General features: G+C 61.5%; 47 protein-coding genes and 4 pseudogenes (2 of these 51 cut by a window edge). 21 read left to right on the top strand and 30 right to left on the bottom strand.

Annotated elements, in window-relative coordinates; translation table 11 throughout:
* The 3 genes in view from ACVOLQ_RS07675 to trxB are tightly spaced (at most 35 nt apart) and all read right to left on the bottom strand, a layout consistent with a single transcriptional unit that may run on beyond the window.
* Positions 1–192, bottom strand: partial view of a GNAT family N-acetyltransferase gene (locus ACVOLQ_RS07675; RefSeq protein ID WP_481527593.1) — the 5' portion only. Its footprint begins 951 nt before the window's first position; only the first 192 of its 1,143 coding nucleotides appear in the window; the start codon lies at positions 190–192; its stop codon lies beyond the left edge, outside the window.
* The gene (locus ACVOLQ_RS07670) at positions 189–1,070 is read right to left on the bottom strand and encodes a metallophosphoesterase (RefSeq protein WP_481527592.1); all 882 of its coding nucleotides are present in this window, start codon (positions 1,068–1,070) and stop codon (positions 189–191) included. The genes ACVOLQ_RS07675 and ACVOLQ_RS07670 overlap by 4 nt, the downstream gene beginning before the upstream one ends.
* 35 nt (positions 1,071–1,105) lie before the next feature.
* A complete protein-coding gene (gene trxB, locus ACVOLQ_RS07665) occupies positions 1,106–2,074 on the bottom strand; it encodes a thioredoxin-disulfide reductase (protein ID WP_481527591.1) in 969 nt (322 codons plus the stop codon).
* 289 nt (positions 2,075–2,363) lie between these two features.
* Between trxB and ACVOLQ_RS07660 the strand changes: the two genes are divergently transcribed.
* From ACVOLQ_RS07660 to ACVOLQ_RS07630, 7 genes are all read left to right on the top strand, one after another.
* Positions 2,364–4,733 (top strand): DNA translocase FtsK, encoded by a 2,370-nt coding sequence (locus ACVOLQ_RS07660; RefSeq protein ID WP_481527590.1) that lies wholly within the window; start codon positions 2,364–2,366, stop codon positions 4,731–4,733.
* Positions 4,734–4,826: 93 nt separating this feature from the next.
* Positions 4,827–5,465: an outer membrane lipoprotein periplasmic chaperone LolA gene (gene lolA / locus ACVOLQ_RS07655; protein ID WP_481527589.1), complete on the top strand. Its 639-nt coding sequence runs from the start codon at positions 4,827–4,829 to the stop codon at positions 5,463–5,465.
* 125 nt (positions 5,466–5,590) lie between these two features.
* The gene (locus ACVOLQ_RS07650; protein WP_481527599.1) at positions 5,591–6,886 is read left to right on the top strand and encodes a replication-associated recombination protein A; all 1,296 of its coding nucleotides are present in this window, start codon (positions 5,591–5,593) and stop codon (positions 6,884–6,886) included.
* A 36-nt stretch (positions 6,887–6,922) separates the two neighbouring features.
* On the top strand, positions 6,923–7,309 hold the full coding sequence (gene crcB / locus ACVOLQ_RS07645) for a fluoride efflux transporter CrcB (RefSeq protein WP_481527588.1): 387 nt from the start codon (positions 6,923–6,925) through the stop codon (positions 7,307–7,309).
* Between the two features lie 89 nt (positions 7,310–7,398).
* Positions 7,399–8,445 carry a glucokinase gene (locus ACVOLQ_RS07640; RefSeq protein WP_481527587.1) on the top strand — a complete coding sequence of 349 codons (1,047 nt, stop codon included), beginning with the start codon at positions 7,399–7,401 and terminating at the stop codon, positions 8,443–8,445.
* Between the two features lie 23 nt (positions 8,446–8,468).
* The gene (locus tag ACVOLQ_RS07635) at positions 8,469–9,476 is read left to right on the top strand and encodes a glycosylasparaginase (RefSeq protein ID WP_481527586.1); all 1,008 of its coding nucleotides are present in this window, start codon (positions 8,469–8,471) and stop codon (positions 9,474–9,476) included.
* Positions 9,473–10,210 (top strand): copper homeostasis protein CutC, encoded by a 738-nt coding sequence (locus ACVOLQ_RS07630; RefSeq protein WP_481527585.1) that lies wholly within the window; start codon positions 9,473–9,475, stop codon positions 10,208–10,210. Before ACVOLQ_RS07635 ends, ACVOLQ_RS07630 begins: the two co-directional genes overlap by 4 nt.
* Before the next feature lie 886 nt (positions 10,211–11,096).
* Here the strand turns inward: ACVOLQ_RS07630 and ACVOLQ_RS07625 are convergent.
* The 12 genes and pseudogenes from ACVOLQ_RS07625 to ACVOLQ_RS07570 form a co-directional block, all read right to left on the bottom strand.
* Positions 11,097–11,372, bottom strand: a complete 276-nt coding sequence (locus ACVOLQ_RS07625; protein ID WP_481527584.1) for a hypothetical protein — start codon at positions 11,370–11,372, stop codon at positions 11,097–11,099.
* Between the two features lie 10 nt (positions 11,373–11,382).
* Positions 11,383–11,667 carry a hypothetical protein gene (locus ACVOLQ_RS07620; protein ID WP_481527583.1) on the bottom strand — a complete coding sequence of 95 codons (285 nt, stop codon included), beginning with the start codon at positions 11,665–11,667 and terminating at the stop codon, positions 11,383–11,385.
* Between the two features lie 34 nt (positions 11,668–11,701).
* Positions 11,702–11,821, bottom strand: a pseudogene (locus ACVOLQ_RS07615) (IS5/IS1182 family transposase); the annotation flags it as partial.
* A 151-nt stretch (positions 11,822–11,972) separates the two neighbouring features.
* The gene (locus tag ACVOLQ_RS07610) at positions 11,973–12,548 is read right to left on the bottom strand and encodes a hypothetical protein (RefSeq protein WP_481527582.1); all 576 of its coding nucleotides are present in this window, start codon (positions 12,546–12,548) and stop codon (positions 11,973–11,975) included.
* A 282-nt stretch (positions 12,549–12,830) separates the two neighbouring features.
* Positions 12,831–13,498, bottom strand: a pseudogene (locus ACVOLQ_RS07605) (IS5 family transposase).
* Positions 13,499–13,583: 85 nt separating this feature from the next.
* Positions 13,584–13,754 (bottom strand): hypothetical protein, encoded by a 171-nt coding sequence (locus ACVOLQ_RS07600; protein ID WP_481527581.1) that lies wholly within the window; start codon positions 13,752–13,754, stop codon positions 13,584–13,586.
* Positions 13,755–14,261: 507 nt separating this feature from the next.
* Entirely contained in the window at positions 14,262–14,705 is a 444-nt protein-coding gene (locus ACVOLQ_RS07595) for a hypothetical protein (protein WP_481527580.1), read from the bottom strand.
* 430 nt (positions 14,706–15,135) lie between these two features.
* Positions 15,136–15,879, bottom strand: a complete 744-nt coding sequence (locus tag ACVOLQ_RS07590) for a hypothetical protein (RefSeq protein WP_481527579.1) — start codon at positions 15,877–15,879, stop codon at positions 15,136–15,138.
* Positions 15,880–15,968: 89 nt separating this feature from the next.
* The gene (locus ACVOLQ_RS07585; RefSeq protein ID WP_481527578.1) at positions 15,969–16,577 is read right to left on the bottom strand and encodes a hypothetical protein; all 609 of its coding nucleotides are present in this window, start codon (positions 16,575–16,577) and stop codon (positions 15,969–15,971) included.
* Positions 16,578–16,836: 259 nt separating this feature from the next.
* A complete protein-coding gene (locus ACVOLQ_RS07580; protein ID WP_481527577.1) occupies positions 16,837–17,229 on the bottom strand; it encodes a diacylglycerol kinase in 393 nt (130 codons plus the stop codon).
* Between the two features lie 259 nt (positions 17,230–17,488).
* Positions 17,489–18,730 carry a sensor histidine kinase gene (locus tag ACVOLQ_RS07575; protein WP_481527576.1) on the bottom strand — a complete coding sequence of 414 codons (1,242 nt, stop codon included), beginning with the start codon at positions 18,728–18,730 and terminating at the stop codon, positions 17,489–17,491.
* A gap of 17 nt (positions 18,731–18,747) precedes the next feature.
* Complete coding sequence (locus ACVOLQ_RS07570; RefSeq protein WP_481527575.1) at positions 18,748–19,440, bottom strand: response regulator transcription factor; 693 nt, start codon at positions 19,438–19,440, stop codon at positions 18,748–18,750.
* A 74-nt stretch (positions 19,441–19,514) separates the two neighbouring features.
* Between ACVOLQ_RS07570 and ACVOLQ_RS07565 the strand changes: the two genes are divergently transcribed.
* Entirely contained in the window at positions 19,515–21,158 is a 1,644-nt protein-coding gene (locus ACVOLQ_RS07565) for a phosphoethanolamine transferase (RefSeq protein ID WP_481527574.1), read from the top strand.
* Positions 21,159–21,526: 368 nt separating this feature from the next.
* Here the strand turns inward: ACVOLQ_RS07565 and ACVOLQ_RS07560 are convergent, their stop codons facing one another.
* The 3 genes and pseudogenes from ACVOLQ_RS07560 to ACVOLQ_RS07550 all read right to left on the bottom strand — a co-directional run.
* Positions 21,527–22,012 (bottom strand): hypothetical protein, encoded by a 486-nt coding sequence (locus tag ACVOLQ_RS07560; RefSeq protein WP_481527573.1) that lies wholly within the window; start codon positions 22,010–22,012, stop codon positions 21,527–21,529.
* Positions 22,013–22,097: 85 nt separating this feature from the next.
* Positions 22,098–22,781 carry a hypothetical protein gene (locus ACVOLQ_RS07555; RefSeq protein WP_481527572.1) on the bottom strand — a complete coding sequence of 228 codons (684 nt, stop codon included), beginning with the start codon at positions 22,779–22,781 and terminating at the stop codon, positions 22,098–22,100.
* 40 nt (positions 22,782–22,821) lie between these two features.
* Positions 22,822–22,998 (bottom strand): annotated as a pseudogene (locus ACVOLQ_RS07550) (IS3 family transposase); the annotation flags it as partial.
* 677 nt (positions 22,999–23,675) lie between these two features.
* On the opposite strand from ACVOLQ_RS07550, the gene ACVOLQ_RS07545 reads away from it, so the two are divergent.
* Both ACVOLQ_RS07545 and ACVOLQ_RS07540 read left to right on the top strand, forming a co-directional pair.
* The gene (locus ACVOLQ_RS07545; RefSeq protein WP_481527571.1) at positions 23,676–26,318 is read left to right on the top strand and encodes a bifunctional diguanylate cyclase/phosphodiesterase; all 2,643 of its coding nucleotides are present in this window, start codon (positions 23,676–23,678) and stop codon (positions 26,316–26,318) included.
* A 266-nt stretch (positions 26,319–26,584) separates the two neighbouring features.
* On the top strand, positions 26,585–26,734 hold the full coding sequence (locus ACVOLQ_RS07540; RefSeq protein WP_481527570.1) for a hypothetical protein: 150 nt from the start codon (positions 26,585–26,587) through the stop codon (positions 26,732–26,734).
* A gap of 202 nt (positions 26,735–26,936) precedes the next feature.
* On the opposite strand, the gene ACVOLQ_RS07535 is transcribed toward ACVOLQ_RS07540, so the two are convergent.
* The 8 genes and pseudogenes from ACVOLQ_RS07535 to ACVOLQ_RS07500 form a co-directional block, all read right to left on the bottom strand.
* Positions 26,937–33,386, bottom strand: coding sequence for an autotransporter domain-containing protein (locus ACVOLQ_RS07535; protein WP_481527598.1), 6,450 nt, complete (start codon positions 33,384–33,386; stop codon positions 26,937–26,939).
* 54 nt (positions 33,387–33,440) lie between these two features.
* Positions 33,441–33,569, bottom strand: a pseudogene (locus ACVOLQ_RS07530) (ESPR domain-containing protein); the annotation flags it as partial.
* Between the two features lie 886 nt (positions 33,570–34,455).
* On the bottom strand, positions 34,456–35,748 hold the full coding sequence (locus tag ACVOLQ_RS07525; protein ID WP_481527569.1) for a hypothetical protein: 1,293 nt from the start codon (positions 35,746–35,748) through the stop codon (positions 34,456–34,458).
* A 65-nt stretch (positions 35,749–35,813) separates the two neighbouring features.
* On the bottom strand, positions 35,814–36,872 hold the full coding sequence (locus tag ACVOLQ_RS07520) for a hypothetical protein (protein WP_481527568.1): 1,059 nt from the start codon (positions 36,870–36,872) through the stop codon (positions 35,814–35,816).
* Between the two features lie 610 nt (positions 36,873–37,482).
* On the bottom strand, positions 37,483–38,505 hold the full coding sequence (locus ACVOLQ_RS07515) for a DUF2268 domain-containing putative Zn-dependent protease (RefSeq protein WP_481527567.1): 1,023 nt from the start codon (positions 38,503–38,505) through the stop codon (positions 37,483–37,485).
* Positions 38,506–38,661: 156 nt separating this feature from the next.
* A complete protein-coding gene (locus ACVOLQ_RS07510; protein WP_481527566.1) occupies positions 38,662–39,057 on the bottom strand; it encodes a DUF4124 domain-containing protein in 396 nt (131 codons plus the stop codon).
* A gap of 163 nt (positions 39,058–39,220) precedes the next feature.
* Positions 39,221–40,093: a methylenetetrahydrofolate reductase gene (locus tag ACVOLQ_RS07505; protein WP_481527597.1), complete on the bottom strand. Its 873-nt coding sequence runs from the start codon at positions 40,091–40,093 to the stop codon at positions 39,221–39,223.
* Positions 40,094–40,098: 5 nt separating this feature from the next.
* Positions 40,099–41,010, bottom strand: coding sequence for a LysR family transcriptional regulator (locus ACVOLQ_RS07500; protein WP_481527565.1), 912 nt, complete (start codon positions 41,008–41,010; stop codon positions 40,099–40,101).
* 127 nt (positions 41,011–41,137) lie between these two features.
* Here ACVOLQ_RS07500 and msuE point away from each other — a divergent pair, with 127 nt between their 5' ends.
* The 3 genes from msuE to ACVOLQ_RS07485 all read left to right on the top strand — a co-directional run bounded on the left by msuE (position 41,138) and on the right by ACVOLQ_RS07485 (position 43,837).
* Positions 41,138–41,722, top strand: coding sequence for an FMN reductase (gene msuE, locus ACVOLQ_RS07495; protein WP_481527564.1), 585 nt, complete (start codon positions 41,138–41,140; stop codon positions 41,720–41,722).
* A gap of 73 nt (positions 41,723–41,795) precedes the next feature.
* Positions 41,796–42,779, top strand: a complete 984-nt coding sequence (locus ACVOLQ_RS07490; RefSeq protein WP_481527563.1) for a DUF1852 domain-containing protein — start codon at positions 41,796–41,798, stop codon at positions 42,777–42,779.
* A gap of 29 nt (positions 42,780–42,808) precedes the next feature.
* A complete protein-coding gene (locus ACVOLQ_RS07485) occupies positions 42,809–43,837 on the top strand; it encodes a methionine synthase (protein WP_481527562.1) in 1,029 nt (342 codons plus the stop codon).
* A 126-nt stretch (positions 43,838–43,963) separates the two neighbouring features.
* Here ACVOLQ_RS07485 and ACVOLQ_RS07480 read toward each other — a convergent pair whose 3' ends face one another.
* The gene (locus ACVOLQ_RS07480) at positions 43,964–44,524 is read right to left on the bottom strand and encodes a dihydrofolate reductase family protein (protein WP_481527561.1); all 561 of its coding nucleotides are present in this window, start codon (positions 44,522–44,524) and stop codon (positions 43,964–43,966) included.
* A gap of 86 nt (positions 44,525–44,610) precedes the next feature.
* Entirely contained in the window at positions 44,611–45,252 is a 642-nt protein-coding gene (locus ACVOLQ_RS07475) for a lysoplasmalogenase (protein WP_481527560.1), read from the bottom strand.
* A gap of 303 nt (positions 45,253–45,555) precedes the next feature.
* Here ACVOLQ_RS07475 and fdhD point away from each other — a divergent pair, with 303 nt between their 5' ends.
* Together fdhD and ACVOLQ_RS07465 are read left to right on the top strand one after the other, a co-directional pair.
* Complete coding sequence (gene fdhD, locus ACVOLQ_RS07470; RefSeq protein ID WP_481527559.1) at positions 45,556–46,398, top strand: formate dehydrogenase accessory sulfurtransferase FdhD; 843 nt, start codon at positions 45,556–45,558, stop codon at positions 46,396–46,398.
* A 455-nt stretch (positions 46,399–46,853) separates the two neighbouring features.
* A complete protein-coding gene (locus ACVOLQ_RS07465; RefSeq protein WP_481527558.1) occupies positions 46,854–49,130 on the top strand; it encodes an FdhF/YdeP family oxidoreductase in 2,277 nt (758 codons plus the stop codon).
* A 59-nt stretch (positions 49,131–49,189) separates the two neighbouring features.
* Here ACVOLQ_RS07465 and ACVOLQ_RS07460 read toward each other — a convergent pair whose 3' ends face one another.
* Both ACVOLQ_RS07460 and ACVOLQ_RS07455 read right to left on the bottom strand, forming a co-directional pair.
* Positions 49,190–50,752 carry an EAL domain-containing protein gene (locus tag ACVOLQ_RS07460; protein ID WP_481527557.1) on the bottom strand — a complete coding sequence of 521 codons (1,563 nt, stop codon included), beginning with the start codon at positions 50,750–50,752 and terminating at the stop codon, positions 49,190–49,192.
* Positions 50,753–50,961: 209 nt separating this feature from the next.
* Positions 50,962–51,750 carry a TOBE domain-containing protein gene (locus ACVOLQ_RS07455; protein ID WP_481527556.1) on the bottom strand — a complete coding sequence of 263 codons (789 nt, stop codon included), beginning with the start codon at positions 51,748–51,750 and terminating at the stop codon, positions 50,962–50,964.
* Positions 51,751–51,949: 199 nt separating this feature from the next.
* Here ACVOLQ_RS07455 and ACVOLQ_RS07450 point away from each other — a divergent pair, with 199 nt between their 5' ends.
* The 6 genes in view from ACVOLQ_RS07450 to ACVOLQ_RS07425 are tightly spaced (at most 2 nt apart) and all read left to right on the top strand, a layout consistent with a single transcriptional unit that may run on beyond the window.
* The gene (locus tag ACVOLQ_RS07450; RefSeq protein ID WP_481527555.1) at positions 51,950–53,932 is read left to right on the top strand and encodes a TonB-dependent receptor plug domain-containing protein; all 1,983 of its coding nucleotides are present in this window, start codon (positions 51,950–51,952) and stop codon (positions 53,930–53,932) included.
* A 2-nt stretch (positions 53,933–53,934) separates the two neighbouring features.
* Positions 53,935–54,474, top strand: coding sequence for a DUF2478 domain-containing protein (locus tag ACVOLQ_RS07445; protein WP_481527554.1), 540 nt, complete (start codon positions 53,935–53,937; stop codon positions 54,472–54,474).
* A complete protein-coding gene (locus tag ACVOLQ_RS07440; RefSeq protein WP_481527553.1) occupies positions 54,471–55,508 on the top strand; it encodes an ABC transporter substrate-binding protein in 1,038 nt (345 codons plus the stop codon). Before ACVOLQ_RS07445 ends, ACVOLQ_RS07440 begins: the two co-directional genes overlap by 4 nt.
* Positions 55,505–56,524: a FecCD family ABC transporter permease gene (locus ACVOLQ_RS07435; RefSeq protein WP_481527552.1), complete on the top strand. Its 1,020-nt coding sequence runs from the start codon at positions 55,505–55,507 to the stop codon at positions 56,522–56,524. Before ACVOLQ_RS07440 ends, ACVOLQ_RS07435 begins: the two co-directional genes overlap by 4 nt.
* A 2-nt stretch (positions 56,525–56,526) precedes the next feature.
* Positions 56,527–57,297, top strand: a complete 771-nt coding sequence (locus ACVOLQ_RS07430; RefSeq protein WP_481527551.1) for an ABC transporter ATP-binding protein — start codon at positions 56,527–56,529, stop codon at positions 57,295–57,297.
* Positions 57,297–57,671, top strand: partial view of a class I SAM-dependent methyltransferase gene (locus tag ACVOLQ_RS07425; RefSeq protein ID WP_481527550.1) — the 5' portion only. It continues 432 nt past the right edge of the window; only the first 375 of its 807 coding nucleotides appear in the window; it begins with the start codon at positions 57,297–57,299; its stop codon lies off the right edge, out of view. The genes ACVOLQ_RS07430 and ACVOLQ_RS07425 overlap by 1 nt, the downstream gene beginning before the upstream one ends.

Genomic DNA, 57,671 nt, shown 5'->3' with positions numbered 1-57,671 from the left:
TTCGTCGTCGCGCCACAGGCTCAGGTGCTGGGCCTGCCAGCCCCATTCCGGGCGCAGGCAGCCATGCTGCTCCAGCCCGCTGAGGAAGGCGTGGCTGACGAAGGGGTTGCTGCCGTCATGCAGGCCATCCCACTGCACGGCGCGCAACGCTGCCAGGCTGTGCAGGATGCGTGGTTGCAAACGCAGGTTCATGGTTCCAACGTCAATACGTCGATGACGGGTGGGTTGAACAGGCGCAATGGCAGGCCGATCTCTCCGGTACCGCTGGTGGTGAAAACCCGTATCGGACCGCAGGCACCCCGCATGACCTGCTCACCGCGATCGAAGCCATAAGCGCTCGGAATGACCTTGCGGTACAGCCAGGGGATGCGGATCTGTCCGCCATGCGTATGTCCAGCGAGAACAACGGCCACATTGCCGGTGCAGACTTGCATGGCGCTGTCGGGGTTGTGGGCAAGAATGATCGTGGGTCCGAGCAATGCCCCGCCCCCGAGCAGGAAGCGCGCGTCATCCCGGCCTGCCCAGCGGTCGCCGAGGCCGGCCCAGTTCACGCCATTGGTATCCCGGAGCAGGCGTCCTTCGATGACGTTCATGCCATGCGCGGCGAGTGCGGCACGCAAGGGTTTGTCGATGTCCGGGCCGGGCTGTTGCTGGTCGTGGTTGCCGAGCACCACAAACGCAGGCGCGCGCAGGTCCGCCAGCGGCGCGAACAGCTCCTGCAGCGATTGGCCTTGCGGCTCGTAGGTCAGGTCGCCGGCGATCGCCACCGCGTGGACATCCTGATCGTTGATGCGCGCCACCAATCGCTCCAGGAAGCGCCGATCCTTGTAGACGTCCAGGTGGATGTCACTGACCAGGGCGATGCGGGCAGCGGTACCGGTACCTTCCAGCGTGGTGTGCCTGATCACGATCATCTGCGGCTCGATGAAGCGTGCCCAGACGAACACGCTGCAGCCAAGCAGCAGCACCGCAAGCACCGGCCGGTGGCGCGGATTGCGCCAACGCCACAGCAGCCAGGCGATGACAGGAAAGACCAGCCAGCTGCCATGGAACAGCAGCTGCTTGATCATCAGCTTGTCCATGGCAGGCGGGCGGAGCGGGGCGCTCAGGCGCCCTTTTCGTCCAGGAAGCGCTCGGCGTCCAGTGCGGCCATGCAGCCGAAGCCGGCCGAGGTGATGGCCTGGCGGTAGTGCTGGTCGGCAACGTCGCCGGCGGCGAACACGCCTTCGACCGAGGTCATGGTGGCGTTGCCGCCCAGGCCGGAGCGGATCTCCAGGTAGCCGTTGTTCATTGCCAGCTGACCGGTGAACAGCTCGGTGTTGGGCTGGTGGCCGATGGCGACGAAGAAGCCGTGGGCTTCGATATCACGGGTGCTGCCGTCCAGGGTGGACTTCACGCGCACACCGGTGACACCAGCGTCATTGCCCAGCACTTCGTCGACCTGGTGGTGCCACACGGTTTCGATCTTGCCGGCGGCGACCTTGGCGAACAGCTTGTCCTGCATGATCTTTTCCGCCTTCAAGGTGTCGCGGCGGTGGACCAGGTAGACCTTGCGGGCGATATTGGACAGGTACAGCGCCTCTTCAACGGCGGTGTTGCCGCCGCCGACCACGACCACATCCTGGTCCCGGTAGAAGAAGCCGTCGCAGGTGGCGCAGGCGGAAACCCCGCGGCCCTTGAAGGCTTCCTCGGACGGGATGCCCAGGTACTTGGCGGTGGCGCCGGTGGCGATGATCAGCGCATCGGCGGTGTACTGGGCGCTGTCACCGGTCAGGGTGAACGGGCGCTTGGACAGGTCAGCGGTATGGATGTGGTCGAACACCACTTCGGTTTCGAAGCGCTCGGCATGCGCCTGCATGCGCGCCATCAGGTCCGGACCCATCAGGCCGTGGGCATCACCCGGCCAGTTGTCGACCTCGGTGGTGGTCATCAGCTGGCCGCCCTGCTGCAGGCCGGTGACGACCAACGGCTTCAGGTTTGCGCGCGCGCCGTAGACGGCAGAGGTCCAGCCGGCAGGGCCAGAGCCGAGGATCAACAGGCGGGTGTGCTTGGTCGGGAGGCTGGAAGTGCTCATGTATACTCGCGAAAGTCAGGGTTGGTGGCCCGAACGCGGCAGTCTGCAACTGTCCGGGCAAGCCAATAGAGTGGCGGTCGGACCCCGGTGAATCAAGGCACGTGAATGGAACTGCGCGGCCCGTTGGATACAACTCCGCTGTTTCCTTCATTGCTGCCGCCGCTGTCTGGCGGCTTTTTGACGTTTTCTGTCTGTCAGCCGTACCGCAATGCGCTGCAAGCGGGTGAAACCCGACGATCTGTCGTTTAATATCAATCACTAACCGTGCATTTTTAAGGTCTGGTCAAAGGTGGCGAAACAGGTCCCGGAACGCGACAAAAGCCCCAAGGCTGCCGCTGATGCGCGCAAGTCGGCGGCTGCAGCAGTAGACAATCCGCGTCGTCAAAAGCTCTGGCGTGATCTGGCGCTGATCGCGATCGCGCCCGCGCTGCTGTACCTGCTGGCCAGTCTGTTCACGTATTCGCCAACGGATCCGGGCTGGTCACAGTCGGGTTCGGTGGTCGCGCCCGTACACAACATGGGCGGCAAGGTCGGCGCGTGGATTGCCGATGTGCTGCGCCAGCTGTTTGGCTATGTGGCCTACCTGATCCCGGTGATGCTGGCTGCGGTGGCGTGGATCGCCATGTTCGGCCTGAAGAAGACCGACGAGCGCGGCCAGGATGATCTGGGCCCGGCGCTGCGTCTGGTCGGCATCGTCGGTTTCCTGATTGGTGCCACCGGTTTCCTGTACCTGCGCCTGCCGCCGGGTGATGTCGCCCGTGCCGGTGGTGGCTTGGGCGTATTGGTAGGCAAATCACTGCAGACCGGCTTTGGCCCGGTGGGCAGCAATCTGTTCCTGCTGGTGCTGTTGTTGACCTCGATCACCCTGGCCACCGGTTTGTCGTGGTTTGCGGTGATGGAGAAAATCGGCAAGTGGGTGTTGGCCCTGGGGCCGATGCTCAACAAGAAGAAAGAACAGGCCAATGAGTGGCAGCAGACCCGCGTGCTGCGTGAGGAACGCGAGGAAGTGCGCAAGGTCGATGCCGAGGTCCGCGCCAAGCGCGAGCCGGTGAAAATCGAACCGCGCCCCACGCCGATCATAGAGAAGAGCGACCGCGCCAAGCGCGAGACGCAGATCCCGATGTTCCAGGGCGTCAATGGCGATGGCTCGGACATCCCGCCGCTGGCCCTGCTCGACGACCCGAAGCCGCAGGCCAAGGGCTACGACGAACAGACGCTGGAGACCCTGTCGCGGCAGATCGAGTTCAAGCTCAAGGATTTCCGCATCGATGCGCAGGTCGTCGGCGCCTATCCGGGTCCGGTGATCACCCGTTTCGAGATCGAACCGGCGCCGGGCATCAAGGTCAGCCAGATCAGTTCGCTGGACAAGGACATTGCCCGCGGCCTGTCGGTCAAGTCGGTGCGTGTGGTTGATGTGATTCCGGGCAAGTCGGTGATTGGCCTGGAAATCCCCAACGTCACCCGCGAGATGATCTTCCTGTCCGAGCTGCTGCGCTCCAAGGAATACGACAAGTCGGCCAGCGTGCTGACCCTGGCGTTGGGCAAGGACATCGCCGGCCGCCCCAGCGTGGCCGATCTGGCGCGCATGCCGCACCTGCTGGTGGCCGGTACCACCGGCTCGGGCAAGTCCGTTGCGGTCAACGCGATGGTGCTGAGCCTGCTGTACAAGGCCAGCCCGAAAGACCTGCGCATGCTGATGATCGACCCGAAGATGCTGGAGCTCAGCGTCTACCAGGGCATCCCGCACCTGCTGGCGCCGGTGGTCACCGACATGAAGGAGGCCGGCAACGGCCTGCGTTGGTGCGTGGCCGAAATGGAGCGCCGCTACAAACTGATGAGCGCGGTCGGCGTGCGTAACCTGGCCGGCTTCAACAAGAAGGTGAAGGACGCCATCGACGCTGGCCAGCCGATGATGGACCCGCTGTTCAAGCCCAACCCGGAGATGGGCGAGGCGCCGCGTCCGCTGGAACCGCTGCCCTTCATCGTCATCTTCATCGACGAATTTGCCGACATGATGATGATTGTCGGCAAGAAGGTCGAAGAGCTGATCGCGCGCCTGGCACAGAAGGCACGAGCGGCCGGCATCCACCTGATCCTGGCCACCCAGCGTCCGTCGGTGGACGTGATCACCGGCCTGATCAAGGCCAATATCCCAACCCGTATCGCCTTCCAGGTCAGCTCCAAGATCGACTCGCGCACCATCCTGGACCAGTCCGGTGCCGAGGCCCTGCTGGGCAACGGCGACATGCTGTACCTGCCGCCGGGCACGGCCATGCCGGACCGTGTGCACGGCGCCTTCGTCTCCGACGAAGAAGTGCATCGCGTGGTCGAGCACCTCAAGGCCAGCGGCCCCACCGATTACATCGAGGGCGTGCTGGACGAAGTGCAGACCATGGGCGATGGCGTGGTGGTGGGGGCCAATGGCCTGCCGGAAGCCAGCGGCGGTGGCGGGGATGAATCCGACCCGCTGTACGACGAAGCGCTGCGTATCGTCACCGAAACCCGCCGCGCCTCGATTTCCGGCGTGCAGCGGCGCCTGAAGATCGGCTACAACCGCGCCGCGCGTCTGATCGAAGCGATGGAAGCGGCAGGCGTGGTGACCGCGCCCGAGCACAACGGCGACCGCACCGTGCTGGCTCCGCCGCCGCCCAAGCACTGAACGAAAGGGCGGCATTCAGCGATTGATTGCCGCCCATTCAGTTTGCAAGAGGCAGACTCTGCCTCACCAACGACACAACTATCCAAAGCCGCCATGACTGCATTCCTGCGCCACTCCGTTCTTGCTGTTGCCCTGGCTTGTGCCGGCCTTGCTGCGGATGCGCATGCCGGCGCCCGCGATGACCTGAAGTCCTTCACCAGCGGCCTGCGCGGCCTTGATGGCCAGTTCGCGCAGCAGGTGGTGGATCAGCGTGGCCGGGTCAAGGAATCCTCCAGCGGCCGTGTGGCGCTGTCGGCTCCGCGCCAGTTCCGCTGGGAATACACCCGACCGCATCCGCAGCTGATCATCGCCGACGGCAGCAAGCTGTGGGTTTACGAGCCGGATCTGGAGCAGGCCCGGGTCAGCCCGCAGGGCACCGAGGAGCAGAACAACCCGCTCACCGCCCTGATCAACCCGGCGCTGCTGGAACAGCAGTACGACATCAGCGAAGAAGCCGCGCCGCGTGACGGCATGCAGTGGCTGTCGCTCACGCCCAAGCGCGATACCCAGGCCAGCTTCGATGTCGCCGCACTGGGCTTCGCCGGTGGCGCGCTGTCGCGGATGGAGCTGACCGACGCGGTGGGCCAGCGCACCATCATCAGCTTCAGCGGCTGGAAGAAGAACCCCAGCTTCGCTGCGGGCACCTTCCGCTTCGTGCCGGGCAAGGACGTCGACGTCGTCGGCGATCGCTGAACCCAAGCCCAGCTCTTGAGACCGGGGCAGGGCGGCCACGCTGCTAGAATGCGGGCGTGGCCAGATCCCGAAATATCTTTCTTGATGAAGCTCCCGCCGACCTGCTGACAGCGGACCGGGACAATATGCGTCCGCTCGCCGAACGCATGCGTCCGCGTGCACTGGACGAGATGGTCGGCCAGAAGCGTTTGCTGGCACCCAGCACAGCGCTGCGTCGCGCGGTCGAATCCGGGCGCGTGCATTCGATGATCCTGTGGGGCCCGCCGGGCTGTGGCAAGACCACGTTGGCCTTGCTGCTGGCCCAGTATGCCGATGCCGAATTCCGTGCCATCTCGGCCGTGCTGTCCGGCTTGCCCGACGTGCGCCAGGTGCTGGCCGAAGCCGCGCAGCGTTTCGCCGAAGGGCGACGCACGGTGCTGTTCGTCGACGAAGTGCACCGCTTCAACAAGGCCCAGCAGGATGCCTTCCTGCCGCATATCGAGCGCGGCACGATCATTTTTGTCGGCGCGACCACCGAAAATCCTTCGTTTGAGTTGAACTCGGCACTCTTGTCGCGCTGCCGCGTGCACGTACTTGAGTCGGTCTCGCCCGAAGACGTGGTGGAAGCGCTGCAGCGGGCCTTGGACGACACCGAGCGCGGGCTGGGCGAGCAGGAAATCACGGTCTCGGCCGAGTCGCTGCTGGAGATAGCCCGCGCCGCCGACGGCGACGTGCGCCGGGCCCTGACCCTGCTGGAAATCGCCGCGGAACTGGCAGCAGGCGAGGGCGGTGAAATCACCCCGGAAACCCTGCTGCAGGTATTGGCCGACCGCACCCGCCGCTTCGACAAGAATGGCGAGCAGTTCTATGACCAGATCTCGGCGCTGCACAAATCGGTGCGCAGCTCCAACCCGGACGGCGCCATCTACTGGCTGGCGCGCATGCTTGATGGCGGCTGCGATCCGTCCTACCTGCTGCGTCGGTTGACCATCATGGCGGTGGAAGACGTCGGCCTGGCCGATCCGCGGGCGCTGGAAATGGCGATCAATGTCTGGAACGCCTACGACCGCATCGGCGCACCGGAAGGCGATATCGCCCTGTCCAACCTGGTCGTGTACCTGGCCAGCACCGCCAAATCCAACGCGGCCTACATGTCCTTGCATGCGGCCCGCGCCGACATCGCCAAGTACGGCACCCAGCCGGTGCCGATGCACCTGCGCAACGCACCCACGCGCCTGATGAAGACCCTGGGCTACGGCCAGGGCTACCAGTACGACCATGACGTCGAAGGCGGTATCGCGCTGGACCAGACGGCGTTCCCGGATGACATGGGCGAACAGGTCTATTACAAGCCGGTCGAGCGCGGCCTGGAGATCAAGTTGAAAGACAAGCTTGATCGCCTGCGCACCGCCCGCGAGCAGGCCCGCGCACAGCGCAAATGACCGCCATCCGCCACCCAATGCCTGGAGCTTGAACCCATGTGGCTTTCTTTCCTGGCCATCGGCGTTGGCGCAGCGCTCGGTGCCTGGCTGCGGTACGGACTGAGCCTCTGGCTCAACCCCGTGCACAACACGGTGCCGCTGGGGACCTTGACCGCCAACCTGCTGGGCGGCTACGTGATCGGGCTTGCACTGGCTTTCTTCGCCACCCGGCCCGAGCTCTCACCGCAATGGCGGCTGTTCGTGGTCACGGGGCTGTTGGGAGGGCTGACCACGTTCTCCACATTCTCCGCTGAAGTGGTCTACCTGCTGCAACGCCAACAAGTGGGCTGGGGCCTGCTGACCATTGGCCTGCATCTGATCGGTTCGCTGTCGATGACCGCCCTGGGCTGGTGGACCTGGCGCGCTTTGCGGCACCTGACTTGAGGTCGCTTTCAATGCCGCAGTCGATACCGCATCATGCGCCCACCACAAATTGAGCGTTTTCTGGACATGCAGCAAAAGCGGGCACACGAATGAGCAGACCGGCGTCGGATGACGCGGCCCGCAGCGAAGCAATCCAGGATTCTGAACCGGGCAGCGCCATCATCGGTGCGGATGTCGGCGGCACCTATGCGCGCCTGGGTTGGACCCGCCTGGATGGCAACGGCGAATTGAGCGTCCGCGGCTTTCGCAAGTACACCTGCGCCGAGCATCCCAGCCTTGCCGCGATCCTGCGCGACTACGCCGACTGGCTGGCCCGCGAGACCGATGCGCCCCCCATCGCGCACGCGGTCGTCGCCATCGCCGGCGTCCTCGATGGTGACGGCAATACACTGCTGAATACCAATCTGGCCTGGCCGGTATCGCTGGCGGCAACCCGCCGCGAGTCGGGCATGCAAACGCTGGAGCTGATCAACGACTTTGTCGCCGTTGCCCAAGCAATGGCACATGCCGAGGCCGATTCGCTGCACCTGATCTGCGGTGATCCCGAGCAGGTAGCACCTGGCCCAGCCGTGGTGCTCGGCCCAGGAACCGGTTTGGGCGTGGCGGTATACCTGCCGGGTGGAAAGCCTTCGGTGCTGCCCAGCGAAGCAGGGCACGCCGCCTTGGCTGGTTCCAGCGCACTGGAGCAGGACGTGTTGCGCCTGCTGTCGCAGCGATACACCCATATCGACAACGAACGGATCCTGTCTGGTCCGGGCTTGATCACGCTTTACACCTGTTTGTGCGAGTTGCGCGGCAGCGTCCCGCAATGGCAATCGCCAGCCGAACTGGTTGCTGCCGCACGCAGCGGCAGCGATGCATTGGCGACAGAAAGCGTCGACGTATTCTGCGCATGGCTGGGCAGCCTGGCTGGCGATCTGGCGCTGACCTTCGGTGCACGCGCCGTCTATTTGACCGGTGGTATCACTGGTCATATCAGTGATTTCCTGCACGCAGGCGGCTTCCAGCAACGTTTCCTTGCCAAGGACCGCTTGTCACAGGCGTTGCGGCACGTACCGGTCTGGCGCGTTGAACACGGCGAGCTCGGCGTGCTCGGTGCCCTTGCCTGGCACGTGGACAAACTCGCCGCACGCTGAGCACAACCCAGGAGGTTCCCGCCATGAGTACCCGCAGACAGTTCCTGCAATCGTCCGCACTTATCGGTGCATTGGGCAGCGCTGCGCCCGACCTGCTGGCGTCGCCGGCAGCTGCCAACGGCGCTCGCGTGGTTTCGACCTGGGACTTCGGCGTTGGCGCCAACCAGGCTGCATGGAAGATCCTGGCCGCTGGCGGCAATGCGCTGGATGCGGTGGAAGCCGGCGCCCGCTGGGCGGAAAGCGAACTCTGCAACCCCACTGTCGGTCGCTGCGGCAATCCTGATCGCGATGGCGTACTGAGCCTGGACGCCAGCATCATGGCAGGCGATGGCCGCTGCGGCTCGGTGGCGGCCTTGGCCGATATCCTGCACCCGATCACCGTGGCCCGCGCGGTGATGGAGAAGACCCCGCACGTCATGCTGGTGGGGGAGGGCGCCCAGCAGTTTGCCGTGCAGCAAGGACATGAACGCCGCAACCTGCTGACGCCGGAAGCAGAGCAAGCCTGGCGCGAGTGGTTGAAGACCGAGCACTACGCACCGCAGATCAACGCCGAGCGTCGCGGCATTCCCGGCGACAAGGACAACCACGACACGCTGGGGATGATCGCCATCGACGCCAAGGGCGAGATGTCCGGTGCCTGCACCACCAGTGGCATGGCCTTCAAGATGCATGGCCGCGTTGGCGACAGCCCGATCATCGGCGCCGGCCTGTACGTCGACAACGAAGTAGGGGCCGCCACGGCATCCGGCATGGGTGAGGAAATGATCCGCAATGCGGCGTCCTTCCTGGTGGTCGAATTGATGCGGCAAGGCCGTACGCCGGCGGAAGCCTGCCGTGAAGCCATCCAGCGTGTAGTGCGTAAACGCCCCGAAGCCAGCCGTACCTTGCAGGTCTGTTTCCTGGCAATGAACCGCCGTGGCGAAGTTGGCGCGTATGCGCTGCATCGTGGCTTCGTCTACGCCGTGTGCGACAGCAGCAAGCAGGATGCGTTGCTCGAATCGGCTTCGGTGTACACGAGCACCCAGGCATGAGTTCGCCATATCTGCTGGAAATCGCCTGCAATTCGGCAATGTCGGCCGTAGCAGCTCAGCAAGGTGGGGCCAACCGCATTGAGCTGTTCGAAAACCTGGAGCAGGGCGGCACGACACCGTCCTTCGGTAGCATTGCAGTAGCGCGTGACCGTCTGCACATCCCGTTATACGTATTGATACGACCGCGTCCGGGTGACTTTCATTACGGATCGATGGAAACGGAGATCATGCTGCGGGACATTGCCCATTGTCGGCAGTTGGGCTGCGACGGGGTGGTCATAGGGGCACTGGATGCAGACGGCGAGATAGATGTAGCGCTGTGTCGCGAACTCGTTCGTGTTGCCGGGCCGCTGGACATCACCTTTCATCGCGCATTCGACGCTGCACGCGATCTACCTGCAGCGTTGGAACAGATAGTTGAGCTTGGCATCAAACGCGTCCTCAGTTCCGGTGGCCATGCCGATGCCGCCGAAGGTAGCGCAACGCTTGCCAAGCTGGTCAAACAAGCCGGATCACGCCTGCAGTTGATGGCCGGGGCTGGGTTGAACCCCCAAAACATTGCAGAGGTTGCGCAGCAATCGGGCTGCCTGCAGCTACATGCATCGGCCAAGAGCAGACAGCGATCAGGGATGGCTTATCAAAACCCAGCACTCAAGGGTTTGGAAAACGACTGGATCCAGACTCAGGCCGACCTGGTCGCTGCCCTGCGGCAGGCCCTGGATGCGATCAGCTGAAGCTGCGTGTGCTGGCACCTGATCAATTAAAGTGACGAAACACTTTAATTGTGCGTATCGATGGACGACTGTCCGCGGAGCCGCACTTGGCCGGAGCAGTATCCATTCAATCTCTTGTTAATGTGACTCGTCACTTTAAATATGAGGTCAGGCATCTTTTGTCCACAGCCGACCTTTGCGGATGGAGGCTGTGACCTTCATGCGACCGTGGCGGCTGTCAACCAAGTGGAACGCACGGTACTGAATTGGAACTCTTCAACGCGCCTGCAGGCTACTGCTCACAGCGTTGCTTCAGCTGCCAGCCGGCATTTAATCGTGACGAGTCACTAAATAAGCCTTGGATCCGCAATAGCTTCAACAAGGACGGCTCACGCCCACAGACCGCAAGGCCATGGCTTCAAATCTGGCGCGTTCTCGGGTACTGGGCAGGCCAGATTTCAAGGATTTAAACAGGGCTACATGCATCGACACGGCCGGGGATAAACGAGCCGCGCCAGTGGCGAAAGATGTCGTCCTTCAGAGCATGTGCCTCACAGAGGATCGGCAAAGTACTGCAAACCAAACCTTGGGAATGGCGACAGGAGCTGTTCTGATGCGGACTTCGCAGGAAACGAATGCATACGGCTGCAGATCCAGCGCGAAGTCAGGGCGCTCGTTGCGAAAAAAAGGCGCCGGGCCACAGGGAGCCTTCGGATCCTTCATGGAACTCTTTTGAACATAATATACATTATGCGAAATAGCCTATCGGCGGATCCGCTGGGTCTGGCTCTGGATCACCTCTTGCCTTGTCAGTTTTTTTAGTTCGTGTCCTTTTGCGTAGAATCGCGCCCCTCATTGATTTCATTGGGTAATTTCCACTGCTCATGGACACCATCCTAAGTAACCGCTAGCTCTTTGGTTTCTTCTGTCTAGAGATTGCGGGCTTCAATTTCCTCCGAAGAGCTGCTTCGATTGCTGCGGGCATTTTGGCTAGCTGTTCTTCCAAGACATCAGATCTCGCACGTTGCTTGTCTGCTTCCTGAGATGCCTCAGCAGTTGCCTTCTGCGCAGCCTTCAAGGCTGCGGTCAGCGATTTCTCCGTGGCTACGTAGTGCTTTTCAGAAGACGCCAGCTTGGCTTTCAGGTCCTTGGCACCTTGGCGAATCTGGTCGATTTCCCGCAACGCACGATCTTCAACAGATCTGGCGTGGTTCTATGAGACTTTCGCGCTCAGATCTGGCCAATTCCTGTAGCTCATGTAGACGGGCATCAAGACCTTGTCTGGCGACATCCATTTGCTCAAGCTGTTGCTCTGCCTTAGACCGCTGTTGAACTGATGCTGCCAGCTGGGACTGCAGCTGATCCACGAGTTGACGAAGTTCTACCACCAGGCTCAGCGCGATGCGTTCTGCTTGGCTCGAGGCCGCCACGGTGGCGTGAAGTTCAGTGGCCTCATCCGCGAAGTTCTGCTGTTGCATGCGTAGCTCGTCATACTCGGCCGAAAGCACCTGTCTCGATCAACGCCAACAGTGCTTTCCGCGGCACAACCTGCTCCATCTCTGAGAGGAATATCTCGCGCCGTGTGCGCTTGCGTCGGCCCTGTTGCTCGGCGTCGCCAAAGGTCAGTTGCATGGATGGATCAGGCTCCAGAATCGTGGACTGTAGTCTGACAGCCTGCGGTGGAGCTGTTCAGACCTTCCCTAGCTCCCAGCGGTATCAAAGCATCCTCAGCAAGTTGCAGGCCAACCTCCTCCAAGCGGGAGTGAGTCTACAACAGCTGCTATTAACCTATTGGCGGACTAGCACCACCAATATGGCTGCCATCGCTTAAGCGAACTTCGAACGGCACGAGCGCCGACGAAGCTGCATCCCATCCCTTTCCAATCAGGAAGCCGGCCCGCACCTCCACTTCAGTTAAACCGTCCCATGACAAGTGGGCCGTCTTCCAACAGTACCCTTGCTCGTTAATCGCAAACGCCCGAGTGTAGTCAAATAGAACCAAAGTATTCGACTCTGCATCAAATCGCCCCCCAAGAATCGGGCGAAATGGGATCTCTTCCCATTTCATCGGATCACTCAGAGAGACGACATACCCCGACCCCTTTGCTACGACGATCAGCCTCTCGCCATCGGGATGAATACAACAGAGGTCTATGGCACTACGGGCCTCTTTTCCCTGCAGGAAATACCCAATCCATTCTCCACCTGATGGAGGAGTAACTTTTACCGCAACCCCCGGACCCCAAGCATCCGGCAGCGCCCCAGGGTAGAAATAGCTAACAAGGTCGCAATCTCCATCCCCCGGGATGACCTCCACAAGGAATGACGTCGGTTTTCCATAGTTCAAAAATTCAGTCATCGTGATGGCCTGAAGAAACGATGCGTAATCACCTCTGTTCGACCAGAAGCAGATGGGCGGACCCCGATTTCGTAAGTACCCTCGATCGTGCGCGCTGGAGTGTATCCGATAACTTGCCTTGCCGGATTACTAGAAGGATTGCTAAGGAAGGTCTGAACAATCGACTCGGCCACACTGATTTCCCGTGCTCAAGTCGGCACCACATGCTACAAGTCGGAAAGGTAGTAACTTCCCGGTTTATCTTTGCCCTGCCGGACGGCTTTCCCCGTCCTGCATATACAACTACCCCATCTTCGGCAGCAGTTGCCGCCGCACCATCCACAAATTTGACAGCGCAAACAGCGTAAGCATCTGCACCGTGTTCTTGGCCAGGCCGCGATAGCGCACCTTGGTGTAACCAAACTGGCGCTTCACCACCCGGAACGGGTGCTCGACTTTGGCACGCACACTTGCCTTGAAGTGCTCCCAGCGTCGTGCATGCTTCAAGCCGCGTTTGTTCTTGATCAAGCGCAGCTTGGAAGGCTTCTCGGCGATCAAGAACGCTGCGTTGATGTCCTGCAGTTCCGCACGATTCTCTGCGCCGGTGTAACCACTGTCGCCGTAAATCTCTTCTTCGCGGCCGTGCAATGCGCGTGGTGGACAAGCCCGGAGTGTTCGTCAACACCGATATGCGCCTTCATCCCGAAGTACCACTGATTGCCTTTCTTGGTCTGATGCATGTCCGGATCACGCTTGCCGTCGTGGTTCTTGGTTGACGTTGGCGCGTTGATGATCGTTGCATCGACAATGGTCCCTGCCCGCAGGCTCACACCTTTGCGCGGCAAGTGCGCGTTGATCTGCTTGAACATTGCCGCCGCCAACTGGTGCTTCTCCAAAAGACGGCGAAAGTTGAGGATGGTCGTCTCGTCCGGAATCTCTTCCAGCCCGCCCAACTGCGTGAATTGACGCATCTTTGGCGTATCGCACAGCGCTTCTTCCATCGCTGGATCGCTCAGTGCATACCACTGCTACAGCAAGTGGATACGCAGCATGGTTTCAAGCCGATACGGCTGCCGACCCGGGCCGCTCGACTTCGGGTAATGCGGCTCCGATCAACGCCAACAGCGCTTTCCATGGCACAGCCTGCTCCATCTCGGACAGGAAGATCTCGCGCCGTGTGCGCTTGCGTCGGCCTTGTTGCTCGGCGTCGCCAAAGGTCAGTTGCATGGGTCGATCAGACTCTCAAATCGTGGATTGCAGTCTGACAGCTTCGGGGGAGTTGTTCAGAGATTCCCTAAGAATGCCTGGATCAAGCTTACGGGCAGGCGACAGCGATGCTGGAGATCCGTGCGAGAAAAATTTGGCTTCCCTGCGAAAAGCGGATCTGGCATCGACCAAATCGAACGCAGCTGGCCGGACCTGCGAAACGAACCGCGTTTATTCTGCGACGCATCACGGAAATTGTTGAGGTAAGCGCCGCGTAACTGCCAATAGTCCGAGCGGGGTTTCCTGGAAACACGTCGCCGCGCTGACTAGGCCCACGACCGATGACCTCCTGACCACTAGCCATGGCTGGGCGACGCGACTGGACGCCACCAGAGCTACCCGTGGCTGAAGTTGCTCCCCTGCCCCATATGGCACGCCCTGCGCACGATTGCCGCCATGAGGTACCTTGAACGGGTTGTACAGCTCACCCTTCCAGGCAATCTCCCGGCAAACGTCATCGCGCGGCACTCATATCTGCATTATCTTGGAAACTAGATTCACCAGCACGCCCTCCCCCATGCGCTTGGCCGTGCGAACAACGGGGTGCGCGGGCTCTCGCAGCTGCGGAAAATATGCATGGCAGCCGGTCTTGACGTGGAAATGCCCGGCCATGAACCATAGCTCAGAGGCGATTGCCTCCTCGCTAGCGCCGACGCCGTGCAGGCGGACATAACGCTCTAGCGCTAGCGCGGCGATCTGGTCGCCGTCGACGAGCGTTTCGCGCTGTGCATCGCCCTGCCAGTGGACGCGGACGGTGCCGCGCTGCTCGTCCCACTCAGATTCATCGACGGGCAGGATCAGGGTGCCGTCGTGCAGAGAACGAGCACACCAGACTTCATCCCGATCCTCAGAGGTGTAAAGCGGCATGAGATTGGCAAGGAATCCCACGATGGCTGTGCTCTTTTCGATCATTTGTTCCTAGTCTCCAAGCGGTTTCGGCAGGTCCATTAGCGAGACGTTGTAGAACCACGTCCCAAACACATGCGGCGCAGGAACGTATCCAGGTTGACGTCGGCATCGTTTCTTCTTGTGTTCGGCTGGCACCTTATCCTTGCTAGGCGCCAGCACGCAATCCAGCAGCCATAGCACGGTGAATAGCAGAATGACCTATCCGGATCGAACACGCCCAGCCACCCAAGGCATAACAGAACGCCTACGTCGAACGCTACAATCGTGCATGGCTATCTATGGCTCGCCCGGACATTGTTCGCGTCCAATCCAAGCAAAAGCAGCCAGCAACACGAATACGAAAGAACCAGCTTTCGCCGGTTCTTCTACAGCACTTTTATTTCAATGATGCAGGAGTCGAGTTTCGAACCCTAAGGAAAGTGTGGGGATGCAGTCATTCCCGATGTTTCGTCAATCTTGATTGGCAGATCTCCATAAGGCGGTCACCTTCGTTGGATTTCAATTCGATTCGATCACCACCCATCATGGGGGCAACAATGTCGCGAACTTCCCTGGCGGCACGTGACGACTCCGCGATCGCCTCGTCTTTGGCCAACAACTGTGTACCAGGAAGATTCGCAGCATTGATACTTCCCAACGTAGCAAGCTGTGCGCACAGCCCGGTCATATAGGCGGCAGATTCGGATTCTGCAAGTTCGTCGCCTGACAATGCGCCTGCGAGGTGAAACGTCTCGTGCGCGACAAGATCAACGATGTTCGCCAGTGTTCTTTGTTCTTCAATGAACTCAGGCGCCACAAGGCTGAGCCTTGGCGTTGATATGCGCCACGAACTTCGGGTGGAACGGAATCCAATTCCATGCGGGACGAGGTGCAACTCGATTGAAACAGGCCTGTCCGGATACCTCAACGAGACATATGACAAGGCATCCGTTACCACCCGGCAATAGGATTGAGGGGGTATTCGCAAAGGCGCATGGGCGATCAGCGTGATGTCTTTGCCATGATGATCCATGCACCTGTACTTCGATCCTTCCGTACTGCGTCCTTCGCGCCCTGGCAGATACATATGGGTTTTGACATGGACGATCCCCATGCTGCGCGAAATATCTATGTAGTTAACGCCCTCACCCGAAACCCCCGAGGGGAATTCGGGCGTTGTCCGGCAACTGGTTGCCATTCCAACAATGATTGCGTAGCAGCAGAGTTTTCGCATATCGGTATTCTGTTGGGCGTGGTGAGGTAAGCCTCACCACGGATTTCCCAGGATCAATCACGACACAAGCGTGGTGAGTTTGGCTTGCGTTGGCATTCGGGTCCGCCATCAAAATTTACGGAGTATGTGGTCTGTACAGCACCTTCGTACTTGGCTTGACCTGCGATCACCTGGGGACCCGTTCCATAGTTGGAGCGGAAGGGAACGACTTCATAGGAAACCTTGTCGGCTGTGCCGGCATTCGCGTAAGCCCAATCATTGATTGCGTCCGCGTTCTGCGCTCGAAGAACAGTGCCTACTTTAACCCAAGGGAAAGATTGCGCGGCTTGAACCTGACCGGTACTGGTGTCCGTCAAGGTCACAATGAAGGTGCCCGAAGCCGGATACGGAATAGACGAGCCGATAGTGTCGAGTTCAAAAGCCCCGGCATCTGGTAGTGCCCCGAGCGTTTGTGCTGCAAATATGGCAAAGGATCTAAAGGACTTCTTGCCACCGCCAGGGTCACGTTCCCAAATGGCCTCGGCGCCAGTTTTACACTCCCCCCTTGTGCATTCGCCATATGCCCTGACCTTGGTTAGCTTCAGTGAGCAACCAGATGTACTCAGCATCAACGCTGTCAGGAGAAGCGGAATCCCGACGTTCTTTCTGTAGTTGAAACTCATGGAAACCTCCCGTTGCTTCAATAGTCAATATTGCGGGGTATCGATTCAGTACCATGGTTACTACTAGTTGCGGCACCTGAATGAAGCTCTTCGTGTGAGAACAGCCTCTTCAAGCGGGAACAGTATTAGCTTGTGCAGCGAAGCAAGTTGTAGGCGGTTCCATGATTGTTGCGTAAGGATTTTCTTACATTGCGTCCTGCCTAGGCGCTTCAGCAAACCCCAACAAATGTTCCAGACGGCACCCTTGGTTCGATGCTCCTCAACCAAACAGAACCAAGCCCCAAACCGCGGCTACCATCAGCAAGGCAATCGTCTGCGCTGCGCTGCCCATATCCTTTGCGCGTTTTGAGAGTGGGTGAATCTCCAGCGAAATACGGTCGACGACAGCTTCTATGGCAGAGTTCAGGAGCTCCACCAGCAGGCTAATGAGGCACACCGCCAGCAGGATCGCCCGCTCGATGGCATTGACGTCCAGTACGCATGCAACGAGAACCAATGCTCCATGCAGGACCAGAAGCTGGCGGAATGCCGCCTCACTCCTGAAGGCAGCGACAAACCCATCCCGCGAATAGATAGCTGTGTAAATGATTCGCCTTATTCCGGATCTTCCGTGATCGAACTTGCCCTCTTTCGCAGATCCCGAGGATTCCACCAGATCTTCTCCTTTCCACTGACGAGGACACAGTGTGCGGAGCTCAATGTCAGGACTTTGTCAGACCTTCAAGCCAAGTGCAGGGATGTCCAAGGGCGTTGCGGGAGGCGAGTTTGCGTTCTTTCCGAGTGGCCGCTATGAACCGGTCGGAGAACGTCAGCTACAGGACCTGTCGCTATTGAGTCGGCTTCATTGGATGGCATTGCTTTGAGTGGTACGGAAGCCGAACTGAACACGTTCCGCACAATGCCTTTCCTGCTCACGTCGTGCCCCCCATCATATCCAGCGTAAAGCAACAGCCTGCGTCCGAGCTGTCCACTGTCATCTGCCAGCCAAGGTGCTCGACGATGCGCTGGACGATCGATAAGCCGAGGCCTTCCCCGCTCTGCTGCGTGCCCGGGTCGAAGCGCTGAAACTGACGCGGATCGATGCTTGGGGGAAGACCTGGTCCCGTGTCGGAAATGGTGAGGCGCGTCCTATCCAGGACAATGCGCACCTCGCCTAGGTCCGTGTACTGGCAGGCGTTGCGCATCAGGTTCCAGACTACGCTGCGGGCAAGCTCCTCGTTGGTATGCAGCCTGGTTTCCGTCACCACATCGAACACCAGCCCTACCGGCTTGTTCCCCAGCCAAGGCTGGCAACGCGCCGTGCACTCCTCTATCAACGCAGACAGCGAGACCTCGGTGCGGGCAAGCCCCTGCGGATCGCGTGAGAGCAGCAGCAGGCAGGTCAGCTGGCGCTGCATCTCCTGGGTGGTACGCAGTATCCGCTGGCTACTCGCGATCAGGTGGCTGTGCGGAGGGAGCTGGTGCTCAATCGTCTCCGCGGCACCGGCAATGATCGCCAACGGTGTGCGGAGCTCATGACTCGCATCACCGACAAAGCATCGCTCGCGCTGGAGGAATTGCTCGGCTTCATCGCTGTGCTGTGCGAACGCACGGGCGAGTACCCCGATCTCGTCGCGCGCGTCCTGGAACGGAAACGGCATTTGCTTGCTTTGAACCGCCTCTGCCAGCCGGGTGATCGGGGAGATTACCCGCGCGGCAGTTACCCGGCCGATCCAGAACCCACAGAAGATGCAGAAAAGTATGACAACTGCTGCATACCCATCGATCACGTGCTCAAGATACGCATACATCTGCGCATCCTGCAGCAGGTAGTAGCGCTCACCGTCCAGATCGAATACGAGCAGATGCCAGACATCGGCTTCCTCGACGCTGTGGTAACCCGGACCAAACCGACGCAACCCAGCCGGGGCCGACGTGGAGTCATACAAGCGGCTGCCTTCGCGCAAGCTCGGGCGGCTCCCCCTGGCCAGGCTGTTCTCCAACTGGTGCGCCTCGTCTCGCAGTCCTTTGGAAATCACGTACGCCCGCAGATCGTCGTAGTCCAACTGCTCGGCTGCGATCACCACGCCCATTACCCCCACCATCAGCAGTACGAACGTGATGGTGATGCGCGTTTTCAGCGTCATCCTGCGGACAAAGGAGCCCATGATCATCCTCACCCCACCCGCCTTTACTGTGCGACTTCCGCTGGGGCTTGCAGACGCCAACCTACCCCATGCACGGTCTCGATAAGCGCGCTCGAGAATGACTTGTCGATGCACTGGCGAAGTTCATGGATATGCGTGCGCAGCGCACCACTGTCGGGCGGATCGTCACCCCAGAGCAGGTACTCCATCTCCTGCTTCCTGACGACAGCCGGTGCTGCCCGTATCAGGCACAGCAACAGCTTGTGCATGCTCGGCGTCAAGGTAACGACGCGCCCCTCCCGCATCGCCGTAGGCACCCGGCTGTCGACCTGCAGGTCAGCCCAGGTCAGGGAACCCTGCACCTGCCTGCCCTGTGCACGCCGCACCAGGGTCTTGATGCGTGCATCAAGCTCCTTGAGCGAGAAGGGCTTGATCAGATAGTCATCAGCGCCCACCTCCAGCCCCTGTATCCGGTCGTCCACCGGGTCCCGGGCCGTGAGCATCAGGACCGGCACGGGGTCCTGGAATTCCTGGCGTAGCCTGCGGCACAACGCCATGCCGTCCAGCCGCGGCAGCATGAGGTCCAGCAGGATGGCGTCATAGTCATTCTGCGTCGCCATTTTCAAGCCAGTTGCGCCATCGCGTGCATCGTCCAGCACGTACCCAAGGGGCTCGAAGAAGGCGTACAGATTCGCCACCAGCTCCGGATTGTCCTCGATGACAAGCAACCGCGTCATGGCGGTATCGGCTGACAACTTCCTGACAACGGCTCTCTGAGACTGCGCGGACTTTCTATTCATTGGAACCGTGCGTGCTTCATCGTCTGACACCCCTGCGCTTACATCCCGTCCAACTTGGTTGGATAGCCGCACTCTTCTTCGCCAGTATCGGCAACCCTGCCCTTTGGAAAACGCTCGCAGCCACGATTGAAATCCATGACCCGCGTAGCTTTTTCTTCTTCCTGAGCGTTCCGGTCTTTCTTTTCTTCGCCTTCAACCTTCTATTGGCGCCGATACTGATCCTTCCCTACCTGCGCAAGCCGTTGCTGGCGCTGCTGATCATCATCAGCGCCAGCTGCAGCTACTTCATGCTGCACTATAACGTACTGATCGACCGCAGCATGGTTCAGAACTTCTTCGAGACGAACCAGGCAGAACTGGCATCCTACTTTTCGATGTCGCTGCTACTGACAATCATCGGGCTGGGCATACTGCCGGCGGCAATGATCGGCCTGTGCAGGACCAGGGACGCCAGCGTGCCGCGGACAGCGCTTTGGTGGAGCGGGAACATCGTCCTTTCCGCGATCGTGCTTGCCACCATTTCGCTGGGATTCTACAAGGACTATGCGTCCCTGTTCCGCAACAATCGCCATATCCGGGACCTGGTGCTTCCGTTGAATGTTGTGCGCCATGCGCATGGCTACCTGACCAGCCACCACGATGCAAAGCGGCAGCCGCTGCAACGCGTAGGCGAAGATGCGATCCGTGCCCCGCGTTCGGCCACCGCCCGGCCAAAGCTGGTCATTTTCGTGGTCGGCGAGACCGCGCGGGCAAAGAACTTCCAGCTCAATGGCTATTCACGCCCGACCAATCCCTCGCTGTCGCGGTATCCGGACATCATCAGTTTCAGGAATGTCGCGTCTTGCGGGACCGCCACGGCCATCTCCGTTCCCTGCATGTTCTCGCGCATGGCGCGTGCGGACTACGACGGCGCACGTGCCTCATCCGAGGAGAACCTGCTCGATATCCTGCAGCGCACAGGCATCCAGATCCTGTGGCGCAACAACAACAACGGTAGCTGCAAGGGCGTATGTGAGCGCATCGTCACCGAGGACATGCCGCGCATGAAGATTGCCGGCGATTGTCCGAACAAGGATGGAACCTGCCATGACAGCGTGCTGCTCCATGGCCTCCGGACACGGATCGACGCCATGCAGGGAGACGCCCTGGTGGTGCTGCATCAGCTCGGCAGCCACGGGCCCACCTACTTCGAACGCTATCCGGAGCACAACCGGGTATTCACCCCGACTTGCGACAGCAACCAGATCCACAGGTGCAGCAAGGAAGAGCTTGTGAACACCTACGACAATACGCTGCTGCAGACGGACGAGATGCTCGGCCGGACCTTGGCGCTTCTACAGCACTATTCCGGTGAACGCGACGTGGCGCTGGTCTACGTCTCCGACCATGGGGAGTCATTGGGCGAGCGAGGCATGTACCTGCATGGCACGCCGTATGCGATTGCACCGCGTGAGCAGACCCATGTACCGATGATCATGTGGTTCTCGCCGCAATTCCTGCAGAACGCAGCGCTGGACCATGCCTGCGTACGTGGGAACGCCTGGCGCAACGCATACAGCCATGACAACGTCTACCACTCGATGCTGGGACTGTTCGACGTCCGGAGCCGGGTCTACCAGCCGGCACTGGATGCATTTGCCCCCTGCAGAACCTGAGTGGGCCCTCCGGCGACATACCTGCGATGAGTCTGTGGATCGGGCACCATGTTGCATGCAATTATCGCAGGCGCTGCCTGTGTGAGCGGGTCCACACCCGCTTCGCCTGATGACATGCACCTGCCCCTGTAAGGAACTGGAAGTAAGCACGGGGGGGGCAGAACCAGCCCTTCCCTAGCCCAGACAAACACCCTGATCCACGCTTTCACAACCTCTGCAATCTCTCGAAAGCACAACGTGAGCAAAAGTGCTGGGGAGATCGATTCGTTCCACCTCGCGACCCACATTGCAGTAATCCACTTGTACGCCTCCAGCGGCATCGGCCTGGTTCGCAGGTAGCCAGTCTGCGACGACGAGCCGATAGGACTTCACAACCCTCTCCCCAAGCCCGCCAGCACGCTGAACACCATCCATACCCCGGCCAGCATCGTGAGATATAGGAAGGTACCCAGGCCCAGCTCCCACCACGACAGAACCCGCTTCCACCATATGCCTATTATCCCGGGTGCCAGCGCCGTCGCGGCCAGCAGGAGAGGCGAAAGGAACCATGCGCCTGCCAGCAAGAAACACGGTGTCCATAGCAGCAAGCGGCTGATGCGGAAGGCCAAGGGTTTACGCTGTCGCCATGTGTGCCAGACAAAGACCGCAAAGCCCAGAATCAACCCTGTCAAGCCACCTGCCACTATCCGTTGCCACCTGAGCTGATCGGCAGCTCTTCCCGCATTTTGTTGCTCCAGCCAGGCGTTGACCTCCGCGGTGTATTCGGCCTCGTTGGGCAACGGCAATTCGGGGCCGGGCGACGCAACAGCCATGTCGCCAGCCCAGATCATCAGTACGCAGACCAGGACGCGCATGCACGGTTTCCACATGGCGCTTCTTTTCCTTCTTCAAGGGTGGGTCACTCACCAAGCAATCGACAACCTGAGCAGCCTTCTAACATCAGGGGCCGTGCGCAAGCTTTGCTTTCATTTCCAACAGAGCAAAATCCAATGTCTGATAGACCACACGGACAGCAGCTGCGTAGCCAGCCGCGACCACAAACAGCCCGCTGAACGAGATTGCGGCAGCAATGGTTGGGAAGAAGCTCGCCTCCAAAACATCCTTGGCGACGGTCGGGGAAAGCACGCGTGCCGTGACAAACCAGAACAAGGCGCCCCAGAGGATGCCAATGAATACGTTGAACCGCGCCATTCGCTCGGTCGTTTGCGTTTTCACGAGCAGCACCCCAGAGGACAGCCGCTCCAATTCCCCCTGATCTTTCACAAGTACCCCGATGGCGCCTGCAAGCTCTCCAATGGACTTTGCGGTTACACCAGCAAGGACCGTCCGAGTGGGAAGGCCGAAGTAGACGCTGATAGTGCCAAGCGTCAGCGCGACGAGGATCATGCCAGGATTGAAAGCCCGTTCGACAAGGAAGAGACCAACCACGATGATCAACGTAAGGACGAAGATCCAGAACAAACGCTTCCAGATGATGCCAAGGCCACTCATGATCAACCACGGGCCGACCAATAGCTCCTCTGAAAGTGCGCGTAGCGCGTCTTCCTTCGTCCGAAGCGGTCGCTGGTTGACGACCGCGTACTCGGCAAGTCTGACTGCTGACCGGATCTTCTCGAACTCCATTTCCCCTCCCTTGAATCACCCAGGCCTTTGTAGACACTCTTCAGTCGTTCAGGGCGCACTGCCGTTCAAACTCTATCGGGGAGAGCCCGCTAGTGGAACCGTGTCGCCGTGTCGGGTTGTGAAACACATCGGTGCCTGCTTCGTCGTGATTGCTGTAGATCCGCCGCCTGGTACGTGCGCGTCTCAATAGCTGGAAGAAGCTCTCCGTTGCTGCGTTCATATCCTTCAACGCATGATGCTCCATCGCCAACTCGGCGTACACACATCGTCCCTTTGACACGGCTTGTCTGGTTCACGTTCACGCACATGCGCAAAGTGGCGCTTGCGACGGCAATCAACCAAACTCATGCGGGCACGCCCCGGCCGGCGTCGCTGCACTGCAGCAGCACAGGACCCTTGTGCCTCCCCGAACGCATGCAGTTGCATGAAGCTGGAATCCGATGGGCTACGCCCTTGCTGGACACTAGCAACTCGATTGAGACGGGTCTGCCTCGGGCTGATGATGCAAACATGTCCTTGTCATCGCTGATGGGCCACACCTGAGGTTGCGAATCCACACCGGCGCATGGATGCTTTTATCGGCAATCTACGCCTTCCATGCCCCGCCGAGTCTGGGAGTGGCCAGGGTGGCGTGAAATCGGGTTTCTGCACGATGACGGCCTGGCAGCCGAATGCGTTACCTTGTTCCCGGACCTCTTGCCACCGCCCCGGTCGCAAACGTGTCCGCCGCTCCATCAAGATTGCCATATCCACGCCGATATCCATACTCGGCCCGGAACGGCCGGGGGCATCACGGTAGCTTTCGCGTTGTTTTGACTGTTTCTACAGCTGGCCCGTAAAAGGCAGGCTGCATGTTCCTCATGGCACAACATTGCGCAGGAGCCGAACGGGCAAGTGAATTTCATCCAGCCAGAGCTTGAAGAATCCGCGCACGCCTTGCCCGCTCGTGGCAGCTTGCCGCCGCTTGCCTGGGCGGTTGCAGGCCTGTTGTTCGGGTTGACCTGCACAGCGATCATCGCGTACCGAGAATGGTCTGACCTGCAGCATCGGACTGCAGACGCGCGCAGCGCCTTGGCTGACACCAGCGTTGCGCAACTACGGGTACCACTTGAGCGCGCAGCATCCATCCTGCGTGCGATGCAGACTGTCTTCCTGGCCAACGACCGGATGGATCAGACTGGCTTCAGTCAGTACTACACGCGTTTACACGATGATAATGAGGTCTACACCTCCATCGCCTTTGCCCGGCGCACGCAGGTCGATCGACCGCAAACCGACAACGCGGCTTACCGCTATGCGCTTGTGTCCCCGTACCAAAGCAATACCAGCCTGCTGGGCTTTGACATGGTCAGCCAACCGGCAAATCTGGCAGCCTTGCTGCGTGCCAGGGATACCGACACCGTCACTGTTTCAGCCCCGTTTACCCTGCGCCAACAGACGTCTCCAGGACAGAGTCCGCTGGGTGTCACGCTCCGCCTACCGGTGTATTCCAAAGGACCAACGCCGACGTCAGCGAGCGAGCGTCAGGCTCGGGAGATTGGCGCGCTGGCCATCGGTATCCGTCTACAGCCATTGATCGAAAGCGCGCTTGAACCGCCCATCCTGGATGGCTTCCGGGTAAGGATCCGCGATACAGACGTGAACGCACAGCCATTCTACGATTCCGGCACGACGGTAGCTGCCGGATTGCCTGCGCAGTACCGTCAACTGGATTTTGGCGGCAGGCACTGGCATCTGGAGATGCAGCCCCGCCCGCAGCCCTTTGCCCTTGGTCGATTGGATACCATCGTCATCGCCGGGACCATCATCAGCCTTCTGCTATCGGCATTGCTGTGGTCGCTGGCGGTGACCCGGCGCAAGGCATTGGCCTTGGGGGCGAGGATGAGTTCCCGCTACCGCGAGAGCGAGCTGCGCTTTCGTGCACTGAATGAACTGTTGCCCGCACTGGTGCTGCTCGTCGATGCCCGCGACTGGAAGATCGTGTACGCCAACCAGGCAGCGCGCAAGCGTCTGGGGGATCCCACCGGCTTGCAGCTGTCTTCGCTGTTTCTTGATCACCAGCTGCAGGCCAGGTCCCGTGATCCGGCGGATCTCCGCAGCGGCTGGAACCGGCTTGAGACCGAGCTGCGAGGAGCAGATGGCACCAGCTTCTGGGCAAATGCATCCATTGCCGAAGTGGACGTGGATGGAACCCCGCATTTGTTGCTGGTCGCAACCGACAATTCCGAACAGCGCGAACTGACCGATCGCCTGAGCTACCAGGCCGCGCACGATGCGCTGACCGGCCTCTACAACCGCCGAGAGTTCGAGCGACGTTTGGAAGAGATACTGAAGAACCGGTCCACAACAGCGATCAACGGCATGTGGGCGTTGCTGTACATCGACCTTGACCAGTTCAAGCTAATCAATGACGTGTCCGGGCATATGGCTGGCGACCAGTTGCTGGAGCAACTCGCGTCCATCATGCGCCAACAACTGCGCAGCGGTGACATCCTCGCGCGCCTGGGCGGGGATGAATTCGGGTTGCTGACCTTCCACGCAGATGCCGGCGGGGCACTGGAACTGGCGGAACAGATCCGCAGCAGCATCGAAACCCTGCTGTTCGCTTGGCAGGAGCGCAGTTACAAAGTCAGCTGCAGCATCGGCATGGTGGTAATCGACCAGCAGTTGCCCACCCTGAAGGATCTGTTGGCTTGGGCAGATACGGCGTGCTACCTGGCCAAGGAGAACGGACGCAATCGCATCCACGTGTACCGTGAGGATGACGAGACCAGCCGGCGCCAGGGGGAGATGGAGTGGGTCAACCGGCTGCGTTGGGCGATGGAACAGGACCGTCTGCTGCTCGACTACCAAGAGATCATCTCTCTCAGCGGCACGGACACCGCTACCAACATCGAACTGCTGCTGCGCCTGCGTGATGAAGATGGCAGCATCGTGCTGCCTGGCGTCTTTTTACCTGCAGCAGAGCGTTATGGCTTGATGCCGGCCATTGACCGCTGGGTTATCCGGGCCGCCCTGTCGAACTTCAGCAACCTCCACCCTACCGCGCAGACACTCGGCAGCTGTGCAATCAATCTTTCAGGCGCCAGCATCGAGGACGAGGGCTTGGCAGACTTCATCCTTGGCTGCATCGAAGAACACGGGGTACCGCCACAGCAGCTGTGCTTTGAGGTAACCGAGACCGTCGCAGTTCGCAATCTGGTCAAAGTGGCGAGCATCGTTGAACGCCTCCGTTGTGCCGGCTGCAGCATCGCCCTCGATGATTTTGGCGCTGGCATGTCCTCTTTTGGCTATCTCAAGAATCTTCCCTTGGACCTGATCAAGATCGACCGCAGCTTCATTGTTGATCTGGATATCGATCCGATCAGCCACACCATCATCAGCGCCATCACCAAGATTGGGCACCAGCGCGGCCTCAAGGTCGTGGCCGAAGGTGTAAGTACCGGGCATTTGCGTGAGGCAGCGCGTTCCTTGGGCGTGGACTACGCCCAAGGTTTTGGTCTGCATAAACCAGAACGGGTGAAGTTCCAGCGTTGACCTTCGCCCATTCCTTCGTGGGCAGTCGCAGCTCGTGAAGAATTCGTCGCAAAACAGAGGCTGTCGGGGTCGAGCGCTTAACTCCGCGTTTGGCACCATGACGCTGGACCCAAACGGAGCCAGCACCATGGCCACTGCACGAACCCTTTCGCGAACAACCGCCATGTTTTGCATAGCAATCGGCGCAGCCTTGACATCCTTCATCCAGGCCATCTGATCAGGGATTCAGCGCACAGGTGTTTTAACCGAACAGTGGATGCGCCTGCATGCATCGTACAAACGGCATGGAAACGGGCCAGCGTTCGGGGAAGCCTATCGCGACATACTGGATACCGTTACGTAGCACGGTGACAGCCAAAGAGCTGGCCAAGCTTGCGCTTCAGCTCGGCATCACCGGAACGGCGCTGCTTGCCTAAACGGACCTTGGTTAAAGACCTGCCCCCTGCCCCTGTCCCATCAGGTACTGCTTGGGCCGTTGTCGCCGCGTGCCGGGGGCCTTGAACAGGTTATATGGCTCATCATTGCGGACCAGGTCCCTGCAAACTCCATCGCGCAGCACAACACCCGTGTTGTGCCACGTTTTCATGGAGAACGTTCGGACCGGGACAATGTCTGCGATCAGAATCGATGGCGCACATCCAGTGCGCCCGAGTGCTGGTGATTACCATCGCCGAACTGTCCACCGTAGATCACGCCTACCGTGGTGCGTTTGCTGACCGCCATATTCACTCCCAGCTCGACCAGCGCGGCGTTGCGCGCGATCGGCGCGCCACGGGTAGTGAAGGACTCGCCACCCTGCACGAACGACATCGTGCTGGCGGGATCGACATCGCCAAAGGCATGGCGCCACCCCAACGTGCCAATCAACTGCCCCTGGACGCGGGTGCTGTTGAAGGCGCTGCGGGCGTGCAGGCCGAGCGCGGAAGTGGTGACGTTGTTACGACCGACATCGCCGCGCAAAGCGGCGTCGCCGCCAGACTCGGTGAAGGCGTGCGTACGCAGGCTGCTGAAACCGGCGCCGACAAAAGGCTCCAGCGTGAGGCCATCAGTCAACGCCATGGCATATCCGAGCTCACCGAACACCTGGGTGGTGTTGCCGCTGTAGTCGGCCTCCAGTTTCTGCGGCAGCCCCGCCGCGTCGGCGTAGCGCTGTGTCGTGATGTCGTGCCATGTATAGGACGCGCCCAAGCTCAGGTTGAGCGTGCCGCTGCCTGCGTCGAACGCCTTGCCGCCATAGCCTGTCAGGCTGTAGCTGTCGGCCTGGGCGCTCGACCCGCGTGCGTTGATGCGACTGCGGCTGTTGGAATAGCCGACCGCAGCACCAATTCGCCAGTCGCCGCTCACCAGCATGTCACCGCCCACGGCCACGTCGCTGTTGCTCTGCCTGCTGCGGGCGGCATTGCCGTTACCGCCCAAAGCGCTTCGGCTGCCGAAGACTTGTGCCCACAAGAGCTGCTCATCCGATTGCGGCACGGCGGCATTGCATGTGCCCAGCCCTGCCGTCGGCATGCCAGTCAACATGTCCGCCGCAAGATTGGCGCGCAAGCGGTTCATTGGAACTCGTATAAAGCTGTTGGCTACGCTTTGCGTCGCCGATACCGTGGTAGCGTGCATTTCGCCGGACAAACCATTGAACACCTCGGCCGGTGCGCCCTCAGGCAGGTTCAGCACGCGGCGATACAGTGGACTGTCGGCAGGCAGGCTTTGCAGCGCACCGGCGACCGAGCGCTGATTGCCCGTGACGGCGGCGTCGACGAATTCGATCGGACGCGAGCCGCCGTTGCCGTCATCGGGCACGTCCTTGAGCTGCACGGTCAGGTCCACCTGATTGCTGCCGTAAGTCAGCGATGGCGTCAGGAACGCGAGGTTGCTGGTGACGTCATCAAACCGGCCCTGCACCCCGCTGCCCGCTGTAAGGATGGTGTAGGTCGTGGAAGGCGCATAGACGCCGTTCTGGCCCATGTGCAGTACCGAGCCCGCCAGATTGGCGACACCGCCGACGTTGACGCTGCTGTGCCCGCCATCGGCCGCCGCCGCGACGCGATACGACGCGCCCTGCAACAGATTCAAGTCACCCAGAACATTCAGGCGACCGAACGGCGTGACGCTGCTGCCTGGTGACAAAGTCGCACCCGAGCCCACCGTCAATTGTTTCAGCGTGCCAACGCCCGAGACCGTGCTGCCCGCCATCGCCAGCACCGTTCCGCCAAGTTTGCCATCTACTTGCAGCACGCCGCGTGATAGGGAGGTCATGCCGGTGAAGCCACTGCTATCAGCCGTCAGCGCCAGCGAGCCGCCGCCTTCCTGGCGCAGGTAGCCCGAACCGGAAATCGCGCCGCTGTAGACCACTTGGTCGCTGCGCTTGAACGCCAGCGTTGCACCGGCGTGGATGTCGACATTGCCCGTGATGCTGCCACCCGTGGCGCCATCGCCCACCTGCAACTTGCCACCAGCCACCGTGCTGGTGCTCCGGTAGGTGTTGTCGCCGCTCAGCACCAGGGTACCTGAGCCCCGTTTGGCCAGACCGCCGGTGCCGGACAGGGATTGCGCAACAGTGAAGGTATTGGCGGCATCCACGATGTCCAAGCCGCCGCCCGCAGCGCCCAGCGTGATTGCGCGCGCGGTGCCCTGGAACGCGGTGCCGGTGACCTGCAGCGTGCCACCCTGGAAATCCAGACCACCCGAGGCTGCGCCCAGATTGGTGTCGGACGACACCGACAGCGTGCCTGCGGAAAGACGCGTCTGCGCAAAGGTATTGGCGCCCGTCAGCACCAAGGTGCCCAGGCCGGTCTTGTTGACTCCGTTGCCGGCCACGACGTTGTCCAGCGTGGCACTCCAGCCGGCCGACGCGGCGCTGCCGTCGCCCACGCGCAATTCGCTCAGGACACCGGCCGACGGCGCCACCAGGTTGAGTGTGTCGCCGTTCAAACGGTAGCCATCGCTGGCGAACTGCGCGCCGCTGGCGCTGACACTGCCCGCAGCACCATCCAGCGAGACCGTGCCTGCCGTGCCGCCGAAGATGGCGAACGCATCGACAGGCGAAAACGCCGACGTCACGGAGGCGCCAGTGTCCGTCCAGTTGGCACTGGTCCGGGACCAGACGCCGGAACCGCCGCCCAGTTGATTGGGCGTCGCGCTGCGATCAGCGTTCCAGAGATTGAGCGTCAATCCCGCTGCGTTTATCAGGTTGATCTGCTTGGACCCGCTGAGTACCTGCAAGGTCTGTCCGGCCGTCAGGCCGGTGATGCCGCCGTTGTTCGCCGTCAGCGAACCGGTGTAGTCGAACAGCCGGTACAGGCCGACCCCGAAGCCCCCCGCGTCGTTGACGTTGAGCTGCGCGCCGCCCAGCGTCAGGTCGCCGTTGACCTGCACGCTGTGGCTTGCACCGGTGCCGCCCGAGCTGCCGGGTGCGCCGAAGAAAAAGTCCATCTGGCTGCCCTGCGCCAGTGCCAGGTTGCCATTGACCGTGAAGATGCCGCCTGGCGCTCCGGGGGCCAGGCGGCCACCAGACTGCACAGCCACATTGCCGTTCACCTGACCGAAACCGCCAATAGAGCCGCCGCTGGCCACCGTCACCGCGCTGTTCAAACGCGCGCCGGTATTGCCGGCCGCACCGCCCACCAGCAACGCACCCGCGCTCACCTGCGTCGCTCCTGTGTAGGTGTTGATGCCATTGAGCGTCAGGCTGCCCGCCGTGTTCTTGGTGATGCCGCCGGTGCCGGTGATCACACCGTCATAGCTGCCCGCCCCCAGCGTAAGGGTGTTGGCACCCAACGCAACGTTGCCGCCCGCGCCGTTGAGCGCAGCCAATGTCGTGTTGGAGGCCGCCGAGATATCGAACGTACCCTGCGTATCGACCGTCACCACCGCGCCGGTGGCCAAACTGCCCCCCGAACCCAGCGCCAGCTTGCCGCCAGCCACCCTGGTGGTACCGAGATAGCTGTTGGCACCACCCAACACCAGGGTGCCTGAGCCCAGTTTGACCAGGCCGCCGTTGCCGGACAGGGATTGCGCAACAGTGAAGGTATTGGCGGCATCGACGATGTCCAAGCCGCCGCCCGCAGCGCCTAGCGTGATCGCGCGCGCGGTGCCCTGGAAAGCGGTACCGGTGACCTGCAGCGTGCCACCCTGGAAGTCCAGGTCGCCCGAGGTCATGCCCAGGTTGGCGTCGGACGACACTGACAGCGTGCCTGCGGAAAGACGCGTCTGGGAATGAAGGTTGGCACCCGTCAGCACCAAAGCACCCAACCCCGTCTTGTTGACACCGTTGCCGGCCACGACGTTGTCCAGCGTGGCGCTCCAGCCGGCCGACGCGGCGCTGCCGTCGCCCACGCGCAATTCGCTCAGGACACCGGCCGACGGCGCCAACAGATTGAGCGCGTCACCGTTCAACCGGTAACCATCGCTGGCGAACTGCGCACCGCTGGCGCTGACATTCCCAGCGCCGCCATCCACCGTGACCGTACCCGCCGTGCCGCCGAAGATGGCGAACGCATTGACAGGCGAGAACGCCGACGTCACGAAGGCGTTGGCGTCCGTCCAGTTGGCGCTGGTCCTGGACCAGACGCCGGAACCGCCGCCCAGTTGATTGGGCGTCGCGCTGCGATCAGCGTTCCAGAGATTGAGCGTCAATCCCACCGTGTTGATCAGGTTGATCTGCTTGGAAGCGCTGAGCATCTGCAAGGTCTGTCCGGCGGCCAGGCCAGTGATGCCGCCGTTGTTGGCCGTCAGCGAACCGGTGTAGTCGAACAGCCGGTACAGGCCAACGCCGAAGCCCCCCGCATCGTTGACGTTGAGCTGCGCACCGCCCAGCGTCAGGTCGCCGTTGACCTGCACGCTGTGGCTTGCGCCGGCGCCGCCCGAGCTGCCGGGTGCGCCGAAGAAGAAGTCCATCTGGCTACCCTGCGCAAGCGCCAGGTTGCCATTGACCCTGAAGATGCCGCCTGGCGCTCCGGGGGCCAGGCGGCCACCTGCCTGCACGGCCACGTTGCCGTTCACCTGACCGAAACCGCCGATAGAGCCGCCGCTGGCCACCGTCACCGCGCTGTTCAAGCGCGCGCCGGCATTGCTGGCCGCCCCGCCCACCAGCAACGCACCCGCGCTCACCTGGGTCGCTCCTGTGTAGGTGTTGATGCCATTGAGCGTCAGGCTGCCCGCGGTGTTCTTGGTGATGCCGCCGGTGCCGGTGATCACGCCGGCGTAGGTGCCCGCCCCCAGCGTAAGCGTCCTGCTTCCCAGCGTCACATCTCCGCCCGAGCCATTGAGCGCCGCCAACGTCGTATCGGAGGCCGCCGAGATATCGAAGGCGCCCTGCGCCCCCACCGTCACCACCGACCCCGCGGCCAGGCTGCCCCCCGCGCCCAGCGCCAACTTGCCGCCCGTGATGTTGACTCCGCCGGTGAAGGTATTGGCGCCGGTCAGAGTCTGCGTCTGAAGTCCGCCTTTGACCAAGCCGCCACTGCCTTGGATCACGCCGCCGAAGGTCGTGGCGTTAATGTTGAACAGGTTCAGCGTATTCCCGCCCAACACGACCGTGCCGCCCATGCCGCCCATGCCGGCCAGTCCGTTGATGTACTGATTCGCGGTTCCCGACAGGTCCAGCGCGGTGCCTGCGTTCAAGCTCACCGTCGCCGTTGAGCTCAGCGTCGCGTCCGCGCCCAGCCGCAGGGTGCCGGCCTGGATGAGCGTATTGCCCCCATGACCGAGCAGGCTATCGACCGTCAGTGTGCCGGAACCTTCCTTGACCAGGTTGCCGCTGCCCGTCATCACGCCACCGTAGCGGCCATTGGCCGCGCCGGAAAAAGTCACCGTGCCGTTGTTGACGATATTGCCCTGCAGGCTGGTGGTGTTTCCCTTGAGCGAGGCCCCCACATTGACGATCGTGCTACCCGTGTAGTCATTGGCGCCCGTCAAGGTGACCGCCTGGGTGCCGCTCACTCGCACCCCCCCGGTGCCCGTCAACAGACCCGACACCGTGAACGCCTGGGTGCCGTCCAGCGTCAGGCCGCCCGAGCCCAGCCGGAAGGTGTTGCCCACCGACACGCCCGCCGCGGATGCGCCGACGGCGCCGCCCGCCGCATCGATCGCGCCCGTGCCCAGCGCGCCGCCGCCATCGACGCGCACCGTGCCGCCGTTGAGCGTGATGCTGCTGCCGGTCGGCAGCAACGCACCGCCCGACAGCGTCCAGGTGCCCCCGGTGACGGTCAGGCTGTTGAAATTCAGGTAGGTGCCGGCGGCCACGCCGGTGGTCAGGCCACGGCTGAAGGTGTCGGCGAACACCAGGGAATTGGTGCCGCCGGCGCCGCCATCCACCGTGCCGGGCTTGGCGAACAGCAAGCCCGCCACGGACGTGACGCCGATTGTTCCAGTCGTCAGGCCAGCCGCGCTGACCGAGGAACCGGACTCGGCGATGAATGTATTCTTGCTACCCGCCCCCAGCGACACACTGCCATTGATGACGCCGCCGTTCCTGAAGTAGTTGCCGAGAAGGGAACCGGCGGACTCGAAAGCCACCCGGCCGACAATGGTGCCGGTGCTGCTGTTGGTGAAATTGGTCAAGCCGCCGCCATAGATCGCCACGGTCGCGATGTCGGCGCCCGACCGGCTGCCGTTGGCCACCGGCGCGGCGCGGATGATGCCGTTGTTGGTGACGTTGGTCACGCCGCCCGTGCCGTTGTGGATGGACAGCGCCATCCCGCTCAGATCGGCCAGTTGCGCTTCGTAAGTATCCCGGCCCGAGCCACCGATGAGGCCGGGGGCCCCGTTCTGGACGGAGTACGTGCCGACCGTGGGCGTGCTCCCTTCCGGCTTGCCCAGAACCAGGCCCGACGACACCACGCCCAGGCCGCTGCCCAACGCAAACGCGTCGACAACGCCGTTGTTGATCACCGACCCATTGTTGCCCTGCAGCAGCATCGCCGTGCCGCCCGTCCCCAGCAGCACGCCCACCGTGCCGTTCGGCCCTACCGTCACGCCCAAGCCATCATTCGAGTTGGCGTAGTTGGGAATCAGCGGATTGGCGGGCGTACTGCAGGTCACAGTCACACCAGAAATGGTGCAGTCTGCCATGGCGGCTGGCCCCCACGCGGCCAGTCCCAACCCGATGGCCGCGGCCATCGTCTGCGAGCGCAACCGAACCGGCGCGTAAACCGCTGATCGCGCCGCCCCGCCTCGCGGCTGGCCCGCAAGTTCCGACACGGGCTGCCACATGTGCATGGCACGGTTCCATACCAGACGGTAGACGTGATTCAAAGGCTACTTCTCCAGGATTAGCGGCAATTACTGTCAGGCATCCGCCGCGCGGAGCGGCCAAGGACGGCGACAGTTAGGCACGGGCGATTTACGCCAGGGGCGGGACCATAACGTCGCGCCAAACTATTCTTGCAGAATAGAACGTAAGAGTTAATGAGCTACCTGATTCTGATCAGGTCGCAGGATTGGAAAAGGGCTGAGTAATTCTCCAGATCGTCACAACAAAGAAACTCACTCATCAGCCCGTCTGGGAAGTCGTTGGCTCTTCCTTCTGCAATTGGCCTGAGGCCACCTCTTCTGGCCCTTCCGCGCCTCAATCCCGACAACGCTCTCGAATACCGTCCGTCGTCAACGCCCACTTGCAGCAAGATGCAAACATGGCTAAGTGATCGCAAGCGATGCTTGTGCTCCCAAAGATTCCACCTTGAGCAAGGTGAACCCCTTCGACCCCAAACCATCACACGCGGTCCCGGGTTCACGGGAGAGCATGCAACTGCAGCCAGGCGTACCTGTATCAAATCCACCTTCGTGGGTGATGAACGCGCTGTCCTACTGGTAGCCAAGACGAAAGAGGATGGAAAAGTCGAAATGCTCTCCAAGCACTTCCGTCCCGCTCATCCAGGTATCGCATTCGAGCTCCGCGCACGGATGGATGCTACGGAGTTCGGCGAGGATGGGGCCACCACCAGCCTTGGCATTTCGTCATGCCTACTTTCTGAGTATCACGTAGTACGCGCTGTGCCGCACCAAGCTCTTCGCCCGTGGAGGAGCAGAGTGTCGAGCACGGCACGGCGTGTTTCTAGACCAGCCGTCCGGCTTTCGTCATGCGCTGATGGCGGGTACTTCGTTCCAGCAGACGCGTGCAAGAATACGGGCCCGAATGACCTCAATCGTTGCCGTGCACGAGGTAATCGATGGCGCGACCGTTCTCCTTGAATCCGCTGGAGTGCGCTTTGGCCAGGTCGCTGTAGGCGAAGAACCATCGTAGCCTTGAGTTGGGCAGCGTGACATTGATGATCTCCAGCATCGGTGCGGCGCGCTCCGCCACCTGACTTGGTGCAACGGCTTGTGCTCCAGCTTCTCCAGCCTTCGTGCTGTTTCCTGCGGATGCGCAGCGCTTCTTGAATGCATCGGTGAGGTGGTAGCTTAGTGCATCGTTTACGTCGGTGAACGCGACTATCTGGACGTTGTCACCCCTCCTACTGAGAGCAGAGCGATCTGAAAGAGCGTGCCTTGGCGCTATCAGCGGCCGGAAACATTGAGTGGTGCCGGCAATCATGTCCTCCAACGAAGTTCCATCCGTTGGAGGTTGCACGTAGGCCAGTTCGAGCAACGGGAGCTGGTTGGCGAGCATGTAAACGCTATGGATGGAAACACCCAGCCGACCCACAAGCAACTCGTCCAGGGCTGCGCTCCGCGCCAGCTCAGACGCATCCCCCGCTCGATCCACTGTCATTTCCAGTCGGTCGGCGCCTTGGCAATCCACGCCTCCCGTGGAGCACAGGACATCGAAGACAATACGGCTACCCAAGCTGTCGCTGATGATGGCGGTGCTTCCTTCGTGAAAGAACCCGTCGAGTTCTCTCTGGAAGGCCTGCATGTCTGTGGAGGCAAGCGATGCCGTGGATTGGAACTGCACATGCCGGACGATTGATTCCTGAATGCCCTTCCAGACCACACTGCGGATATAAGGCCCCATGTAGCCCAGGTAGATGACAGGGTCGGAAAAGCTGCGATTGACGAAGCGCTTGGCCGCACGGTTGATTGGAGCGCGGTGACGCTCGTTCGCATTCTTTTCCAGGAACTGATCGTCCAGCTCAAGAATGCCCTGCTTGAGGATCCGCCCGGTCTCACCCCAGGTCACGCACGAGAAGAAGAGCTGGCCACGGCGAGCGGATGGGTCGACGAACTTGCTCACCGAGTAGGTGCCAGCCTTTGTCCCGTTGATTTCTATGGCCTCCGGCTTGGGCCGGGGATACTCGTCGCTGCGAACGTACTCAAGGCGCTCTGCAATGGATTCCTGCAGCTTCAGGTTCTCGGAACCCTCGTCACAGTCATTCTCGAACGAATGTTCACCCATGCCGTGCACCTGCATGACATGCAAGGCCCGTCCATCGCGCAAATAGTCCTCGATGCCGCGGAAGCGGAGTGAATCGGTGCTGTTCGGCACGGTGTCCACGCGGGTGTACAGGTTTGCGCAGCCCGACACTCCCAGCGCGAGCAGTGCGACTGCCAGGTAGCACCTCACTTCGGATTCTCCGTCGCGCGGACCACAACAAATTCACCCGGCCCAGCATCTTGGGCTTCATCGTCGATGCAGAAGACGGTGTGCTGCAAGTAGTTCTTCACCGTATCCCAGTCCGCCTTCTGCTCGACATAGGCCAACAGCGTGGCGCTGACGTTCACAGGATCCTGCGCGTCGGTGAATTTACCGGCTTGCCAAGCTGAGCGGCCATCCTCGTCGGCGTGCAGCTCTGGACTCTGATTGATGTAAGAGTGGAACTGCACAACCCGTCCGGCAGGACATCGCGCCGACGCGCCGAAGTCGCGCTTGGAATGCGCGGCGGCGTATGAGTCCTGCACCATGTGCAACAACGAGCCCGCGGCCATGCGGCGGGTATAGTGCGCATTCTTGAGTCGATACTTGGGTGCGAACAAATAGTTGACCGTCCAGCCGCTCTGCAGTGCGAAGTACTCCCGCAAGCCGTTGGGCCCAGCCTGGTCCATCGTGGTTTCGGGATCGAGGCGACCGGTGGCAACGGCGTAAACGAACTCGGCCCAATCCAGTATGTTCTGCTGGGTTACCTCGGCGGGCTCGCCATCGCGTGATGCCATCGCATGGATGAACTGGAGGTCGCCGTAATGGCCCCGGTAGGTCATGTTGTAGTCCGGGCCAATGGAGGCTTTCCTGCCTTTCCAGTTGACGCCAGTGACAGCGATGCGTTTCGCATCGTCCATCCAAGCGGCAAATTCTGCTTGCCGAAGGGCGAACAGTAACTGATTGGGATCGTCATTCCACCAGACGCCCCTGATCAGGGAGTCATACTTGTTACCGTCGGCTTCCTTCGACGGCGTTGAGCGATCGCTGCACACTAGCGGCGCCAGAACCGGCCCGGTATTTGCTTGCTGGCAGGCACGTGCGAGCTGCGTGACGTCTTCGTGAATCGGCTCGGATGCTTTTCGCAGGATTGTTCTGGAATCCTGGCGGTACTTGTTCTGAAGAGGGTTGATCTTGTATGCGGTCGCTTCGCCGTATACGAACAGCCAGCCGAGCAGGATCGTGAAGAGTGCCTTCGCGTGCATCGCATAGCTCCCGAAGATAGTGGACCAAATCGCGTCGGGCCGCTCGGCGCAACAGCCGGCGCTGAAGCCCAACAGTGCGTGTTGCCAATGATTGGTTTGAATCCGATCCTGACGAAAAAGCGGTTCCGCCCGAACAGCCAGATCGGTCGCTTCCCCAAGCTACCCATCTGATGGTTTGCCGATTCAACGATATTTCTAAGTCTTTGCGTTGTGGCGGAGCGATTCTAGATCGCCCTTATTCGGTAAAACAAGCGAATACGGACATGCCATGCCGTACGGTCCAGAGCCTCCCTTCCAATAATCCTCGTTACAGCTTTGACCACCCTCTTACGACCGCAGCACAAGAAGCCAAGTGCAGTCGGAAAGCCCTGATCTCGAATGGTTGGCAAGCCGCGCCCTTACCGCGCCCCTCCGCAGGGCAGATCCCGGCGTATCTTTTGTCCGCCATTTTCTGTCGTATAACGCTGTTGATTCATGACGCGATCAAAGAAGACGAAATTTCCTCCGAACGCGTCTCAGCAGTCCGGTCGAGGTCATTGTTCCGGCAATAGAGAGCGCCTCGATCAATCCCTTGCGAAAGCGGAGTATCTCTATAGCGAACCAGCTCGCTCTATGGAGACTCAAGCTGGCTATCATCCGAACCGGCCTTCTGCGCAGACGAACGTTCTGGCGTCCATCCACTCATGGCCAGGAAAGCCTTCGCATCCCTCATCGAGATGATTGTCCTCAAGGCCTGCCTCTTATCAGAGGCCATGGAATAATAGGTTTTCGCAATTCTGTAACCTACCCAATAGCCAAGATCACCAGGTTTCGATGGCGTCGAGTTGTACAGCCACTTGGACAGATCGGTCGCATCCATGTCAGGAACGAACGCCTGCTCGATCTCAGCTTCACGCCCTGCAACTAGGTCTGCCATGTAGGCGTACGCGACGTCACCGGTAAGAAGCTCGGTGACAAACTCGGCCGAACCTTCGACCAGCGACACATCAAGCACGGTCGGATCAGGTTTATCCGTAAGTTCCGGCACCTGCTGCACATGAACAAACTCATGCACCATTACGCGCACGAATCGATCCTCAACATCGGGATTGATGAACGCTGTCGCACACAGTGCCTCCAGCCCGATATTGATTCCATCATTCGGGCCCGCCACCGCTACAGGCCGCCCCCGCCCCACAGAAACAGTGACTGGCGGAAAGCTTGCGTCCGAATACAGCTCGGCGAAACGGTTCAAGGCAGCACCGACTCTGGCTTTCACCTGGGGGAGTACAACAGCGCATTGACGGGCCTGGTCGTAGATTTCGGGCCGTTCGGCAATCGCCTTGGCGATGCGCTCTCCGGTGATATTGCGGATCTTCGCAAAGTGCTTCAGTCCGTCAGAACCTTGATCGAGATACTCGCGCTGCAACAGCTCCGCCGTAGGATGCCCACCGGCGGCATCATATATCCTGTAGAAACGCTCGACATCGTCAGTGACTACGGTTGGCTCAGCGTTGGCCGAGAGCGCCGACACCAGCAGGACACCCAGCACGGCGATTTTACAGAGTCTGCTGACCCTGCCGGACTGGCGATATGGATGTGGACCAAGGCCAGCCAACGACGCCTGCGCTGCGCAATATTGAGATATAGACATCTTCCTCTCCCGCCCAGTTGAGCATGTGCCAGAGGGAGCAGCCTCTCCGCCCACATGCAAATATCGCTTTAACGCTTTGACCTCTTACAAACGACTGAGCCAGCCCAACGTCGGAACAATGAGCCACATCCGCAGGTTCTTTCGCTGCTGAAACCCTCATTTGCAGGCGTTGTGAACGAGATTGTCCCAATAGCTGGACATGGCAAAATCGCGCTTGACCCCCGCCGCCTCATAGGCGGCCGCCCGTCCCCGCCGTGCTGACTCACAAGCGTTTGAACGGTTGGCACTGCCCATGCCGCCAGAAGCCGAAGCCGCTGCACCTCGATCATTCGCGTACCGCTGGTCCAACTGCCGTCGCATACGATAGATCCGCCACTGCTCGGCATTCGATGGCTCGGATACCGGCGCCGCATCCCATGACTTCACGGCAGCACCCGGGCATGGATCCGACTGGTAGGAAACGTCCTTGCCGTTGACGCATTTGAAGACCTGCTGCGCGTGGCCGTAACCGGCCACGAGGAAAATAAATCCCCCCAGAATCCACCGATACATTCCGTGCTCCATGCCGAACGTTGGTCGGAATCATAGCGTGGTAGTTGCTGTTTCCGGTGGCCGGCAGGCCGCGGCCATATCTGGGGTGGATGCACCTCTTCGCTACCCGGGGGGAGATATGCGAACACCCGTTGCAACTACCCCGCCCCACAAGACGTTGGTTTCAAGCGGGACTGGAGTGACCACGCGCTCGGTAAACTTCCATCCATTCCACCGTCTGCGCAATGCCTCCGAACGGGAAGAAATGCAGACTCACCTCGCCATGCGCTTCGGTAAGGCCGTTGGCCAGGCGATCGACAAATCTATCCGGTCCCGGCGCGGCCAGAAGCCTGCCGATCGAAACGCCATATCTGGACCAGACCGATGCGCTTGCGCTGACGCCGCACATTGCCGCGTAGCGTGCAAGCGTGGCGACACTCGCAGGTCCTGGCACACCCACACGCACGGGGTGATGGATGCCGCGCTGGCGCAGCTCTTGCAGCCACCGCAACACGAGCTCCGCGTCAAAGCTGAACTGCGTGACGATCAGGGGCGACATGCCACGGCTCTCTATGCTGTGGCACTTTCTTTGAAGTACCTGCCAGCGAATCGCTTCGCTCATGACCGGGTGGCCCTCCGGATGGCCGCCCACTCCAATGTGTTTGATACCCGAGCGTTCGAACACCCCGGTTTCAATCAGCGAGGCGCTGTCGGCGAACCTGCCCTTGGGGCTGGGCGAATCACCGGCAATCACGAAGCAACGCTCGATCCCAGCGTCATTGGCTGCGCGCGTCAAGAAAGATTCCAGTGCTTCAAGCGAGGCGATCCGGCGTGCAGGAACGTGTACCACAGGCTCGAAGCCAAGTCCGCGAACCATTGTGGTCGCACCTAGCCGTGCAGCGTTGTCTTCCCCTGCAAGATAGGGAATGAAAATGCTGGTGCCGGGCGCTATCCGCGGTGTGGCCGTGATCAACGCCGGAATGGCTTTTACACTTACTTCCAGCGAGTAACCACTGGTGAGGGAACTGGCGAGACTGGACATATCGGAAGGAATCAGGGGTCTCACTGCCCAAGGCCGGCTGCAGCCACCGCGCTGGAGTTGCGGGCCAGTTCAAAGAAAGCCCGCACATAGTCAATGCCGGTATCGGCTTCGCGCGCGCCCAGAAAGATCTGCTTGGCGATACCGCGTGCACCCAGCCGAACCGGTACCACTGCCATCCGGCTCGCGTACTCCTCCACCAGCCAACGCGGCAGTGCGGCCACGCCGCGGCCGCTGGCCACCATCTGCACCATGATATCGGTGGTCTCAATGGCCTTGTGCCGCCGGGGTGTAATGCCTGCGGGCAGCAGGAACTGGCTGTAGATATCCAGGCGCTCGATGTCCACGGGGTAGCTGATCAGCACCTCGCGGGTCAGCTGCTGTGGCTTCACGTATGCGGCCGATGCCAGCGGATGGTCCTTGGCTACGACCAGCACCTGCTCGTAGTCGAACACCGGCTCGAACTTCAGGCCTGGCTTGAACAGTGGGTCGGGGGTGACCAGCAGATCGATCTCGTAGCCGAACAGCGCCCCGATTCCGCCGAACTGGAACTTCTGCCGGACATCCACATCCACGTCCGGCCATGCGGCCAGATAGGGTGACACCACCTTGAGCAGCCACTGGTAGCAGGGATGGCATTCCATACCGATGCGCAATGCACCCCGCTCGCCCTGCGCGAACTGGCCCAGGCGTTCTTCGGCCAGGTCCAGCTGTGGCAACACCCGGTTTGCCACCGCCAACAAGTACTGGCCGGATTGGGTGAGCCGCAGACTCCGACCTTCACGCAGCCAGATGTCAGTGCCCAACTGCTGTTCGAGCTTGCGGATGCTGTGGCTCAAGGCTGACTGGGTCAGGTTCAACACGCCCGCGGCTGCAGTCAGCGAGCCCTGCTTTTCGACCTGCTGGACGATGCTCAGATGGATGCGCTCAAGCATGTGAATGAATTTTCTTCATGGAATCGTGAAATTAAACCATTTTACCTCATCGAAAACCGCAACTAGGATCGAAGCTCATCCGCCGCGCCATTCAGCTGGCGACTATCCAGCCCCCACGAAGGCAGAAATGACACACCCTCCCCCACTCCGCGTTGTCGCTGTTTCTGGCGGGCTGCAGCGCCCCTCCAAGGCCGCTGCCCTGGTCGAGCATCTGTCCAAGCTGATCGCTGCCGAGCACCATTGCGAGCTGCAGCTCGTGGAGCTCGGCCAACTCGCGCCGCAACTTGCCGGTACGGTAAGGCGTAGCGAACTACCCGTTTCCGTGGAACTTGATCTGGCAGCCGTCGAGAACGCTGATGTGCTGGTGGTAGCGACGCCGGTCTACCGCGGTTCCTACACCGGGCTGTTCAAACACTTCTTCGACTTTATTCACCAGGACGCACTGATCGATACCCCGGTGTTGCTGGCTGCAACCGGCGGCAGCGAGCGCCATGCGCTCATGATCGATCACCAACTGCGACCGCTTTTCAGCTTCTTCCAGGCACGCACCCTGCCGCTGGGCGTGTACGCGACCGACAGGGACTTCGTCGGCCATGCACTGGACAACGCCGATCTGCTCGAACGCGCCAGATTGGCAGTGGAACGCGCGTTGCCGGTGCTCGAACTCACCCACCGGGCCGCGGCAAGCAGCAACAGAACCATCGCCGCCTGACAGCGAACTCCCTGCCGAATCAGCGCGACGCTGTGCCGGACCCCATCCGCAGAACCTACGGTAGCGCATCGCCATGAAAGACAACTTTGAATTCAGCCTCAAGCGAATCCGCTTCGATGAAAACTACCAGCCATTGGACAGTACGCGGCTGACGACCAACTTCGCCAATCTGGCCAGGGGCAACAGCCGCCAGCAGAACCTGCGCAATACGCTGCGGATGATAGACAACCGGTTCAACAGTCTGGCCGGTTGGGACAACCCGATGGGGGATCGCTATGCCATCGAACTTGAGATCATCTCTGCCGAAATGGACATATCTGGGCAAAGCCCGGCAGATGCCTTTCCGCTGATCGAGATACTGAACACAACCATCGTTGACCGCCGGACAAAAACACGTATCGACGGGATCGTGGGAAACAACTTCTCTTCCTACGTGCGTGACTACGACTTCAGCGTCCTGCTGCCCGACTACAACAGCAACCGTACGGCATTTGCCGCACCGGATGATTTTGGCGACCTGCACGGAAAACTGTTCAAACACTTCGTGCACTCGCGTGCCTACAAGGACAATTTCAACAAGCTGCCGGTGATCTGCATCAGCGCGTCCAGCAGCAAGATCTACCACCGTACCGCCAATCAGCACCCGGCACTGGGCGTGGAATACCTGCAGAACGAGCTGTCCCCAACCGACCAGTACTTCGCGAAGATGGGGATGCAGGTCCGTTTCTTCATGCCGCCGGACAGTGTTGCGCCGCTGGCGTTCTACTTTTTTGGCGACCTGCTGGGCGACTACACCGATCTGGAACTGATCGGGACCATCAGCACGATGGAGACCTTCCAGAAGATCTATCGCCCCGAGATCTACAACGCCAACTCTGCGGCTGGCAGCGTCTATCAACCGAGCTTGAAGCATCAGGACTACTCCGTGACAAAGATCGTCTACGACCGAGAGGAACGCAGCCAGTTGGCGATCAAGCAAGGACGCTTCACCGAAGAGAACTTCATCAAACCGCACCGGAAAACACTGGAACAGTGGGCCGCAGCCTGCGCGCTCTGATCACTCCAAGGAATACAAAATAATCCGCCATGAAGAAACTGTTGCCCACCTCAACCGCTGGCAGCCTTCCCAAACCCGCTTGGCTTGCCCAGCCCGAGAAACTCTGGTCACCATGGAAGCTCCAGGACGAGGAATTGCTTGAAGGCAAGCAGGATGCCTTGTGCCTTTCACTGCACGAGCAATTGCAGGCCGGCATCGACATCGTCAGCGATGGCGAGCAGACCCGCCAACACTTCGTCACCACGTTCATCGAGCACCTCGACGGCGTTGACTTCGAGAAGCGCGAGACGGTCAGAATCCGCAACCGCTATGACGCCAGCGTGCCAACCGTCGTAGGTGCGGTCAGCCGGCAGAAGCCGGTCTTCGTCGAAGATGCCAGATTCCTGCGCAAGCAGACCACGCAACCGATCAAGTGGGCGTTGCCCGGCCCGATGACGATGATCGATACGCTCTACGATGATCACTACAAAAGCCGCGAGAAGCTTGCCTGGGAATTCGCCAGAATCCTCAATCAGGAAGCCAGGGAGCTGGAAGCGGCTGGTGTCGACATTATCCAGTTCGACGAGCCCGCCTTCAACGTCTTCTTCGATGAAGTGAATGACTGGGGTGTTGCCGCACTTGAACGAGCGATTGAAGGGCTCAAGTGCGAGACTGCCGTGCACATCTGCTACGGCTACGGCATCAAGGCCAACACCGACTGGAAGAAAACCCTGGGCTCGGAGTGGCGCCAGTACGAAGAGAGCTTCCCGAAACTGCAGCAATCCGGCATCGACATCATCTCACTGGAGTGCCAGAACTCGCATGTACCCATCGATCTGATCGAACTGGTACGTGGCAAGAAAGTAATGGTAGGCGCCATCGACGTGGCCAGCGACATCATCGAAACACCCGAGGATGTAGCCGATACCCTGCGCAAGGCCCTCCAGTTCGTGGATGCGGACAAGCTCTATCCATCCACCAACTGCGGCATGGCCCCGCTGTCTCGCCAAGTGGCCAGAGGCAAGTTGCATGCACTCAGCGCCGGTGCAGAGATCGTTCGCCGAGAGCTGTTGACCTGAACCCTGCAGCCCGGGTGGGCGCAGCGCACCCGGGATAACGATCTGGAGGCACCAGCGACAGGCTTTCGAGTCAGGCCAAGTTGCCCACCAAACCGCAGAACCCCGCTCTTCCGACGCAAGCCACTGTCAGGCAGGCGCACGCCGGTAATGCATGGCAACTGTGCCGTTGTGTAGCGGCGTCGATGAAATCAGCTCCAGCCGACGCGTACTGGCCAGCCCGCGCTGGTACAAGGTAGGCCCATGACCGGCAATCCTGGGGTGGATGAGGAACTTGTACTCATCGATCAGATCCAGTCGGTCCAACTCGGTAGCGAGCATGCCGCTACCGAGCAGCACGCCATCCGGCGTCGCCTCCTTGAGCTTCTGCACGCTGGTGCGCAGGTCGCCACCGATGTGGTGGCTGTTGGTCCAGGGAAACGCCGTCCGCAGCGACGACACCACGTACTTCGGCTTGGCCTCCAGCTTGACCGCCCAGTCGCGCATCGCCGCTGTAGCGTCTTCGTCGCCGCGCGCGACCGCCGGCCAATAGGCCTCCATCATCTCGTAGGTAATGCGGCCCCAAAGCATCGCACCGGCCTCATCCATAAGGTGACTGAAAAAGGCATGTGTCTCGTCGTCGGCGATGCCCTCTTGGTGGTCAACGCAGCCATCCAGGGTGACGTTCAGGCTGAAGGTCAGAAGTCCCATGCGGGTTTACTCAGAATTGGGCGTCCCACCGGATTGTCGCTCGTCGGCGCACGCATTGCAGCACCGGACGCCTATCCCTGCCACGATCATCCGGCGACTGACGAAGCCAGGATGATCTGGGCCACATAGTAAAGCGGCAGGCCCCAAAGCCGGTTGATCGCCCCCGGCGCCACGAAGCGGTTGCGGGCAACAGCAACGTCCGAAACCGCGAACATCACCGCCCCCACTGCAAGCAACCACGTTCCGGAAGCGGCGCTTGCGGCGGTCGCCAACGCACACATGACGACGATGGCTGTCACGTACGCCACAACCGCGAGGCGATAGAACACTTTCAGGTAGCGCCAAAGCCATATGACAACCGCGATGCCGAGACAGCCCATGATGGCGAACCCTGCCACCAAGGCGGCGCCAGCCGTGGGCAGGGCTGCAAACGCCATCGCGAACGCAACGTGGGCAAACAGAAAGCTGGCCAGGCCGAGCAGGAAGAGACGGCTTTTGTGGGACAGCAGCAAAACGTCGCCCACCCAACTCAGCCCAAGCCCCACCAGGATCAATTTCCCATAAGCGGATGCTGTCGCGTCGAGCTGAAGCGCCAACGCAAGGAATGCCGTACTGGCGACAACTTTCAGCAGGACCTTGCCCGCTTTCCAACCGCGGTATTCGCAGACGACCAATGCGCCACAGGCAACAAGGCAAAGGATGATCGTGGCGCTTGCAGCGTTTACCATGGCTATCTGCGTTCTCCCCAACGTTGTAGTGATCTCAGGCCGGGAAACGGGCTCGTCTGAGGCTGATGGTTGACGGGGACCCGCCAACCAAACGCCAAGCGACGACCCAGGCCATTTCTGCACCTAGCTTGCCTTGGCCGCCGTCTTGCAGGCAACAGCGTCGATATCGAACGCGCTGGCCGGGATTGGCCTGACTCTGCATCCACCAAGGCTTGGCCATCACAAGGTTGCGCTATTCTCTGGTCAGAGAAGCTCGCCCCAGCAGTCCACATCGCCAAGCCAAGCCGCCAGGTTGCCGCCCGCATGTCCCGAGTCGATCCAACTGCTGTTGCCGAAACGCCTCCCGGGGTCGCCGTTCGGCGAACGCTGCGCTGGTGCATGGGAGAGCGTAGTGCCGTCGTCGACAGCGTGGCGGAGGAGGTCCCCGTTGCGATGCGCTACAACGGTGTTCCCTTCGCCGTAATGATGGCCACACCATCGGACCTGGAAGACCTGGCACTGGGTTTTTCGCTGACCGAAGGTCTCATCACCGATGCTTCCGAGTTGATCGGGGTGGAAGTACATCCCAGCATCGAGGGCATCGAGATTCATATGCAGGTAACGAGCACTGCCCCTGCAGCGTCCCTGCCCGCCACTTCTGGTCGGGCCTTGCCTGGGCGCAGCGGATGCGGCTTGTGCGGTGCAAGACTCCTGGAAGACATCATGCGGTTGACACCGCCAATCGAGAGAGCCTTGACGTTCCCGGTCGCCTCATTGCGATTGGCCTTGTCCTCGCTTCCCCGGATGCAACCCATGAACGTGGCAACGGGTTCCACCCACGCTGCGGCCTGGGTGGAGCTGGACGGCCGGATCACACGGCTTCGAGAGGATGTGGGACGGCACAACGCACTGGACAAGCTTGTTGGCAGCCTCCGTCGCGGTTCCCGATCGACCGAAGCAGGGCTGGTTCTCCTATCGAGCCGGGCCAGCTATGAAATGGTCAGCAAGGCGGCCCACGCAGGCATGGCCGTCGTCGCTGCCGTATCCGCGCCGACTGCGCTTGCGATCGATCTGGCAAACGCGGCTGGCATCTGTCTGATCGGCTTCGCCCGGCGTGATCGGTTCAACGTGTATTCGCATCCGGAACGTCTGCTGGGTTCTGAATAGGGAATTGGTGGCACCCACAACGCCCACCCAGATTCACTGGACCAACGTGTGCCATGAAGTCCGAGTGCTGGAAAGCCTGTTCCCAAGCGCCGGCTGTAGCTTCAAGGCCTCGATCTGGCGGACCCTGGTGATCATGGGCCGGATCTGCCACCCGCGACGCCCGGGCGAAACAACGACAGGGAATCCGCTTGTGGAAATCACACGAAAACAACATTCACACGGTCAGTGTTGTGGCCTGTCTGGAAGCTCTCTGTTACATGGAATGCAGGTTCGGTACCGGAGTTTGGGCCTGGGCAGGATCATCGGTTCGTCTGCCGGCCTTGTGTCGTGCCTGCGACGAGCAGACTTTCCGCAGCCCCATCGCGTACGACAAAGGCTGTCCCGCGTTGTTGAGACCCGGCTTCAGGCTTGCCCTCCCCTTCCTTGATGTACCCATATCAGAGTGAGGTAGCACCATGACCGAGAAGGACATCCCCGGCATTCGCAACTACGATGCTCCGGCAGGTGGCTGGGGGGCGCTCAGGGCAACGGCCAAAGCGATCAGCGAACAGATGGCGGCCCCCGAAGCTGCGATCACCCTGTTCCGTACCAACAAGCCGGAGGGCTTCGATTGCCCTGGCTGCGCGTGGCCTGACCGCAAGCACACCTCTACCTTCCAGTTCTGCGAGAACGGCGCGAAAGCCGTGACCTGGGAGGCGACCAAGAAACGCGTTACGCCGGAGTTCTTTGCCTCCAACACCGTTTCCTCGCTTCTGGAAATGACGGACTACCAGCTGGAGGACCAGGGGCGCCTGACCCATCCGCTGGCTTACAACCCGGAGAAGGACATCTACGAGGCCGTGGAATGGGACGAGGCGCTGAGCCGGATCGGGCAGATTCTGCGTGAACAGCCGGACCCGAACATGGTTGAGTTCTACACCTCCGGGCGCGCCTCCAACGAGGCCGCATTCCTGTACCAGATCTTCGCTCGTGAGTATGGAACGAACAACTTCCCTGACTGCTCCAACATGTGCCACGAAGCCACCAGCGTGGGCCTGCCTTCGTCGATAGGCATCGGCAAGGGCACGGTCTCGCTGGATGACTTTGATGCCTGCGAGCTGATCATCTCCATCGGCCACAATCCCGGCACCAATCACCCCCGCATGATGGGAACGCTGCACGAGGTCGCACGCCGCGGCGCTCCCATCATCGTGCTTAATCCGCTGCGCGAGCGCGCCCTGGAGCGCTTCGCCGATCCGCAGGATCCGCTGGAGATGGCAACACTCGGCGCAACGGAGATCGCCTCTTCCTATCTGCAGCCACGCATAGGTGGCGATGCCGCAGCACTGAAAGGCATCATGAAGGCCCTGCTGGAGATGGAGGCGGCCGAGGGCGAGGATGCCGACATCCTGGATCGCGCGTTCATTGAAGAACACACCCGGGGATTCGACGCCTTCGTCAGGGACCTGCAGGCGGCGAGCTGGGAAGCAATCGTGTCCGAATCAGGCTTGCCTGAGGGCGATCTGCGCAAGGTCGCCCAGGCCTATGCCAGATCCAACGCGACCATCGTCACCTACGGCATGGGCATCACCCAGCACAGCACGGGCACCAGGAATGTCCAGCAGATTGCCAACCTGCTGCTCCTGCGTGGCAACTTCGGAAAGCCGGGTGCAGGCATCTGCCCACTACGCGGACACTCCAACGTCCAGGGCGATCGCAGCGTCGGCATCACCGAGAAGCCGAGTACCGAACTCCTCGAAAGGATCGAGAAGCGTTTCGGCTTCCGCGCGCCCAGCGACCATGGCCACGACGCTGTCGCTGCGATGCAGGCCATCATTGAGGGCCGCTCGCGGGTGTTGATCTGCCTCGGGGGAAATCTTGCCGTGGCACTACCTGATGGCGATGCCTGTTTCGCAGGGATGCGCCAACTCGAAATGTCGGTCCACATAGCCACCAAGCTCAATCGAAGCCACCTGCTGGTCGGCAGGAACACCTTCATCCTGCCCTGCCTCGGCCGAACCGAGCTGGACATTCAAGCCACCGGGCCGCAGGCGGTCACCGTGGAAGACTCGATGTCGATGGTGCATGCATCGCGGGGCAAACTGAGACCAGCCTCTGAGCAGCTGCGTTCAGAGCCGGCAATCGTTGCAGGCATCGCCCGCGCAACCCTGCCATCGAGTCGCGTGCAGTGGATGGAAATGGTGGCTGACTACGACCTGATACGCGAAGCCATCGAAGCGGTGTTCCCCGATTTCTCCGACTACAACGCCAGGATCCGGATTCCCGGTGGCTTCCGCCTGCCGTTGCCGCCTACCGAACGCATCTGGCGCACTGCATCGGGCAAGGCCGAGTTCCTCCGCTTCTCGGGTCTGGCCGAAGACCCCAGGCCTGTCGACACCGCCGTGCTGAAGCTGGCAACCATCCGCAGCCACGACCAGTACAACACCACGATCTACAGTTTGGATGATCGCTACCGTGGCGTCTTCGGTCGCCGCGATGTCGTGTTCATGAACGAAGCGGACATGAGCGAACGCGGGATCCAACAGGGCGACCGCATCCGCATAACGACGGCACTTGAGAACGAGGGCGAAAGGATCCTGGAGAACGTCATTGCGGTGAGCTACCAGATTTCCCGTGGGTCCGTAGCGACGTATTACCCGGAAGGAAACTGCCTTATCCCACTGAGCTACATCGACCCTGCCAGTGGCACGCCGTCCTACAAATCAGTGCCGGTGCACATCAGCAGGGCGTAGCGGCGTTCCCGCCTTCGTGGCGCGTGGTGGTTGAAGCGGTGTGGCTTCATAACGCTGCTTCAATTCTCTCCAGCCGGAACACCCTTCCCTGCCGCGAAGGCCAGGAACTGATGTATGGGAAGCGCCTTCGCATAGAGCCAGCCCTGCCCGAACTGCACATCGGAATGCTTCAGATAGGCTTCCTGCGCCGGCGTCTCGATTCCTTCGGCGATGATCGTCAGCTTCAGGGCATGCGCCATGTTGATGATATGGTCCACCACGATGCTCTGCGCAGCATCAGCGCCGATAACGCGGGTAAAGGACTTATCGATCTTGAGTGTGTCCAGCGAGAGGCCCTCCAGCAGGGATAGGCTTGAATAACCGGTGCCGAAGTCATCGATGGTGACCCGGTAGCCGAGAGAGCGCGCATTGCCGATTACCGCTGCAGCCGCTGCGGCGTTGATGAAGCCGCGTTCGGTAATCTCCAGCCATATCTGCGCCGACCGGACACCTTCCCTCGCCACCGCTGCATTCAAACCTTGCAGGAACCGCCCGCTCTCCATTTCATTGGCGGGTATGTTGATTGAGAGATGGGCATCTGCATGTCCGCGTAGATACTGGCTCATCTCAGCAACGCCGACGTCGATCACCAGATCGGTCAGCGGTGAGATGAGACCGGTGGCCTCCGCCAGCGGAATGAACTGGTCAGGAAATGCCATCGGCGTACCTGGTCGCTGCCACCTGACCAGCGCTTCGGCGCCGATGCACAGCCCATTTGCAAGGTTGATGATCGGCTGGTAATGAACCGCGAATTCCCTGTTCCTGATCGCCAATTCCAGCGTCTTCGCCGGCGACAGCTGCTGCCTCGATACCCAGATGATGAGGCCGATCAGTATCAGCGAGATGGCCGCGCCGATGGGTAGCAGGTACCGCCAATCCAAGCCTGCCGAGGCCCCGGTCAGCGCGGTGTCAGTCAGCGCAAAGGCGACGAGGCCAGCCGCCGGTCGGGAGGAAAATGCATATTGATCGCCGATGCCCGGCTGGTTGCCCGCAAGAAGCATCTGGATCACCTGTGGTTGGACGGTGCCAGAGGCTTCAAGGACCCGCCCATCACGACTGGCAACGCCGTACACCACCTGCGTACTGATCACCAGGTCGGTAAGCCGGCCCGGGGTAATCAGCACCCCGTAATCGCCGCGCCGGACCTCCACCCGGGGCTCGCCCCTGAACAGCCTGGGCGACTCGGCATACGACAGCGTGCTGCCGTCGCCAAGATCCAGGTCCGCATCACCGGCCGGCACCGGCGGCGAGATCACGCCAAGCCGCGTGCATACCAGTTTTCCGTCCTCGAAATAGCCCAGGTCCTCGATGCTGCGCGCGTCGGCAACCACCTGACCCATCATCTTCAGGTGCGCGAGCGAGCAGTCGGTACGATCAATGCTGCCTGCGCGTACGAGCGCGCGCTTGGCATCATCCAGCGTGCGCTCGGTGCGCTTTGCGGTGGATGCAGCGACATCGTCCAGGTGCTGTTGCTGTGTCCTCAGCGCCTGCTCGCGCTGCACCCAGGACATTCCGATCAGTGGCAGAACACCCGCCGCAACCGCCAGGACGCCGGCGGCAAGCAGTACCGATTTCCTTCTCATGCAGCCCCGCCGTCTCGGCACCCGTCCAATCCTGACAGCGTACCGCAAAGCCACAGGCCATCGCAGCGCGCAGATCCGTGCGCTATCAAAGGCCAGAACGCGTCAGCCGGGTGGTCACCGCGGACGCTCGCATGACAACCCGTCATTGCCGGCAGGTTCACGCGTCTGTTCCAGCGCAACGGGGGCCAGACCTGTGCTTTCCCGGGGTATCACATCGACACACCAATGATGACGCTGGATGCGTTGAACAGCACCACCGCCGGGCCACCCTCCTTCAGCTCCAGTGCGGCTGTCCCGGTCCGGGTGATGACCGCGACAACACTGCAGCCGTGGCCGATATCCACCACAACTTCGTCGTTCACGGCACCTTCGGTAATGCGCGCGACCGTGCCGTTGAATTGATTGCTTGCCGAACACCGCGCGCCTTGGCCCTGCGCCAGTAGCACCGAAGATGCCTTGACCAGCGCATAGGCTGGCATGCCAACCTCCAGCCCCAACGATGCCATGCTGCCGTGGGTGATGGTCGCCACGACCGTGAGCCCAGGTGCGACTTCGATCTGCACTTCATCGTTCACGGCGCCGGCGGCCACGGCGCTGATCCGGCCGTGGAACTGATTGCGCGCACTCGTGATCATTCCGATCCTCCGTATCAAAGCCATGTCCTCATCCAATCCTGCGGGAATCTGCTGGGATTGCAGGAAGGCGCGGTGTGCACGTTCAAGCTGCTCGAAGCGCGCAACCAGTTGGCGCCCCCGCTCGGTCAACTGGGCACCGCCGCCGCCACGCCCGCCGACGCTGCGTGCTACCAATGGTTCGCCGGCTGCTGTGTTCATGGCGTCCACGGCGTCCCAGGCGTTCTTGTAGGTCATGCCCATCCGCTTGGCGGCCTGGCTGATTGAACCGCAGGCGTCGATGAATCCAAGCAAGGCAAAGCGGCCACGGCCGCCCAGGCTTTGCCCGGCAACGTTCAGCCACAGACTGCCTTGTAGCTCAAGCATGGGGTCTGTCTCGCTCATCTGGTCTGGTACCCGCCTGCGATAACTGTGGCCAGTGTAAGCCGCACGCCATCTCCACCCGGCTTGATATCGATCAAGGACGCCCTGGCGCTCTCCCCCGAGAATCCCTGCATTGGTCACCAAGTTGACCTAACTGCACCGTTATATCATCTTGGATATAGCGAATCCGAGGATTGCGAGTATGCGCACCTGCCGTTTCGTTCTGCCGCTGTCAGCCCTTCTACTCCCCCTGTCGGCCGCAGCCGCTGACACCGCAGCCCCGCCGGCTTTCACCTTGGGCAGTGTCGATGTCCGTGCCGAGCGCGGCACTTCTCCCACTGTCGCCGAACGCAACCTGGACGCGGACCGCATCCAGCAGCTGGACCGCAACACAGTCGGAGAGGCAGTCAGCGTACTGCCGGGCGTCAGCCTGGCACGCAATTCACGCAACGAGGACATGGTCTACCTGCGCGGCTTCGATCCCCGCCAGGTGCCGGTGTTCCTCGACGGCGTCCCGCTGTACGTGCCCTATGACGGCTATGTCGACTTCGGTCGTTTCACCACCTTCGACCTGGCCCGGATCGATGTTGCCAGTGGCGCCGCATCACTGCTCTATGGGCCCAACATCCTCGGCGGTGCGATCAACCTGATCAGCCGGCGGCCGGAGCGTCCATTCGAGGCTGACTTGCGCCTGGGCGTCGCCGATGGCGGCGAGCGCAAGGCGGCGATAAACCTCGGCGGTCGCCAAGGTGATTGGTACTACCAGCTCGGCTGGTCAATCCTGAAGGCGGATGAGTTCCCACTCCCGGGCGGGTTCGTCGATTACAAGCGCGTACCTACCGACACCGGTGATGACCGCCGCAATGCCGACCGCGAAGATCGCCGGCTGTCATTCAAGCTCGGCTACACGCCGCGTGAGGGCGATGAATATGCCATCGGCTACGCGCGCCAGGATGGCGAGAAGGGCAACCCGGTGTACACGGGAACCGCAAGCAGCGGCATCCGTTACTGGCGCTGGCCATGGTGGGACAAGGACAGCCTGTACTTCATCGGCAATACCCAGCTCGGTCAGCACACGACCTTGCGCACCCGCCTCTACCGCGACACTTACGGCAACGGACTGGAGGCCTACACCGACGGCAGCTATCAAACCGCGCTGGACAACACCAGTTTCCCCAGCATCTACGACGACAAGACAATCGGCGGCTCGCTGACCTTGGCCAGCAACGCCCTGCCCCGCCAGCAGCTGCAGCTTGCATTGCATTACAAGGAAGACCAGCACAGCGAGCGCAACCCGCACTCGCCGACCAAGGACTTCCGCGATGTCACCACCTCGGTGGCAATCGAAGACCGTATCGCACTGACTGACACCGCGCACCTGCGCGCAGGCCTCGGCCATGACCGTCGCGAGGCCAAGCGTGTCTACTACTGGCCGACCGGCAGTGCCGATGCCACCAATGCCGTTCTGGAGTACGTGCAGCAATTGGCACCGGAGCAGCAGTGGTATGCCAGCGCCGCACGTCGCACGCGCTTCCCCACCATCAAGGATCGCTACTCGGCACGCATGGGGGCCGCACTGCCCAACCCTGACCTCGCCCCCGAGCATGCCACCCATCTCGAACTCGGCCTGCGCGGTAGCTGGTGGCAAGGCAGCCAACTGCAGGCAGCGGTGTTCCACAGCCGCATTGATGACCTGATCCAGACCGCCGTCGTTGCCTCGCCTGAGTGCGGCGGTCGCACCTGCAATCAGGCACAGAACATTGGCCGTGCCCGCAACGTCGGTATGGAGCTGGGCTTGCAGCAGCGCATAGGCGACGACTGGGACCTGCAGGCAAGCTACACCTGGTTGCGGCGCACCAACCTGGAGAACCGGGATGTGGCCCTGCTCGACAGCCCACGCCAGCGCTTGTTCATGGCCGTTGGCTGGCAGCTGCTGCCGCAGTTGCGTCTGCAGGCCAGTCTGGAAGCCGAACAAGGTCGCAAGGTCAGCTATGCCGATACAACTCGTCCGGTGCGTGCCCTGCCTGGCTTCGGCATCGGTGGACTGAAGGCGAGCTGGTCACCGCGCGGCAACGTCGGCTTCGATCTGGGCGTGCGCAATATCGGCGACAAATGGTACGAGTTGGCCGATGGCTACCCCATGCCCGGCCGCACCTGGTTTGCCAATGCCAACTGGAGGTACTGAGCATGAGCAACGCGCAGCCCGCACGCATCGCCGCCATCGTGCACGACGGCAACGGTGAGCCCGATGGGCTGCTGGCGGCTTTCGCTGCCCGCCAGCTCGCAGCCGGCCACCGCGTCCGCGGGCTGGTGCACCTGCCTCATGCGCCAACAGCCACGGGCAAGCGCATGGTGCTGATGGACGTAACCGATCCGCAGTCCCGCTACCCCATCAGCCAGGCGCTGGGCGCTGCTGCCTGTGGCTGCAATCTCGATCCGCGCGGCATTGCCGATGCCAGTGTCGTACTACGTCGTGCCGCGCAGGAACCGGCGGCGCTGGCGATTGCCAATCGGTTCGGCACGCTCGAGTCGCAAGGCGGCGGCATGGCCGACGAACTGTTGGCGCTGATGCTGGCCGGCATCCCGCTGCTCACCGCAGTGAAGCTTCCCTATCTGGAAGCCTGGCGCGCGTTCACCGGTGGCATGGCGGTTGAGCTTCCCGCCACCGACGCGGCCCTGCAGCACTGGTGGGATGGCTGCCGCCAGCAAGATCAGGAGGCGACATGAAACGTCGCGCCCTGTTGCAGGCCTTCGCGCTGGCTCCGCTGCTGTTTGCAGGAAGCCGACTATTGGCAATGCCCGCACAACGCGTGCTGCGCCTCGGCGAACCCAAAGGCCCGCCGCAGCGCGTGTTTGCTGCGGGCGCCCCAGCAGCGGTGCTGGTTGCGGCGATCGCACCGCTGCGATTGCTGGGCTGGCCCATGCGGGTTTCACCAAGCGCGTTGGCGCTGCTGCCCACTGCACTCCGCGGCCTGCCTATGGTTGGCCGGCTTGCTGGACGCGGCAGCACCGTCAGCCTGGAACGCCTGCTTGAGCTGCAGCCGGATCTGGTGCTGGATGCCGGTGATTTCGACGCGAGCTACCGTGACTCCGCCGAGCGGGTGTGGCAGCAGACCGGAATTCCGGTCGAGCTGGTTGCAGGACGCTTGCCCGATCATCCCGCTCAGCTGCGCCATGTCGGCAAGCTGCTTGGTGTGACCGCGCGTGGCGACGCGCTGGCGCAGGCAGCGGAAGCACAGCTGGCGTTGGTGCGCGAGGTGCTTGCCACCCGCCCTGCGGCCTCGCGTCCGACTGTCTACTACGGGCGCGGCAGCGATGGGCTGGAAAGTGGCGTGTCCGGTTCGATCAACACCGAGGTCATCGAGTTCTGCGGTGGCCGCAATGTTGCTGCCGCGGCTGGCAAAGGGGGGCTTGCACGTGTCTCGCTGGAGCAACTGCTGGCCTGGGACCCGGACGTGATCCTTACCCAGGACGCCGCATTTGCCGCAAGCGCGGCACAGGACGCACGTTGGCGCAGCCTGCGTGCGGTGCGCGAAGGGCGCTTGCACTGCGCACCATCACTACCGTTCGGTTGGCTGGACGGCCCGCCCGGCGTCAATCGCCTACCCGGCTTGCCGTGGTTGCTGTCGCGGCTGCATCCCGGTGCATCGCCGGCGCTTGCGCCGGCAGCGCTGCGCACGCGCATCAACGCGCTGCATCAACTGCTTTGGGGTCAGCCACTGCCAGCGGACGTCGCGCGCAACCTGGATGGGCGCCAATGACGGTGCGCCCCATGCCGCGCTGGGCGTGGCATGCCGGTGGCTGGGTGCTGCTGGCGGCAATGATCCTGCTGGCATTCTCGGTTGGCCAGTTCCCTGTATCGCCGACACGCGTGGTGCAGGCGATAGGCTGGCAGCTGTTTGGCATTGGCGAGCCAAGTCCGCCCGCTGTGCATGCGGCGCTATGGAACATCCGCCTGCCGCGCGTGATCGCGGCCGTGCTGATTGGTGCGGTGCTGTCCGCTGCCGGGGCGGCGTATCAGGCGATGTTCCGCAATCCTCTGGTCTCGCCCGACATTCTTGGTGTCTCCGCGGGTGCCGGGCTCGGTGCGTCGCTGGCATTGTTCCTCGGTCTGCCATTGTTGCTGGTGCAGGGCTTCGCCTTCGCCGGCGGGTTGACTGCGGTCGGTCTGGTCTGTCTGGTGGCAGCGCTGGTGCGTCGGCATGAACCGATACTGGTGCTGGTGCTGGCCGGCGTTGCGGTGTCGGCACTGTTGGGCGCCGGCATTTCGCTATTGAAGCTGCTTGCAGACCCTTACACCCAGCTTCCTTCAATCACGTTCTGGCTGCTCGGCGGATTGAATGCCGTTGTGCTTGATGATCTGCGCGTCACCGCACCGCTGCTGCTGGTCGGGTTGTTGCCGCTGCTGTTGCTGCGCTGGCGCATCAACCTGCTCAGCCTCGGTGATGAGGAAGCCAGCGCATTGGGAGTGGCGGTCACACCGCTACGCTGGACGCTGATTGCCGCAGCGACACTGTGCACAGCGGCTGCTGTGTCACTGGCCGGCATCATCGGCTGGGTCGGGCTGGTGGTGCCACACATCGCGCGCTTGCTGGTAGGCGCCGATTTCCGTCGGCTGTTGCCGGCCAGCCTGCTGCTGGGTGCCAGCTTCCTGCTCGCCGCCGACACACTGGCGCGGACCTTGGCTCCGATAGAACTGCCGCTCGGTATTCTCACTGCGTTCGTCGGTGTTCCGTGCTTCCTGCTAGTGCTGGCACGCAGCGAGAGCCGGGCATGAGCATGGGCGACGTTCTCCTGCAGGCACGCGGGCTGACGGTAGGCCATCGCCAGCAGCCCTTGGGCGAGCCTTCGGACCTGCACCTTCATGCGGGCGAAGTACTGTGCCTGCTGGGTCCCAATGGCTGCGGCAAGACCACGCTGTTCCGCACGCTGCTTGGCCTGCTCCCCGCCATTTCTGGCGAGATTGCGTTGCAGGGGCAGCCGCTGCATCTGCTCGGCCGCAACCAACGCGCCCGGCAGCTGGCGTACGTTCCACAGTCGGCGCCGTTCGCCTTTGCCTGGCGGGTGCTGGAAGTCGTTGCCATGGGCCGCGCGGCCCATCTTGGTTTGTTGGCCACGCCCACGCGTGCGGACGAAACAATTGCCCTTGATTGCCTGGATCAGCTCGGCATCGCCGCATTGGCGCAACGCGTGGTCAGCACCCTCAGTGGCGGTGAACGCCAACTGGTGTTGATAGCGCGCGCACTCGCGCAGCGTGCACAGATCCTGATCATGGATGAACCTACCGCCAGCCTCGATTTCGGCAACCAGCTGCGCATTCTCGACACCGTGCGGAGCCTCGCCGATCGCGGCATCGGCGTGTTGCTGTCCACACACCAACCGCAGCATGCGCTGCAGGTGGCAGACCGCATTGCCTTGATGGCCAACGGAAGCCTGCACGCGCTCGGTCCCGCCCGCGAGGTCGCCACACCCGAACGGTTGGCCCAGCTCTACAACGTCGATGCCTCGCGCATAACCATTGCCCTTCCTGACCTGCAGCCACTGCCCTGATGACCACACTTCCAGCCCCCATCGATCACATGGCCCGCTACCGCCAGCACCTGCTGGCTTGCGGCTTCCAGGCCAAGCCCGCCAGCGCGTGGGATGCGCGTGCGGCGCAGTCCAGTTGGAAGCGTCGGCACGACGACTACAGCGAGGCATTCCTGGCGCGGCTCGACCTGAGTGGCGTGAACAGCGTGCTGGATGTTGGTTGCGGGCCCGGCCTGCTCAGTTTGCCAATCGCCGCGCAGGTGCAACAGGTCCATGCCCTGGACTACAGCCAGGGCATGCTTGATGGCCTGCATGCCGCCATCCGCGCCCAACAGGTCGACAACATCGAGCCACACCATCTGTCATGGGAGGACGACTGGAGCAAGCTGCCCGTC

The organism is Stenotrophomonas sp. STEN031 (genome assembly GCF_056759975.1).
Note: the sequence above shows the minus strand (reverse complement) of the source record. Positions and strands in the feature narration are given on the sequence as shown.

What these genes read in the sequence shown, in the direction of transcription:
- ACVOLQ_RS07670 (WP_481527592.1), bottom strand. Translation starts at nt 1,070, where the DNA reads ATGATCAAGCAGCTGCTGTTCCATGGCAGCTGGCTGGTCTTTCCTGTC.
- trxB (WP_481527591.1), bottom strand. Translation starts at nt 2,074, where the DNA reads ATGAGCACTTCCAGCCTCCCGACCAAGCACACCCGCCTGTTGATCCTC.
- lolA (WP_481527589.1), top strand. Translation starts at nt 4,827, where the DNA reads ATGACTGCATTCCTGCGCCACTCCGTTCTTGCTGTTGCCCTGGCTTGT.
- ACVOLQ_RS07650 (WP_481527599.1), top strand. Translation starts at nt 5,591, where the DNA reads ATGCGTCCGCTCGCCGAACGCATGCGTCCGCGTGCACTGGACGAGATG.
- crcB (WP_481527588.1), top strand. Translation starts at nt 6,923, where the DNA reads ATGTGGCTTTCTTTCCTGGCCATCGGCGTTGGCGCAGCGCTCGGTGCC.
- ACVOLQ_RS07640 (WP_481527587.1), top strand. Translation starts at nt 7,399, where the DNA reads ATGAGCAGACCGGCGTCGGATGACGCGGCCCGCAGCGAAGCAATCCAG.
- ACVOLQ_RS07635 (WP_481527586.1), top strand. Translation starts at nt 8,469, where the DNA reads ATGAGTACCCGCAGACAGTTCCTGCAATCGTCCGCACTTATCGGTGCA.
- ACVOLQ_RS07630 (WP_481527585.1), top strand. Translation starts at nt 9,473, where the DNA reads ATGAGTTCGCCATATCTGCTGGAAATCGCCTGCAATTCGGCAATGTCG.
- ACVOLQ_RS07620 (WP_481527583.1), bottom strand. Translation starts at nt 11,667, where the DNA reads ATGCAACAGCAGAACTTCGCGGATGAGGCCACTGAACTTCACGCCACC.
- ACVOLQ_RS07610 (WP_481527582.1), bottom strand. Translation starts at nt 12,548, where the DNA reads ATGACTGAATTTTTGAACTATGGAAAACCGACGTCATTCCTTGTGGAG.
- ACVOLQ_RS07600 (WP_481527581.1), bottom strand. Translation starts at nt 13,754, where the DNA reads ATGCAACTGACCTTTGGCGACGCCGAGCAACAAGGCCGACGCAAGCGC.
- ACVOLQ_RS07595 (WP_481527580.1), bottom strand. Translation starts at nt 14,705, where the DNA reads ATGATCGAAAAGAGCACAGCCATCGTGGGATTCCTTGCCAATCTCATG.
- ACVOLQ_RS07590 (WP_481527579.1), bottom strand. Translation starts at nt 15,879, where the DNA reads ATGGCAACCAGTTGCCGGACAACGCCCGAATTCCCCTCGGGGGTTTCG.
- ACVOLQ_RS07585 (WP_481527578.1), bottom strand. Translation starts at nt 16,577, where the DNA reads ATGAGTTTCAACTACAGAAAGAACGTCGGGATTCCGCTTCTCCTGACA.
- ACVOLQ_RS07575 (WP_481527576.1), bottom strand. Translation starts at nt 18,730, where the DNA reads ATGATCATGGGCTCCTTTGTCCGCAGGATGACGCTGAAAACGCGCATC.
- ACVOLQ_RS07570 (WP_481527575.1), bottom strand. Translation starts at nt 19,440, where the DNA reads ATGACGCGGTTGCTTGTCATCGAGGACAATCCGGAGCTGGTGGCGAAT.
- ACVOLQ_RS07560 (WP_481527573.1), bottom strand. Translation starts at nt 22,012, where the DNA reads ATGCGCGTCCTGGTCTGCGTACTGATGATCTGGGCTGGCGACATGGCT.
- ACVOLQ_RS07555 (WP_481527572.1), bottom strand. Translation starts at nt 22,781, where the DNA reads ATGGAGTTCGAGAAGATCCGGTCAGCAGTCAGACTTGCCGAGTACGCG.
- ACVOLQ_RS07540 (WP_481527570.1), top strand. Translation starts at nt 26,585, where the DNA reads ATGCATCGTACAAACGGCATGGAAACGGGCCAGCGTTCGGGGAAGCCT.
- ACVOLQ_RS07535 (WP_481527598.1), bottom strand. Translation starts at nt 33,386, where the DNA reads ATGGCAGACTGCACCATTTCTGGTGTGACTGTGACCTGCAGTACGCCC.
- ACVOLQ_RS07520 (WP_481527568.1), bottom strand. Translation starts at nt 36,872, where the DNA reads ATGCACGCGAAGGCACTCTTCACGATCCTGCTCGGCTGGCTGTTCGTA.
- ACVOLQ_RS07515 (WP_481527567.1), bottom strand. Translation starts at nt 38,505, where the DNA reads ATGTCTATATCTCAATATTGCGCAGCGCAGGCGTCGTTGGCTGGCCTT.
- ACVOLQ_RS07510 (WP_481527566.1), bottom strand. Translation starts at nt 39,057, where the DNA reads ATGTATCGGTGGATTCTGGGGGGATTTATTTTCCTCGTGGCCGGTTAC.
- ACVOLQ_RS07500 (WP_481527565.1), bottom strand. Translation starts at nt 41,010, where the DNA reads ATGCTTGAGCGCATCCATCTGAGCATCGTCCAGCAGGTCGAAAAGCAG.
- msuE (WP_481527564.1), top strand. Translation starts at nt 41,138, where the DNA reads ATGACACACCCTCCCCCACTCCGCGTTGTCGCTGTTTCTGGCGGGCTG.
- ACVOLQ_RS07490 (WP_481527563.1), top strand. Translation starts at nt 41,796, where the DNA reads ATGAAAGACAACTTTGAATTCAGCCTCAAGCGAATCCGCTTCGATGAA.
- ACVOLQ_RS07485 (WP_481527562.1), top strand. Translation starts at nt 42,809, where the DNA reads ATGAAGAAACTGTTGCCCACCTCAACCGCTGGCAGCCTTCCCAAACCC.
- ACVOLQ_RS07480 (WP_481527561.1), bottom strand. Translation starts at nt 44,524, where the DNA reads ATGGGACTTCTGACCTTCAGCCTGAACGTCACCCTGGATGGCTGCGTT.
- ACVOLQ_RS07475 (WP_481527560.1), bottom strand. Translation starts at nt 45,252, where the DNA reads ATGGTAAACGCTGCAAGCGCCACGATCATCCTTTGCCTTGTTGCCTGT.
- fdhD (WP_481527559.1), top strand. Translation starts at nt 45,556, where the DNA reads ATGTCCCGAGTCGATCCAACTGCTGTTGCCGAAACGCCTCCCGGGGTC.
- ACVOLQ_RS07465 (WP_481527558.1), top strand. Translation starts at nt 46,854, where the DNA reads ATGACCGAGAAGGACATCCCCGGCATTCGCAACTACGATGCTCCGGCA.
- ACVOLQ_RS07460 (WP_481527557.1), bottom strand. Translation starts at nt 50,752, where the DNA reads ATGAGAAGGAAATCGGTACTGCTTGCCGCCGGCGTCCTGGCGGTTGCG.
- ACVOLQ_RS07455 (WP_481527556.1), bottom strand. Translation starts at nt 51,750, where the DNA reads ATGCTTGAGCTACAAGGCAGTCTGTGGCTGAACGTTGCCGGGCAAAGC.
- ACVOLQ_RS07450 (WP_481527555.1), top strand. Translation starts at nt 51,950, where the DNA reads ATGCGCACCTGCCGTTTCGTTCTGCCGCTGTCAGCCCTTCTACTCCCC.
- ACVOLQ_RS07445 (WP_481527554.1), top strand. Translation starts at nt 53,935, where the DNA reads ATGAGCAACGCGCAGCCCGCACGCATCGCCGCCATCGTGCACGACGGC.
- ACVOLQ_RS07440 (WP_481527553.1), top strand. Translation starts at nt 54,471, where the DNA reads ATGAAACGTCGCGCCCTGTTGCAGGCCTTCGCGCTGGCTCCGCTGCTG.
- ACVOLQ_RS07435 (WP_481527552.1), top strand. Translation starts at nt 55,505, where the DNA reads ATGACGGTGCGCCCCATGCCGCGCTGGGCGTGGCATGCCGGTGGCTGG.
- ACVOLQ_RS07430 (WP_481527551.1), top strand. Translation starts at nt 56,527, where the DNA reads ATGGGCGACGTTCTCCTGCAGGCACGCGGGCTGACGGTAGGCCATCGC.